Raw genomic sequence first — 56,546 nt, 5'->3', positions numbered from 1 at the left:
TGGCCTTCGACCAGCACCTTGACCGTGCCATCGGGCAGCTTGAGCATCTGCAGGATGGTGGAGACGCAGCCCACGTCGAACATGTCCGACACGGAAGGCTCATCCTTGGCCGCGGCCTTCTGAGCGACCAGCATGATGCGGCGATCCGCCTCCATGGCCATCTCGAGCGCCTTGATGCTCTTGGGACGGCCCACGAACAGCGGGATGACCATATGGGGAAACACCACCACGTCGCGCAGGGGCAACAGCGGCAGGTCAATGGGGGTGGCTGGCAGGGGGGTGTGTCCGGACATGGAAATCCTCAAAGTGCTCTGTGGAAGTTGGTCCACATGTGGGGATTTTCAACCCTGGCGCGCAGCCGCACTGCCGCCAGGGTTGATGGTTCAAGGGGCGGCAACAAGGCGCCCGCTCCGGGCATTTCAGGCCTTTTTGGCCGCTTCGCGGTAAACGAGCAGCGGCGGCTTGTTTTCTTCGATGGTGGACTCATCCACCACCACCTTTTCGACATTGCTGGTGTTGGGCAGGTCGAACATCGTTCCGATCAGCGATTGCTCCAGGATGGAGCGCAGGCCGCGCGCGCCAGTTTTTCTGGCCAGCGCCTTGCGGGCAATGGCCTTCAGCGCGGCGGGGCGGATCTCCAGATCCACGCCTTCCATGGCCAGGAGCTTGCTGTACTGCTTGACCAGCGCATTCTTCGGCTCGGTCAGGATCTGCACCAGCGCGTCCTCGCTCAGCTCGGCCAGGGCCGTCACCACGGGCATGCGGCCCACCAGCTCGGGGATCAGGCCGAACTTGATCAGGTCTTCCGGCTCGATCTCGGTGAACACCTCGGTCAGCGAACGCTGCTTCTTGCTCTTGACCGATGCGCCGAAGCCGATGCCGGATGCTTCGGTGCGGTTCTCGATGACCTTCTCCAGGCCCGCGAACGCGCCCCCGCAGATGAACAGGATGTTGGTCGTGTCGATCTGCAGGAAGTCCTGGTTCGGGTGCTTGCGCCCGCCCTGGGGCGGCACGCTGGCCATCGTGCCTTCGATGAGCTTGAGCAGCGCCTGCTGCACGCCCTCGCCCGACACGTCGCGCGTGATGCTGGGGTTGTCCGACTTGCGCGAGATCTTGTCGATCTCGTCGATGTAGACGATGCCGCGCTGCGCGCGCTCCACCTCGTAGTTACAGCTTTGCAGCAGCTTCTGGACGATGTTCTCCACATCCTCGCCCACGTAGCCGGCTTCCGTCAGCGTGGTGGCGTCGGCCATCACGAAGGGCACATCCAGCATGCGAGCCAGGGTCTGCGCCAGCAGCGTCTTGCCGGAACCTGTGGGCCCGATCAGCAGGATGTTGCTCTTGGACAGCTCCACCTCGTCCTTGTGGGCCTTGTCCTTGTGGCGCAGGCGCTTGTAGTGGTTGTACACCGCGACCGCCAGCGTGCGCTTGGCCACATCCTGGCCAATCACGTAGTTGTCGAGATTGGTCTTGATCTCCACCGGCGTGGGCAGATCGGCGCGGCCTTCGCGCGCCAGGTCACCGGCCGGGAGCTCATCGCGGATGATCTCGTTGCACAGGTCAATGCACTCGTCGCAGATAAAGACCGACGGGCCAGCGATCAGCTTCTTCACTTCATGCTGGCTCTTGCCGCAAAAAGAGCAGTAAAGGGTTTTTTCGCTGGAAGAGCCTTTTTTCTCGGCCATGGGGGCAATGCCTTGCTTGTTACGGAAAGTTGTCGGGATGATAACCAAATAAAAAACGGCGTCTTCCCTCAGGGAAAACGCCGCCGCGCGACCCTGTGGCTATCAGGAGCGCTTGCTGATCACCTGGTCGACCAGGCCGTATTCCTTGGACTCGTCGGCCGACAGGAAATAGTCGCGCTCGGTGTCGCGCTGGATCTTCTCCAGCGGCTGGCCCGTACGCTCGGCCAGGATCTTGTTCAGTTGCTCGCGCGTCTTGAGGATCTCGCGCGCATGGATCTCGATCTCGGTCGCCTGGCCCTGCATGCCGCCCAGCGGCTGGTGGATCATGACTTTAGAGTTGGGCAGCGCAAAGCGCTTGCCCTTGGCGCCCGCCGCCAGCAGGAAGGCACCCATGCTGGCCGCCATGCCCGTGCACAGGGTCGACACATCGGGCTTGACGAAATTCATGGTGTCGAAGATCGCCATGCCGGCGCTCACCGAACCGCCCGGGGAGTTGATGTAGAACGAAATGTCCTTGTCGGGGTTTTCGCTCTCCAGGAACAGCAGCTGCGCCACCACGAGATTGGCGGTCTGGTCATTGACCGGCCCCACCAGAAAAATCACACGCTCCTTGAGCAGGCGCGAGTAGATGTCATAGGACCGTTCGCCACGGCCCGACTGCTCGATGACCATGGGGACCATGCCCAGGCCTTGTGTTTCCAATGCGCTCATGTTTTCTCCAGACAAGCAGGTACTGTACCCAGAAATGAATTGGGGCTTGTGCACGAAAGCACAAGCCCCTGTATGTGTCGGCAACAACCGGGCAGTTCGGTAACCGACAAGCCGCCCGGCCAGGCCTATCAGCCCTGCTGGGCCATCAGTTCGTCGAACGACACGGACTTTTCGACCACTTTGGCCTTGCCCAGCACGAATTCGGTCACATTGTTCTCGATCACGACCGCTTCGACTTCCGCCAGGCGCTGGCGGTCACCGAAGTACCAGCGCACCACGTCCTCGGGCTTCTCGTAGCTGGCGGCCAGCTCATCGATGTGGGCCTTGAGCTGCTCGGGCTTGGCCTGCAGTTCGTTGGCACGCACCAGTTCGGCCAGCACCAGGCCCAGGCGCACGCGGCGCTCTGCCTGGGGACGGAACACGTCTTCAGGGATTTCGGCCTTGTCGGCGTCCTTGATGCCGCGCTGCTTGAGTTCTGCACGGGCGCCTTCGAGCAGGCGGGCGATTTCAGCCTGCACGCTGGAATTGGGCAGGTCCAGTTCGGCCTTGGACACGAGAGCGTCCATCACGGCCTGCTTGTTGCGGGCCAGCAGGCGGAACTTGACTTCGCGCTCCAGGTTCTTCTTGATGTCGGCGCGCAGGCCTTCCACGGAACCATCGGCGATGCCCAGCGACTTGGCCAGGGCGTCATTCACTTCGGGCAGGTGGGCCGCTTCGATCTTCTTGACCGTGACGAGGAAGTCCGCCGTCTTGCCGGCCACGTCCTTGCCGTGGTATTCCGCAGGGAATGCCAGGGGGAAGGTCTTGCTTTCGCCCGATTTCATGCCGCGCACGGCTTCCTCGAACTCCTTGAGCATCTGGCCTTCGCCGACCAGGAACTGGAAGTCTTCGGCCTTGCCGCCTTCAAAGGGCTCGCCGTCGATCTTGCCTTCGAAGTCGACCGTCACGCGGTCGCCGTCTTGCGCGGCGGCTTCGAGCGCGCGCTGCGCAAAGCTGCGGCGCTGCTTGCGCAGGATGTCGATGGTCTTGTCGATGGCCGCATCGGTCACTTCGGCCGACAGCTTTTCGACTTCCGCGTCCGCCAGATCGGCGATCTTGACTTCGGGGAACACTTCGAAGATGGCGTCGAAGGTCATCTGGCCCTCGGGAGCGCCGTCCTTCTCGGAGATGCGGGGCTGGCCGGCGACACGCAGGTTGGCTTCGTTGGCGGCCACGGCGAAGGCTTCACCGACCTTGTCGTTGAGCACTTCGTACTGCACCGAGTAGCCGTAGCGCTGGGCCACCACGTTCATGGGCACCTTGCCGGGACGGAAACCGTCCATCTTGACCGTGCGGGCCAGGCGCTTCAAGCGCGTGTCGACTTCGGACTGGATCAGGGTGACGGGCACGCTCAGCGTGATCTTGCGCTCGAGCTTCTCAAGGGTTTCAACAGTAACGGCCATGGCTATTCCTCTTATGAATGTGGATCGTGCTGGCTGCAGCGCAGCGGCGCCGTGTTCCGCAAAGTCTCACATGGGTGGTGCGCGGGGGGGGACTCGAACCCCCACACCATTGCTGGCGTCAGGACCTAAACCTGGTGCGTCTACCAATTTCGCCACCCGCGCGGTTCTACAACAAACAAACAGGCGGCACGAACTGCCGCCTGTGTGAAATCGGTCAACCTTCTATTTTACCCTGATGCGGGCAGGGTGGGAATCAAACCCCTCCAAGGACCTCCGGCGCCGGCCTTTTGACACGGAACCAGGCAGCATACATCGCGGGCAGCGCCAGCAGCGTGAGCACGGTGGCCACCACCAGCCCGCCCATGATGGCCACGGCCATCGGCCCCCAGAACACGCTGCGCGACAGCGGGATCATGGCCAGCACCGCGGCCGCGGCTGTGAGCACGATGGGGCGCAGGCGGCGCACGGCGGATTCGACGATCGCATCCCACGCCGGCACGCCCCGCGCGCGGTCCTGCTCGATCTGGTCGATCAGGATCACCGAGTTGCGCTGGATCATGCCCATGAGCGCGATCACGCCGAGCAGCGCCACGAAGCCGAAGGGGCGGTTGAGCAGCAGCAAGGCCGCCGCCACGCCCGCCAGCCCGAGCGGCCCGGTCAGGAACACCAGCATCGCGCGGCTGAAGCTGTGCAGTTGCAGCATGAGCAAGGTGAAGGTGATGAACAGCATGACCGGAATGCCCGCCGCGATCGATGCCGAGCCCTTGGAGCTTTCCTCCACGGCACCCGCCACCTCGATGCGGTAGCCGGCCTGCCCCGCGGCACGCCACTTCGCCTCGATCTCCTTGAGGGCAGGCAGCAACGCCGCCGTCACCGTGGCGCCCTGCAGGCCCTCGGTCACATCGCCCTGCACCGTGATGGCGTAGTCGCGGTTCTCGCGCCACATCACGCCCGGCTCCCAGGTGAACACCGGCTTGGCGATCTGCGTGAGCGGAATCGACTTGCCCGACGCCGTGGGCAGATAGGCATTGGCGATGTCGGTGATCGCGTTGCGCTCCTCCTGCGGCTGGCGCAGCAGGATGTCGATGAGCTTGTCGCCCTCGCGGAACTGGCCCACCTGCGTGCCCGACAGGATGGTCTTGGAGGCCTGTGCGATGGACTGGCTGGTCACGCCCAGGGCGCGCGCCTTGGCCTGGTCCACTTCCAGGCGCAGCACCTTCACGGACTCGTTCCAGTTGTCGTTCACGCCGCGCATGTCGGGGTTCTGGCGCAGCTGGGCTTTCACCTCGTCCGCGCGCTCACGCAGCACCAGCGGATCGGGGCCCACCACGCGGAACTGCACGGGGTACGGCACGGGCGGCCCGTTGGGCAGCAGCTTCACCCGGCCGCGCACCTCCGGAAACTCCTGCGCCAGCAGCGCCGGCAATTTCACGCGCAGCGATTCGCGCACCTTCAGGTCCTGCGGCAGCACGATGAACTGCGACACATTGCTTTGCGGGAACACCTGGTCCAGCGGCAGGTAAAAGCGCGGCACGCCCGACCCCACCCAGGTGCTCACGGAGCTGACCCCAGGCTCGGAGAGCAGGCGCTGCTCCACCCGCTTGGTGACTTCTTCGTTGCCCGCGAACGAGGTGCCCTCGGGGAACCAGATGTCCACCAGGATCTCCGGGCGGCTCGAATCCGGGAAGAACTGCTGCTGCACCTTGCCCATGCCGGCGATGCCCAGCGCGAAGGTGAGCACCGTGGCGCCGATGGTGAGCCAGCGGTGCTGCACGCACCAGTCCACCAGGCGGCGGAAGGTGCGGTAGAACGGACTGTCAAACACCTCGTGGGGATCGTCCGTGATGCCTTGGCTGGCCTGCGCGGCCAGCACGTGGGGCGGCACCTTGAGCAGCAGCGTGCCCAGGTATGGCACGAAGTACACCGACACGATCCAGCTGAGCACCAGCGCGATCACCGTCACGGCAAAGATCGCGAACGTGTATTCGCCCGTGGTGGACTTGGCCAGGCCGATGGGCAGGAAACCCGCCGCCGTGATCAGCGTGCCCGTGAGCATGGGCATGGCCGTGATCTCGTAGGCGAAGGTGGCGGCACGCACCTTGTCGTAGCCCTCCTCGAGCTTGAGCACCATCATCTCGACCGCGATGATCGCGTCGTCCACCAGCAGGCCCAGCGCGATGATGAGCGAGCCCAGCGAAATCTTGTGCAGGCCGATGCCCCAGTACCACATGGCCAGGAAGGTCACGGCCAGCACCATCGGGATGGTGATGCCCACGACCAGGCCGGGGCGCGGGTCGATGTACCAGCGCTTCCACAGCGGATTCTTGCCGGGGCGCCTGTGGAAACCCAGCGCGATGAAGCTCACCGCCAGCACGATGACCACCGCCTCGATCAGCACCTTGACGAACTCGTTCACCGAGGTCGCCACGGCCTTGGGCTGGTCCTGCACGTTGACGAGCCTGACGCCCGCCGGGAGGGTGCTGCCAATGCGGTCGGTGGCCGTGTGCAGTGCCTTGCCCAGCGCGATGATGTCCCCGCCCTTGGCCATGGACACCCCGAGCGCGATCACTTCCTGCCCCTGGTGGCGCACCTTCACGGAGGCCGGGTCCACATAGCCGCGCTTGACCTCGGCGATGTCCGAGAGACGCAGCTGCGCGCCCGACGGCCCGCGGATCGGCATGGCGCCCAGGTCTTCGACGGCATTGAACTGCCCTTGCACGCGCACCTGCACCTGGTCCTGCGGCGTCTGGATGGCGCCCGCGCTTTCCACCGCATTCTGCTGGCCCAGCTGGGCCAGCACCTGGTTCATGTCCAGGCCCAGCTGCGACAGGCGCTTTTGCGAGATTTCGATGAAGAGCTTCTCGTCCTGCACGCCGAAGAGTTCGACCTTGGCCACGTCAGGCACGCGCAGCAGCTGCTGGCGCGCGTCGTCGGCGAACTGTTTGAGTTCGGCATAGCTGAAGCCCTCGGACTCCAGCGCGTAGATCACGCCGTACACATCACCGAAGTCGTCGTTGAAGAACGGCCCCTGGATGCCCTGCGGCAGGGTGTAGCGCATGTCGCCCACCTTCTTGCGCACGCTGTACCAGACGTTGGCCACCTCGCTGCCCTTGGAGGAGTCCTTGATCTGGAAGATGATCTGCGACTCGCCCGGCTTGGAGTAGCTGCGGATCTTGTCCGCATAGGGCACTTCCTGCAGGGTGCGCTCGATCTTGTCGGTGACCTGCTCGGCCACCTGCTGCGCCGTGGCGCCGGGCCAGTAGGTGCGCACCACCATGGCACGGAAGGTGAACGGCGGGTCTTCGTCCTGCCCGAGCTGGAAGTAGGCCGCGAAGCCCAGCAGCATCAGCACCACCATCAGGTAGCGCGTGAGGGCGGGATGGTCGAGCGCCCACTTGGAGAGGTTGAACCCCTCTTTGGGTTGTACTTGCGTCATGGCCGGCCTCAGTTGGCAGTGGAAGCCGCGGGCGCCACAGCAGTGGCGGCAGGATTTGCTACTGAATTTATAGCTGTTTGCGCTTTACCGGCGGGCGCCGAGGCCACTTTTGGCTGATAAACCAGCACCTTCTGCCCGGGTGAGAGCACGTGCACGCCCGTGGCCACCACCTGCATGCCGGGCGTGAGGCCCGCGGCCACCACGGCCTCGTTGCCATCGGCCGTGGCGATCTGCACCACCTGCGACTTCACGGTGCTGCTGGCCGCGTCGTACACCCACACGGCCGTGGACTGGCCCTCCTGGCGCAACGCACTGGTGGGCAGCTTGATCGCCTGGATGCCAGCGTGGCTCAACGCCTTGGGCGTCACATACACCGTGGAGCCCAGCGCGGGCGCGTCGGCGCTGTCGATGGCCACCTTCACCTGGTAGGTGCGGGTGGCGGCGTCGGCACTGGCCGCGACTTCGCGCACGCGCCCCGCCAGGGGGGCGCCGCCCGACCAGCCGCGCACCGCCACCTCGGAGCCTTGGGCAATCTGCGCCACCTTGTCTTCCGGCACCGCGAACACCACGTCGCGGGGGCCGTCCTGCGCGATGCGCACCACGGGCGTGCCCGCCGACACCACCTGGCCCGGTTCGGCATCGATGCCCGTCACCACGCCCGACACGTCGGCCACCAGCGTGGTATAGGCCGCCTGATTGCCCTGCGACGACAGCTGCGCGCGGGCCTGGTCCAGCGTGGCCTGCGCAGCCTTGAGCGTGGCATCGCGGCGCTCGAGCTCGGCGCCGCTGATGAAGTTCTGGTCCTTCAGGGCCTGGTAGCGCTTGTAGTCGGCGGCCGCCAGATCGCGCTGCGTGGTCGCCGATGCGAGTTGCGCGCGCGCGGCGTCGGCAGCCAGCTGGTAGTCCTTGGGGTCCAGCTGCGCCAGCACCTGGCCGGCCCGCACATGCTGGCCCAGTTCGGCCTGGCGCTGCACGATCTTGCCGGCCACGCGGAAACCCAGGCGCGATTCCACGCGCGCCCGCACCTCGCCCGAATACTCCAGGCTCGATTGCAGCGCGCCCACGCCCACCGTCAGCAGCTTCACGGAGCGCACGGGCTCCTCGGGCGGAGCGGGGCGCGAACAGGCGGCCAGCAGGGCCGCCGTGGCCAGCACCAGCAGGTACCTGGAATGCCGTTGAAAGGGCCGCGAAGCGGAAGGTGTGCGCATGGAAAATCCGGTGAGTAAAAAAGGGCCGCAAGGAGCTGCGGGCAAACGCAGGCACGGGCCAGCCTCCTTGTCCCTGTCGAAGATTATTTTGATTACTGACTGACCGGTTAGTAATCTATGAGAAGCCTCCCGCCTTGTCAAGCGACAATCCCGGGTGTGAACGACCGATCCAGCCCCCCTTCTCCAACCGCCCCCACGCCGCCGCCGGCCACCCCGGTGGCCGCGCCGCCCGTGACCCACTACGAGAATTTCCCCGTGGCATCGCTGCTGTGCCCGCCGCGCCTGCGCCAGCCCATCGCAGCCATCTACGGCTTTGCCCGCACCGCCGACGACATCGCGGACGAAGGCGATGCCCCGGCCGCCAGCCGCCTGGCGGACCTGGCCGCATACCACGCCGATCTGCAAGCCATCGCCCAGGGCCGGCCCCCGTCGCCCCGCTGGGCCGGCGTCTTCCTGCCCCTGCAAGGGGTGCTGCGCAGCCACCAGCTGCCCCTGCCGCTGCTGCAGGACCTGCTCAGCGCCTTCGTGCAGGACGTGGAGAAAACCCGCGACGCCGAGGGCTACGCCGACCGCAGCGAGCTGCTGGACTATTGCCGCCGCTCGGCCAACCCGGTGGGCCGCCTGCTGCTGCATCTGTATGGCGTGACGGATGCCAAGGCGCTGCAGGAGAGCGATGCCATCTGCACCGCGCTGCAGCTGATCAACTTCTGGCAGGACCTGAGCGTGGACATCCCCCGAGGACGCCACTACCTGCCGCGCGCCGACTGCGCGGGCCACGGCGCCGGCCAGGCCGAACTGCTGGCGCTGCAAAGCACACCCGAAAACGCCCGCCTGATCACCAACTGCGCGCGCTGGGCGCGCGCCACCATGCGCAGCGGCGCCCCCCTGGTCCACCGTCTGCCCGGCCGTGCGGGCTGGGAGCTGCGGCTGGTGGTGCAAGGCGGCCTGCGCATTCTCGACAAGGTGGACGGGCTCCAGGGCGGCAGCCTGCACACCCGCCCCCGGCTGCACGCGTGGGACTGGTGCGTGATGCTGGCACGCGCACTGCGGATGTAGGGACAGCGGTGCAGGCGGAGCCTGGGGCACACTCGGGCAACAGCGGCCAGCCGCACCATCGCCATACCGGAGAGGGAACATCCATTGCCATACAGGCATCTCTTCAAGGCCCTCCAGTGGGGGCTGATCCTCTTTTGCCTCTGCTTCGCCATGGTGGGCGGCACGATGGCAGAGCGCCTGCTGGAGCTGCTGCAGTGCCAGCCGCACGCCAACCCCGCGCTGCGCAGCTGCGCCTGGCTGCCCAATGCCCTCGGCCTCAGGCTTGCACCGTTTCTCTCGGCCGGCGGCATTTCGGACTACCCCTTCGTCCTGCTGCACAACTTCTGGGCGCTGATCGCAGTGTGGATGCTTGCGCTCATTGCCACACACCGGGCGGCGCGCAATGCCGCAAGCACGGCCGCTCTGCCGGACCGGGGAAAAACACGCTATCCCGGCATCACAGGCGCCGATGCCGGGCGGTGGGCATCGCGCGCCGCCTTCTGGGTACTGCTGCTCGGCCTTGCCGGTTTTTGCATGGCCTTTGGCACGCCCATCCTCGGCAACCGGGTGGCGCTGGAAGTACTGGGTGCCCTGGGCTGCTCGCCGGGCACGTTCGACCCCTTCTCGTCGCCCTGCATGTCAGCCCCGGGGTTCTGGACGCACCGCCTCGCGGTCTACGTCATCCCACTCGCAGGCCCCTTGCTGGCGCCGGTGTGGCTGTTCATGGCGTTCTGGGACATCCTGCTGGCATGGACGCTGCTCACCGCAGCCGCTTACATACTGCAGGACCATCTGTCAAAGCGCGCCCGGCGGCCGGCTCCATAACCCGAACGCGGTGCGGCCGCCCTTGCCTTGAACCCATGGAGCACCGGCGTGCGCCGGCTGCCCGCGCTCACCGGCTAGGCCACCGCCAGCCACGCGCAGAACGCGGCCGACACCGGGTCGTCCGCCGCGCGCGCGGGCCGCAGCCAGTAGTAGTTCTTCTCGCCCGACAGACGCTGGGCAAACGGCATGACCAGCAGGCCGCCCGCGAGCGCATCGCCCAGAAATCGGGGGTTGCCCAGCGCCACGCCCAGGCCCTGGATGGCGGCTTGCACGCTCAGGTGCGCGTGGTCGAACACCAGGTCGCCCGCAGGCTGCAGGCCTGGCGCGCCCGCCTCTTCCAGCCACCGCTGCCAGGCCACCGGCGTGGACCGGCTGTGCAGCAGGGTGTGCCGCGCCAGCCCCTGCGGCGACTCCATCGCCCCATCGCCCGCCAGCAGGGCCGGGCTGCACACGGGGGTGAGCTTGTCGGGGATGAAGGGCCCCAGCGCCACGCCCCGCCAGCCCGCGCGCGCGGGCAGCGCCGCCAGTTCGCTGTCGGCGAAGCAGCGGATCGACACGTCGTACTGGGCGGGCTCGAAATCCAGGTGGCCCAGCGTGGTGACCAGTTGCACGTCCAGCCCCGGCATCTGTGCGCAAAAACCCGCCAGCCGCGGGATCAGCCACTGCGAGGCCAGCGTGGACGTGGCATTCACCACCAGCGTGCCGCGCCGCGTGAGCCGCTCGATGCCCGCCGTGGATTGCGCCATCAGATCCAGCGCGCGGGTGAGCCCGGGCAACAGCGCCGCGCCCGCAGTGGTGAGCGCCAGCCGACGGCCTTCGCGCGCCACCAGGGCCACGCCCAGCCAGGACTCCAGGGCCTTGATCTGGTGGCTCACGGCGCTTTGCGTCACGCTCATTTCGCGGGCCGCATGGGTCACGCTCAGCAGGCGCCCTGCCGCCTCGAACGCACGCAGCATGTTCAGCGGCGGCAGGCGGCGTGCGCCGTTGCCCCCGCCCGGACCGGCGGGCGGCAGGCCGGCACCGCTTTTTCCATGAGCTGAATTCATGATTGGACGAAATATTGTCGATAGTCACAGGCTGGCATGCTACGTACGATCACCGGCATGCATCGAAACCCACCTGCGGACTGGATAGATTTACTCATTATGTGCCGGGTGTGCACGGCACCGGTGGCCGTGCCCTGCCGTCCGCCCTCGCCAGCGCCCTCGCGCAGAGGCTACGCCCGGTGGTTCTTCGCGCCATGGGCCGCCTCCCAGGCCGCGAGGGCGCTGTCCAGGAGCGGGCTGCAACCGGGGCACCTCCGCAGCGAAGGCCCCGCATGACGGCGGGACACGCCGCGCGGGCCCTGTGCGTGGGGGTATGGCATGCACGCACCACGCTCTCCATCCGCGTGGCCTGCATGGCCTCTGATTCACCGCCCCGCGGGCGGCAGGACGACCATGGGCAGTTCATGCAGGTGCTCGCGGCGGCCGAGCGCCTGCTGCGCGAAGCCGGCGCCGATCCCCGGAGCATCCTGTCGTGCGACGTGTTCGTGCGCGGCCCCGCCGCCCGGACCGCCGTGCTGGCGGTGCTGCGCCCACGGGCCGCGCGCTGGCCCACACTCCCCCGCATCACGCCGCATCCTTCGCCGTGCACACCCCAGGCCACGGTGTCCCTCGCACTCGTGGCGGCCCGGCCCACCCCACTGTAAGAAACATTCATGGGTGGCAAGCCGCGCCATGCGGCCTGGTGGGAGCGGCCAGAGCGATACGGCAAAAGCGCCGCTACCGCTTTTGCCCGTTCAATATTTTGCTATCAATATTGAAGTTCAGCACGTGCAACGCCGTGCAGGGTGATGGACCCGGGGCTCCCGCTCATCAGGGATTACGCGTGTGCCGGCCGGCGCCTGCACGGTTAGCCTCGCGCCCACTGCGGGCACCAAGAGTACCGGCAGTGCGAAAGATGCTGTTGCCTCGAGAACAGCGATGGCGCCACCCGCGCCATCGCTGCTTTCCATGGACCAGGGCCCCAGGGGTTCCACGCATCCCCAAAACCTACCCGGTATGCCACACACCATGTCCGTCAGCGTTTTCGACCTCTTCAAGATCGGCATCGGCCCGTCCAGCTCCCACACCGTGGGGCCCATGATCGCGGCGCGGCAGTTTGCCTGCCACCTGCGGGATGGCGTGGGGCTGGCCGCCGTGCACGGTGTCACGGTGGAGCTGTTCGGGTCGCTGTCGGCCACGGGCGTGGGCCACGGCACCGACAAGGCCGTGCTGCTGGGCCTGGCCGGGTACGAGCCCGACCACATCGACCCGGACCGCATCGCCCCCGCCATTGCCGAGATCCGCGGCCGCCAGTCGCTGGCCCTGCTGGGCGAGCGCGCCATTGCCTTTGTGGAAAAAGACCATCTGCTGTTCAGGCGCAGGAGCCTGCCGCTGCACCCCAACGGGCTGTGCCTGCATGCCTTTGACGCACAGGGCCGGGAAATTGCCCAGCGCGAGTACTACTCGGTGGGTGGCGGCTTCGTGACCGATGCGGCGGGGGAGCGCGTGCTCAATCTGGCAGCCACCTGCGGGGCCGATGCCGCGGGCCACGCCCGGGGCCTGCCCTACCCCTTTCGCACCGGGGCCGAGCTGCTGGCCCAATGCCAGGCCAGCGGCCTCACACCGGCCCAGCTCATGGCCGCCAACGAAGAGCATTGGCGCAGCGCCGGCGAGGTGCGGCGCCAGCTCATGGCGATCTGGCGAACCATGGCGGCCGCCGTGCAGCGCGGCTGCGCCAGCACCGGCCACCTGCCCGGCCCCATGCAGGTGCGCCGCCGCGCGGCCGAACTGCACAAGAGCCTGAGCGGATCGCCCGAGGCCGCCCTGCGCGACCCGCTGTCCATGCTGGACTGGGTGAACCTGTATGCCATGGCCGTCAACGAGGAAAACGCCGCCGGCGGCCGCGTGGTGACCGCCCCCACCAACGGCGCCGCCGGCGTGATACCGGCCGTGCTGCACTACTACGTGAACTTTCTTCCAGGCGCGAACGAGGACGGCATCGCCACCTTCCTGCTCACCGCCGGCGCCATCGGCATCATCTACAAGGAGAACGCCTCGCTCTCGGGCGCCGAGGTCGGCTGCCAGGGCGAGGTGGGCGTGGCCTGCTCCATGGCCGCCGGCGCGCTGGCCGCCGTGATGGGTGGCAGCCCCGAGCAGATCGAGAACGCCGCAGAGATCGGCATGGAACACAACCTCGGGATGACCTGCGACCCTGTGGGCGGCCTGGTGCAGATTCCCTGCATCGAGCGCAACGCCATGGGCGCCATCAAGGCCATCAACGCCGCCCGCATGGCGCTGCGCGGCGACGGCCAGCACGTGGTCTCGCTCGACAAGGTCATCAAGACCATGATGCAGACCGGCGCGGACATGAAGGTCAAATACAAGGAGACCTCGCGCGGCGGGCTGGCGGTGAACGTGGTCGAATGCTGAGGCGCCACCGCGCCGCCCCATCGCTATCAAAAAAGTAGCGGCTCGCGCTGGATGGAAGAGCGCCAGGGGCCAAAAGCACGCCAAACCGCGGATCTCCGCCGCGCGAGGTGCGCCATGGGACAATTCCGCCCCATGACACCGCAGCAGTACGTACAGCAAAAAGCCGTGGCCTCGGGCAGCAGCTTCTATTACGCCTTTCTCTTCCTGCCCGCGCCGCGCCGCGCGGCCATCACGGCGTTCTATGCGTTCTGCCGCGAGGTGGATGACGTGGTCGATGAGGTCAGCGACCCCGGCGTGGCGCGCACCAAGCTGGCCTGGTGGCAGGCCGAAGTGGCCAAGGCCTATGCCGGCCAGCCCACCCACCCCGTGATGCTGGCGCTGATGCCGCACACCGCCGAATACGGCATCGAGCAGCGCCACCTGCAGGCCGTCATCGATGGCTGCCAGATGGACCTGGAGCAGACGCGCTACCTCGACTTCGCGGGCCTCAAGGGCTACTGCCACCTGGTGGCCGGCATCGTGGGCGAGGTCACGGCGCGCATCTTCGGCCAGACCGACGGGCGCACCACGCAGTACGCCCACACGCTGGGCCTGGCCTTCCAGCTCACCAACATCATCCGCGACGTGGGCGAGGACGCCATGCTGGGCCGCATCTATCTGCCCGTGAGCGAGCTGCAGCAGTTCGACGTAAAGGCGCACGAGATCCTCAAGCGCACCTACTCCGACCGCTTCACCGCGCTCATGCGCTTCCAGGCCGAGCGCGCGCACCGCCTGTACGACGAGGCGTTTGCCCTTTTGCCCGATGCCGACCGCCGCGCGCAGAAACCCGGCCTGATGATGGCCAGCATCTACCGCACGCTGCTGCGCGAGATCGAGCACGAGAACTTCCAGGTGCTGCACCAGCGCATCCGCCTCACGCCGCTGCGCAAGTTCTGGCTGGCGTGGAAGGTGCAGGCGCTCGGACGGATGTAGCGGCCGTGCGGCAGCATCCATGAAAGTCGCCGTCATCGGCGCGGGCTGGGCCGGCATGGCCGCAGCCATCGCGCACGCCCAGGCGGGCCGCGAGGTCACGGTGTTCGAAGCCGCCCGCACCGTGGGCGGCCGGGCGCGTGCCGTGCCCGCCACGCTGCCGGGGGGCGAGGTGGTCACGCTCGACAACGGCCAGCACATCCTCATCGGCGCCTACGCCGAAAGCCTGCGCCTGATGCGCCTGGTGGGGGTGGACGCCAGCACCGCGCTGCTGCGCCTGCCGCTCACGCTGCAGTTTCCGGATGGCCAGGGACTGCGGCTGCCCGACCTGCCGCCCCCACTGGATGCCTTGCTGGGCATCGCGCGCGCCAGGGGCTGGAGCTGGCGCGACAAGCTGGCCCTGCTGCGCACGGCCACCGCCTGGCAGATCAGGGGGTTCCGCTGCGCGCCCACGACCTCGGTGGCCGACCTGTGCGCACCGCTCACGCCCCGCCTGATGGCAGAGTTCATCGACCCGCTGTGTGTGTCGGCCCTCAACACCCCGGCGCATCAGGCCAGCGGCCAGGTGTTTCTGCGCGTGCTGCAAGACAGCCTGTTCAGCGGGCGCGGCGGCTCCAACCTGCTGCTGCCGCGCGCCGACCTGGGCGCGCTTTTTCCCGAGCCTGCGGCGCGCTGGCTGCAGGCGCAGGGCCGCCACCAGGTGCTCACCGGCCAGCGCGTGCTGCGGCTGCAGCCGCAGCACGCCGGGCGCTGGCAGGTCGTCGGCGCCGCCGGTGCGCCGGGCGCCACGGACAATGCACCGGAGGTGTTCGACCACGTGACCCTCGCATGCCCTTCGTGGGAGGCCAGCCGGCTCGTGGCGGGTGTGGCCGGCATGGCGGGGCTGGCCAGTGCCGGCCGGTGGAGCGCCCTGGCCGGCGCCCTGCACTTCGAGGCCATCACCACCGTCTACGCCCACGCGGCGGACGCGCGCCTGGCCCAGCCCATGCTGGCGCTGCGCAGCGCCCCGGACAGCCCCGCACAGTTCGTGTTCGACCGTGGCCAGCTGGACGGCAACCAGGGCCTGCTCGCGTTCGTGGTGAGTGCCAGCGAAGGCGAGCGCACCCACATCGAACAGCAGGTGCTGCGGCAAGCCGCCGCGCAGTTGGGCATCGGCTCCCTGTCGCCCGTACAGACGGTGGTGGAAAAACGCGCCACCTTTGCCTGCACGCCCGGCCTTGCACGCCCCGGCATGCAGGTGCTGCCCGGGCTCTCGGCCTGCGGTGACTATGTGGACGGCCCCTACCCCGCCACGCTGGAGGGGGCGGTGCTCAGCGGCACCGCGGTGGCCGCGCTCCCCTGACCCGACGCTCGGGCGCCCTGGCCGCGCCCCCCGGGAAAACCCCAGGCCGACTGACAGCATTCCGAAAGCACGCGGCGCGCACCATGGCGGCTGTCACGCCTTGATGGCTTTCATGGAGACAAGCATGCCTACAGACACCCCCCATTCCCACACCCTCCACCCCAACCGCCGCCACCTGCTCGGTGCCGGCGGCGCCCTGGCGCTGGGCGGCCTGCTGCCCGCATCGGTGTCGGCACAGGCCGCATGGCCTTCCAAGTCGGTGCGTTTCGTCGTGCCCTTCGCGCCGGGCGGCAGCTCCGAGATCGTCGCCCGCTCCACCGCCGCCGAGCTGACCAAGACGCTGGGCCAGAGCGTGTTCGTGGACAACAAGCCCGGTGCGGCCGGCAACATCGCCATGCAGGAGGTGGCGCGCGCCGACGACCAGCACACGCTGATCCTGGGCCACATCGGCACGCTCGCCGTGAACCCGTACATCTTCGACAAGCTGCCCTACGACGCCAACAAGGACTTCAAGCCCGTGAGCCTGCTGGCCAAGGTGCCCAGCCTGTACGTGGTGCACCCCGACGTGCCGGCCAAGAACCTCAAGGAATTCATCGCCTACGCCAAGAAGAACCCCGCCAAGCTCAGCTACGGCTCGGCGGGCAACGGCAGCGCCGGCCACCTGGCCTTCGAGTACCTGAAGATGACGGCCGAGATCTTCATGCTGCACGTGCCCTACCGCGGCACCGGCCCCATGATGACCGACCTGCTCTCGGGCCGGCTTGACGCCGCTTCCGTGGGCGCCGCCGCCATGCTGCCCTTCATCAAGTCGGGCAAGGTGCGCTGCATCGCCACGGGATCGACCCAGCGCCTGCCCCAGTTGCCCGATGTGCCCACCGTGGCCGAGCAGGGCTTCCCGGGTTTCGAGATGACGCAGTGGTACGGCATGCTGGCCCCGGCCAGCCTCACGCAGGAGCACCTGGACAAGCTGGCCGCCGAAACCATGAAGGCCGTCAAGGCGCCGGAATCGCTCAAGCGCCTGAGCGGCGATGCGGCCGAAGCCATCGGCGGCACGCCGGCGCAGTTCGCGCAGTTCATCGCCTCCGAACAGGCGCGCTGGCAGAAGGTGCTCAAGCGCGCGCAGGTCAAGCCGGATTAGGAAGCCCCCTGAGTCGCTTCGCGTCTTCCCCCCAGAGGGGGACGCCACCCGTGGTCTGGCAAAGCCAGTTCCACGGTGGCGCTGGCGGGGCGCGCCAGGCCTGCGGCCCGGGCGCACGTGCCTCGGCGATGGCACTGCACAACAGCATTAGCATCCCCTCCATGCGCATCCTTCTGGCCGAAGACGAACACAGCCTGGGCACCTGGCTCAGCCGCGCGCTGGAGCACGCGGGCATCCAGGTGGAATGGGTGAATGACGGCCGCCTGGCCGACCGATCGCTGCAGCAGCACGACAACTACGACGCACTGGTCCTGGACCTGGGCCTGCCGGGCCTGGACGGCCACGCGGTGCTGCAGCGCCTGCGCGACCGCGACCAGCGCCTGCCCACGCTGATACTCACCGCGCGCGATTCGCTGGACGAGCGCGTGCGGCTGCTCAATGCCGGGGCGGACGACTTCCTGGCCAAGCCGTTCGAGCTGGCCGAGCTGGAGGCGCGCCTGCACGCCCTGGTGCGCCGCGCGCGCGGCACCGACCACCCGCGCCTGGCATGTGGCCCGCTGGCGTACGACAGCGCGCGCAGGCAATTCGTGCTGCAGGGCGAACCCCTGGCGCTGTCGCCGCGCGAGCAGGCCGTGCTGCGCGTGCTGGTGCAGCGCAGCGGCGAGCCGTTCTCCAAGCAGCAGATCCTGGAGCGCGTGTTCTCCGACGATGACGACGTGCACCCCGAGGCCGTGGAAGTGTTCGTACACCGCCTGCGCAAGCGGCTCGACGGCAGCGGCGTGCGCATCGTCACGCTGCGCGGCCTGGGCTACGCACTGGAATCGCACTGAACATGGGCCTGGCCGCACGCCTGCGCCGTGCCAGCCTGTGGCGGCTGCTGGCGTGCCTGCTGCTGCCGCTGCTGGCCGTGGTGACGGGCGTGGAGCTGTGGATGACCCGGCACGACGCGCTGGAGGCCGCCAACGCGGCCTACGACCGCTCGCTGCTGGGCGCGCTCAAGTCCATCGATGCCAACATCTCCACCGCCTCGGGCGGGCTCTCGGCCGAGCTGCCCTACAGCATGCTGGAATTCTTCGAGCTCACGGCCAGCGGACACGTGTATTTCCGCGTGGCATCGTCGGATGGACTGGTGGAGCTGGGCAACGCCGACCTGCCCCTGCCGCCCGGGCCGCTGGAGCCCGGTGTGCCGCGCTTCTACGATGCGACCTACTTTGGAGAATCCGTGCGCCTGGCCGCCTACCGCCGCGCGATGGAAGGGCCGCCATCCGCCCCCGGGACAAGCAGCGTGCTGGTGCAGGTGGCGGAAAGCACCCAGTCGCGGCAGGAGTTCACGCGCCGCTTCGTCCGCCGCGCCGCACTGCGCGATGGCCTGGTGCTGGCGCTCATGGTGCTGGGCACGGCGGCCACGCTGGCCCTGGCGCTGCGCCCCCTGGCGCGCCTGGCCCGCGAGGTGCAGGCCCGCAGACCTGACGACATGACACCGGTCGCCGGCGCCGAACTGCCCGCGGACATCCGCCCGCTGGTCACCGCCGTCAACCAGCAGATGGCGCGCACGCAGGACCTCGTGGCGCAGCAGCGCCAGTTCCTCGACGATGCGTCGCACCAGCTGCGCACACACCTCACCACGCTGCAGATGCAGATCGACTACGCACGCCGCGAACCCGACGCGGCCCGGCTTCAGGACACGCTGGCAGCCCTGGGCGGCGAGATCGCGCGCGCCACGCGCAGCACCCAGCAGCTGCTGGCCCTGGGGCGCAGCGACACCGCCGCGGTGGAGTTCGCACCCTGCGACCTGGCCTTGCTGCTGCGCACCGTGGCACTGGAACTGCTGCCGCAGGCCCGCGCCAAGCAGATCGACTTCGGCATCCACACCGCCACGGCCGAACTGGCCGCCGTAGCGGACAGCGGGCTGCTGCGCGAGGCGCTCACCAACCTGGCGGCCAACGCCATCGCCTACACCCCGGAGCAAGGCACCATCACCGTGTCGGCCGCTGGCGACAGCCTGGGCTGGAGCCTGAGCGTGGAAGACAACGGCCCGGGCCTCCCGCCCGAAGAGCGCGACGCCCTGGGCCACCGCTACCGGCGCGGCTCGCAGGCCGTGGCGGGCGGCTCGGGCCTGGGCCTGGCCATCGCCCGGTCGATCGCGGAACGCCACCGGGGCCGGCTGCGGCTGGAGGCCCGCGCCGGCGGCCCCGGCCTGCTGGCCATACTCTGGTGGCCCCGGCCATGAAGAACCCGGCCCGCCACACCGCCATGCAACCCCTTGCCCCCCACCCCTCGCGCGAAGACGGCATGGCCGCGGCCCCGAGCCGCCGGCAGATGCTGGCAACGCTGGCGGCCTGGGGCGGCGCGGGCGGCGCCCTGCCCGCGCGCGCGGCGGCCGCGGATGCCTCCACCGAGCCCGCGGAATGCGTCGCGCCCTCACGCCCCGGCGGTGGGTTCGACCTGACCTGCGGCCTGGCCGGGCAGGCCCTGCAGGCCGTGCGGCCCGCGCGCACCCCGCTGCGCACCCGCTACCTGCCCGGGGGCATCGGGGCCGTGGCGTTTGACCAGGTGGCCACCGGGCGCCTGGGCGGCCCGGGCACCCTGGTCGCTTTCTCCAGCGGTTCGCTGCTCAACATCGCACAGGGCCGCTTCGGCCCGCATCCGGTGGGCACCGTGCGCTGGATCGCCACGCTGGGCACCGACTACGGCGTGGTGGCCGTGCACCGCGATGCGCCTTACCAGCGCCTGCAGGACGTGGCTGCCGCGCTGCGCAGGGACTCCAACCGCGTGGTGTTTGGCGCCGGCGGCACACTGGGCAGCCAGGACTGGATCAAGGCCGCGCTGCTGGTACGTGCGGCGGGGCAGGACCACAAGCGCATGCGCTTCGTGTCCTTCGAGGGCGGCGGCGAGGCGCTCAAGGCCCTGCGGGGCGGGCACATCGGCATTTTCACCGGCGATGCGGCCGAGGCCCTGCAGGCAGCCGCGCAGGGCGCGCCGCTGCGCGTGCTGGCGGTGCTCTCGCAGGCACGTCTGGGCGGCAGCCTGGCGGGCCTGCCCACGGCACGCGAGCAGGGTCTGGACCTGGTCTGGCCCACGGTGCGCGGCCTGTACATGGCCGCCAGCACGCCCGATGCGGCGGTGCGCGCGTGGACCACCGCGCTGCGGGATGCCTTGGCCGCCCCCGGCTACGCCGCGCTGTGCGCGCAGTACGGCCTGTACCCGTTCGCGCTGACGGGCGCGGCGCTCGAAGATTTCGTGCAGCGCAGCCTGGCGGACTACCGGCGCCTGGCGCAGGACCTGGGACTCCGGGCCTGGGCTCGCTGAGCCGTGTACCGCTCCAACCCGACACGCTCCAGGCGCCCGTGAAGGACTGCGCCTGCACGGGGCCGCAGTTTTTTCCTACCTGCATCCGCCCCCTGCGGCGGCAGAGTGCAAGACCGCGCGCCCACAACCCGCCACGCACTGGAGGAAGCCCATGCCCGCCACACTGAAGCCCGCGGCCGAAATGGCCCGCAACGCGAAGACGCCCTTCCCCGGCGCCTCGGCCGCATACGAAGAGGCCCGCCGCGCGCTGCTGGCCGAGGAGATCGAGTTCCGCCGGCACATGAGCCGCCTGACCGAGCAGCGCCGCGCGCTGCCGCCCGGCCCGGTCATCGCGAAGAACTACCGCTTCCAGGACGAACAGGGGTCCGAGGTCGGGCTGATCGACCTGTTTGGCGACAAGCAAACCCTGGTGGCCTACTTCTGGATGTACGGGCCGCAGCGCGAGCGCCCGTGCCCCATGTGCACGAACTGGCTGGGCGCCGTCCATGGCAACGCGGCCGACATCAAGCAACGGGTCGCGCTCAAGGTCCTGGGCCGCTCGTCGGTGGAGCGGCAGCTCGCGTTTGCGCAGGAGCGGGGTTGGCGCGACCTGAACTTCGTGCAGACCGTGGGGGACGACTACGCCCGGGACCTGGGCATCCTGATGCCCGACGGCAGCGAGTACCCGGCGCTGACCATCTTTCGGCGCGACGGCGACAAGGTGCGCCTGTTCTGGGCCAGCGAGATGGCGCGCGAGATGGCCGACCCCGGGCAGGACCCGCGCGATGCGCCCGACATCGCCGCGCTGTGGTCCATCCTGGACCTCACGCCCGAGGGCCGCGGCACCGACTGGTATCCCCGGCTCCGCTACGACTAGGCAGCATCAGGGCATGGGGCGTTTGCATCCCGGCCCGGCCCAGCACCCGCCTCACACCGGCGCCAGCACCCGCCATGCCAGGAATTCACCGCCCGCCACCGGCTCCGGCACGATGCCATTGGCCACCAGGCCATCGTCGCTTTCCGCTTCGCACGCGTACACCGCGATCGCGCCGTGGCGCTGGCCGGTGGGCACCACGCACCAGCCTTGCGGCAACGCGCGCTGCGCCCGGCGGTAGCTTGCCTGCCAGTGCGTGCTGGCCTGCGCCTCCAGGATGGCGGGCCCCGGCACCGCCACGGGCTGCTGCATCACCGGGACTTCTGCATCGAGCAGCGTGCCAGGCGCAACGGCGGCCCGCCGCAAGCCATGGCCCTCCAGCCAGTCGGCCACGGCGGCAGGCACCGCATAGGCCCAGGGCCGCTTCACGGTGGCCACGGGGACGAAGTGCGCGAAATGCGGCACCTGCACGCTGATGGGGGCGCCTTGCAGCGCATAGGGTTCCCGCGTGAGAACCTCCACCGTGGTGCCTGGGATGGGCTGCAATGCATAGCGGATGGCGACCTCGGCGGGCGGCTCGGCACACCCGTCCAGCAGCTGCACGATCTCCGTGCCATGGCCGGCGACGTAGTGCAGTGCCTCGCGCAGCACGGCATACGTCACCGCCACGCGCTCCTTGAAGCTGATGTACGAATAGGCCTCCAGCAGCACGTCGAGCCGATTGGTCAGCCCCCGGTAGTTGCAGCCAAAGCGCGGGTGGTGGGTGTAGGTGATCCAGCCCTGGCCCTGCCCGCCCTCGTCGCGCACGAAGTTGCCATACCAGAAGGTGTCCAGGCCCTCGGTGCGCTTCACCGCGGCCTGCACGGCGGGCATCATGCGTTCGCGCATATAGGCCACGGGCTCGCTGCGGCCCGTGTGCTCGGTGTGGGGAATGTCGTAGGTCAGCGCGAAGCGGTGGATGGAGCCGTTGGTGGCGTGGCAGTCCAGCGTGAGGTGGGGGTTCCAGGGCTGGCACACGCGCGTCTGCAGCAGGCGCATCTCGGAAGCCTGATGGCGCATGTAGTCGCGGTTGAGATTCACCCCCGCCGCATTGTTGCGCGTGCCCACGAGCGCCGGGCCGTCCTGCCCGCGCAGGTGGGCAACGTCCAGCGGGCGGTTGTCTGTGCCCAGCCGGTCATTGCCGTCGGGGTTGAACAGCGGCACCACCACCACGGTGCAGTGCGAGAGCACGTCGCCATGCTCGCCGCGCAGCAGGTCGCGCACCAGCATCAGCGCGGCCTCCTTGCCCTCCACTTCGCCAGCGTGAATGCCGCACAGTATCAGCACCACGGGCAGGCCGCTGGCCTGCGCGGCCTGCGGCGTGAAATGGCCTTGCGCGGACAGCACCAGCAGCGGCAACAGGCGGCCCTCGGGCGATGCGCCGAAGTCCGCGACATGCAATCGGGCATCCCCCAGCGCCGCCAGGCCGCGCACGTACGCCATCACGTCGGCGTGGGTCGATGTCTCGGTGTAGCCGCTGGTTTCAGCGCGGGTGAGCAGGGAGGGGGCGGAAGGCAAGGACATGGGCGAGGCGGTCGGTAGATCGGTCCATCACCTTACCTCACTGCGGCCATGTCCCGACGCCGATGCGCTGCGGCCTCACCGCTCCAGCCACCACTGGATCACGACCTTCGCCAGGAACCCGAGGAAGCCCACGCCCAGGCCCAGGAACAGCACGAAGGTGCCAAACCGGCCGGCCTTGGACTCCCACGCGAGCTGCCCGATGATGAACAGCATGTACAGGATGAACGCACCCACGCCGTAGGTGAGGAAGAAGCCCGAGATCTGCGCCTCGGTGAAACCGAAGATCACGGCGCCACCCCGCGGTTCTGCGTGGGCGCTGCCGCCCCCCGCCCGGGCAGGCTGGAGGCATCGACCAGATCCCGGTAGGCATGCCAGCTCGCGTGGCCCAGCATGGGCATGACGGCGATCAGCCCCAGCAGCAGCGAGCCCAGGCCCAGCAGCGTGAAGCCCAGGATCAGCGCCGCCCAGAACGCCATCGGCAACGGGTTGCCGATCACCGCCTGCCAGCTGGTGAGCACGGCCTGCAGCAAGGTGGCGCGCCGGTCCAGCAGCAGGGGCATGGCCACCACGCTGGAGGCGAAGATCGGCGCCGCCATGAGGCTGCCCAGCGCCAGCCAGATCTCGAACAGCCAGCCCTCGCGGGCCAGTACCACATGGCGCAGGAAATCCAGGGGCGTCTGGATGGGCACGGGCGCCAGCAGCGTGATGAGCGCCGCCGACGTCATGACCCAGCCCGTGGCCGCCAGCGCCAGCAGGGCGCCGAACTGCACCATGCACCAGTAGTCGTTGCCCCATTTATTGACGTGGCTGTCCTGCCAGTTCAGCCAGGTCTTGAGTACCACGCCCAGGTTCGCGGGCTCGCCACGCTCCAGCGCGCGGCTCAGCGCATACAGGCTGGTGGCCAGCACCGGGGCTATCACCAGAAAGCCCGACAGTGCCCCGGCCAGCAGCCAGAACCGGTGGTGGGCCACCGTGAAGATCGTCGCGCCAAAAAGCGCCAGGGCCAGGCCGTGGGCAAAGCTGATCCAGCCCGCGCGGGCCATGTCGCGCCAGGCCAGGACGAGCCAGGTCATGGGCTGCATGAGGCCAATGGTGCGGATGGCGGGCAAGGCGGGAGGGTTTCTCGGCATGGCCTGCAGTGTGGCCGGATCGGTGACCGGGATCAAGCCGGCACACACCGCGGCGCGCTGGGCCCTTGACCTGGGACAAGAAATTGCCCCCGGATAGCGTGGAGCGCGCGGGCTACGCCGTCAGCAGCCGGCACAGCTCCGTGAGATTGCTCACGGTGGCATGCGGCGGGGTGTCGTAGGGCCAGGCGGCCTCGGCGGGATTCAGCCACACCGCCTGCATGCCGGCCTCCATGGCGCCCCGGGCGTCCAGCGTGGCATCGTCGCCCACATGCAGCACCGCGTGCGGCGGAACCTGCAGCGCCTGGGCGGCTGCCTGGAAGATGCGGGCATCGGGCTTGGCCACGCCCAGCACCGATGCGCTCAGGCTGTCCTTGAAGTAGTGGCCGATGCCCACCTTGTGGATGTCGGCGTTGCCGTTGGACACCGCCACCACCGGGTAGCGCGACGACAGGAAGGCCAGCGCATCGTGCGCATCGTCGAACAGCGTCACGCGCTGGCGTTCGGCAAAAAACAGGTCGAACGCGGGCTCGGCCAGCGCGCCGTCATCGCCCGCCTGGGTCAGCGCCAGGCGGATGGATTCGCGGCGCAGCGCGCTCAGGTCGTGCTGCAGGTCGGGCCGCAGGTTCACCATCTGGTTGCGGATGGCGCGCAGCGCCTCGGTGCTCTGGAACAGGCGCGCGGTGGCGGGCGCATGCTCGGCCATCCACTGCAGCAGCACGGCTTCGGCGCGCTCGATGGTGGGCCAGATGGGCCACAGCGTGTCGTCCAGGTCGATGGTGACGGCGCGGATGCGGGGGATGTCCAGGGAGGGGGTCGGCAAGGGGGCGCACCTGTAAAAAACAGCGTGGAGGCGGAAGGCCCGGTGGGATGCCGGGCGGCGGCCGCACAGCATACCGCAGCGCCTGTGCGCACGCCCTTCGGGGTCAGGTGCCCAGCGACGACCCGCGCACGATCAGCGTGCCGGGCAACAGGTTCTCGCGCACCGGGCCCTGCAGGCCGCCGATGCGCTCCAGCAGGCACCGGGCCGCGCGCTGGCCGATGGCATCGGTGGGCTGCGCCACGGTGCTCAGGCCCGGCCGGATCAACGGTGCCCATTCCGGGTCGTCGAAGCCCACGAAGCCCAGCTCCAGCCCGAAGGTCCAGCCCAGGCGCGAGACCGAGGCCGCCACGCGCAGCGTGACCACGGAATTGCCTGCGACCACCGCGCAGCGTGCGCCCCGCCCCGCACGCTGGCGAAAGGCCGCCAGCGCCTGGGCCAGCGCGTCCTCGCCCTCCTGCTGCGCATCGATCTCCAGCACATCGCCGCGCACATTCCTGCCCTGGGCCGCCACGCAGGCGCGAAAGGCCGCCGTGCGCTCCAGGCGCGAACTCACACCCTGCAGCGGCTGCGTGACATAGAGCAGGTCCTGCCAGCCTTGCTGCACCAGGTGCGCGCAGGTGTCGCGCATGGCGGCTTCGTTGTCGAGCGCCACGAAATCCGCCGCCAGGCCCGCATGGCGGCGGTCCACCAGCACCGCGGGCTTGCCGTGCAGGGTGGTCACGTCGGCCAGCCCCTCGCCCTGCCCCAGCGTGTTGAGGATGAAGCCGTCCACCTGGTAGCTCGCCAGCGCATCGATGGCGGCGCGCTCGCGCTCGCGGTCGTTGCCCAGGTTGAACAGCATCACCAGGTAGCCCGCCTCCTGGCACGCCTTCTCGGCGCCGCGCAGCACGGCCACCGAATACGGGTTGGTGATGTCGGCCACCACCAGCCCGATGAGGCGCGAGCGGCCGTGGCTGAGCGCCTGGGCCATGGGGCTGGGCACGTAAGCCAGCTTGGCGATGGCGGCCTCGACGCGCGCGGCGATGTCGGGGCTGAGCAGGCGCTCGCGGTGGTTGAAGTAGCGCGACACCGTGGCCTTGGACACGCCGGCCTCGGCCGCGACATCGGCGATGGTGGGGCGGGCGCGGGGCGTGGTCGATGGTGCGGGTGTCGGTGAGGTCATGCTTGCGCGGCGTTATACACGGCGGCGGGCCGCTCACCGGCCAGCGCCTGCAGCAAGCTGGTGGTGGCCAGCACGGCCATGGCGTGGCGCGTGCCGTGCGTGGCCGAGCCGATGTGCGGCAGCGGCGTCACGCGCGGGTGGGTGCGCAGGGGCGAGTCGAGCGGCAGCGGCTCGGTGGCGAACACATCCAGGCCCGCTGCGCGCAGCGTGCCGTGGTCGAGCGCGTGCAGCAGGTCCTGCTCCACCACCGTGGCGCCGCGCCCGCCGTTGATGAAGATGGCGCCGGGCTTCATGGCGGCAAAGACGTCGGCGTTGACCAGGCCCCGCGTGCTGCCCGACAGGGGCAGCATGGCCACCACAAAGTCTGACCGCGCCAGCAGCTCGGCCAGCGGCAGGTGCGCAGCCTTGCCCACCAGTTCAGGCGCCGTGGCGGCCAGGTCCACCGGCCGGCGCGCGTGGTAGAGCACCGGCATGCCAAAGCCCAGCGCCGCACGGCGCGCGATGGCCTGGCCGATGCGGCCAAAGCCCAGCAGGCCCAGCGTCTTGCCATGCACGTCGCTGCCGAACAGGTCTTCGCCGATGTTCCTGGTCCAGCGGCCCTCGCGCACCAGCTGCGCCAGCTCCACCACGCGGCGGCTGGTGGCCATGAGCAGGGCGAACACGGTGTCGGCCACGGTTTCGTCCAGCACGCCGGGCGTGTGGCACAGCACGATGCCCCGGGCCTGCAGTGCGTCGAGCGCGTAGTTGTCCACACCCACCGACACGCTGGAGACCACCTCCAGCCGGGGCGCCCGCGCCAGCAGCGCGGCATCGACGGGGTAGCTCGACCCGATCAGCCCCTGCGCCTGGCCCAGCGCTGCGTCGAACAGTGCACGCTCTTCGGGCTTGCGCGGGTTGGCCACCGTCACGTCGTGCAGGGCCTGCAGGCGCGCCAGCTGGTCGGGCGGCAGCTCGCGGAACACCACTACCTTCTTGCACACGGCGTTGCGGCCATCCGCCATCGATTCCGGCATGCTCACAGCCCGGCCTCCCGCAACTGAGCCCGCGTGGGCAGCCCTTCGGTGTCGCCCAGCACCTGCACCGCACGCGCGCCGATCCAGGCGCCGCGGCGCACGGCAGCGGGCACGGGTAAGCCTTCGAGCAGTGCGCTGATGACGCCCACCGCAAAACCATCGCCCGCACCCACCGTGTCCACCACCTGGGCCACGGGCACGCCGGGCACGCGGCCGGTGCCGGCCACGTCGCTGTCGTAGTAGGCGCCCTCGGGCCCGAGCTTCACGACCACCAGCCTGGCGCCCCGCTCGCGGTAGAAGCGCGCCACGCCTTCGGGCGTGGTTTCGCCGGTCAGGAACACGCCCTCTTCCAGGCCCGGCAGCACCCAGTCGGCATAGCCGGCCAGGGTGTTGATCCAGTGGCGCATGGCCTCGGGCGAGGCCCAGAGCGTGGGGCGCAGGTTGGGATCGAACGAGATGGTGCGGCCCGCGGCGCGCGCGACCTCGAGCGTGCGGATGGCTGCCTGCAGGCTGGTGTCCGAGATGGCCGCGAACACGCCCGTGGCGTGCAGGTGGCGCGCGGACCGCAGCCAGGGCTCGTCCACATCGGCCGGGCCCATCTGGCTGGCGGCCGAGCCCTTGCGGTGGTATTCGACCTGCGGGTCGCGCCCGTCGGTCACGCGCTCCTTGAACTGAAAGCCCGTGCGCTGCGTGGCATCGCACACCACGTGCGAGCAGTCGATACCCTCGCCGCGCATGGCGGCCAGCAGCGCGCGGCCCATGGAGTCCGTGCCCAGGCGGCTGGCCCAGCCCACCTTCAGCCCCAGGCGCGCCAGGCCAATGGCCACATTGGTCTCGGCCCCCGCGGTGCGCTTGTGAAAGCCCGTGGCGTTCTCCAGCGGTCCGGGCTCGTTGGCCACCAGCAGCAGCATGGCTTCGCCGAACAGGGCCACGTCGAATGCGGTGTCGATGGTGTCAGCGGTAGCGTCGCTCATGCAGCACCTCGCACCGCACGGATGAAGTCCACCTGCCCGCGCGTAACGGCCACCAGGTCGTCGCCCACCAGCGGGTACTCGATGGCATGCGGCACATCGGCGGGCAGCGCGCGCAGCACGGCGCGCCAGGGCGCCACCGACTCCGCCAGCGGCACTGCGATCCACTTGGCCGGCAGGCGCTGCACGCCCTTGCAGTGCACGTAGCGCACATGGGGCGCGAGGGCCTGTGCGGCCTGCAGCGGGCATTCGCCCTGCCAGTGCCAGTTGCCCATGTCGAAGGTCATGCCCAGGTCGAGCCCGGCCTGCGCCTGCGCCTGCGCGGCAAAGAATGCCTGCAAGGCGGCCAGCGTGCCGGCGGTGGCGGTCTGGTCGTTTTCGATCACCAGTTCCACCTGCGGGGTGGCGGCCAGCAGCGCCTTGAGGCGCTGCAGCGACGCCTCGGACCGCACGCCAAAGCCGCCGATGGACATCTTCAGGCGCGGCGCGTGCAGCACCTGCGATGCATGAATGCCGCGCTGCAGGGCGGCTTCGTCCAACTGGCCCTGCACGGTCCACAGGCCCTCGGGACTGGAATACACAGCGGCCAGGCCCGCCAGCCCGGGCAGCTCGGTGGCCGCGTCGCGCAGCAGCTCGCCGCGCACTTCCACGCCGTCGGCGCCCGCCTGGCGGGCCAGGTCGGTGCACCACAGCTGGCCGTGGCGTCCCGTTTCGGCCGCGCCGAAGGAGGACAGGGAGATCAATACCTTCATGGATGTTCTTTCAAGCCCGTCAGCCGGGCCTTCGTCAACGTGCGGCCACCACGGCCTCAGTGCGCGTGGTGGGAGCTCAGGATCTGGCCGAGGAACTGGCGCGTCTTCTCATGCTCCGGCTGGCCGAAGAACTGCGCGGGCGGCGCCTGCTCCAGGATCTTGCCGTCGGCCATGAAGATCACGCGGTCGGCCACGCTGCGCGCAAAGCCCATCTCGTGCGTCACGCACAGCATGGTCATGCCGTCCTCGGCTAGGCCGATCATGGTGTCCAGCACTTCCTTGACCATCTCCGGGTCCAGCGCCGACGTGGGTTCGTCGAACAGCATCACCTTGGGGGCCATGCACAGCGCGCGCGCAATGGCCACGCGCTGCTGCTGCCCGCCCGACAGCTGGCTGGGGTGCTTGTGCGCCTGCTCGGGAATGCGCACGCGCGTGAGGTACTTCATGGCGACCTCTTCCGCTTCCGCCTTGCCCATGCCGCGCGATCGCATGGGCGCCAGCGTGCAGTTCTCCAGGATGGTGAGGTGCGGGAACAGGTTGAACTGCTGGAACACCATGCCCACCTCGGCACGCACGGCGTCCACGTTCTTGCCGCCAGCGGTCAGCTCAATGCCGTCAACCACGATGCGGCCCTTTTGCACCGTCTCCAGCCGGTTGATGCAGCGGATCAGCGTGGACTTGCCCGAGCCCGACGGCCCGCAGATCACGATGCGCTCGCCGGCCCGCACCGACAGGTCGATGTCGGTCAGCACCTGAAAGCTGTCGTACCACTTGTTGACCCCCTCCATCGTGATGATGGGGGGTGCACCGGCGGTGGTCTTCGTCGTCGTGACTGCGTCCGTCATTGTCAAAGGCTCCTGGGGTGGCTGGGGTTCACGCTCAAGCGATATGGGTTATTGCAGCTTGGGCAGATCCGCGCCCAGCCACTTCTGGTACAGCTTGTTCAACTCGCCGTTGGCCGTGTTGCGCACCACGAAGTCGTTCACCGCCTTGGTCAACTCGTCCTGGCCGGGGCGCAGGGCAATGCCCATGGCCTGCTGCAGCAGGTTGAACTTGTTCTCGAAGGTGTTGGCGGGCACGCGCTTGGCGATCTGCGCGGCCACGGTGACCGAGCAGCCGATGGCATCGACCTGGCCGGAGATCAGTGCCTGCATGGCCGATGCGTCGTCGTCGAAGCGGCGGATTTCGGTGCCCTCGGGCGCGGCCTTGGTCACGGCCACATCCTGCGTGCTGGCACGGGCCACGCCCACGCGAACGCCCTTCAGGTCCGCCGCGCTCTTGATGGCGCTGCCCGTCTTGCCGTACAGCACGATGGTGGCGGCCGCATAGGGTTGCGAGAACTGCACCTGCTTGGCGCGCTCGGGCGTGATGGCGAGCGACGCCACCAGCACGTCGACCTTGTTGGTCAGCAGGAAGGGAATGCGGTTGGGGCCGGTGACGGGCACGATGTTGGCTTTGACGCCCAGCTCCTTGGCCAGCAGCTTGGCCACGTCGGCGTCGTAGCCGTCGGGCTGGTTCTGCGCGTTGGTCGTGCCGTAAGGCGGGAAGTCCACCAGCATGCCGATGGTGAGCTCGCCCTTTTTCTTGATGTCGGCCACGGACTGTGCCGAGGCCAGCGGCGCAAAAGCCGTGAGCGCGGCGCCCAGGCCCAGTGCGGCCAGGGCGGTGGTGACGGTGCGGCGGTGCAGGGAAAAGGTCATGGCATGTCTCCAGGTAGTGGTTATGAACGAGAGATAAAAAAGCAATGAATGAACGAAGGCGCTGTTGGTGTTGGCAGCGATGCCGTCAGCGCGCGAGCGCCCGGGCCCGCTTGCGCTCCATGCGCGCGGCCAGCAGCGACAGCGGCCAGCAGATCACGAAGTACAGCGCCGCCACGGTGGTGAACACATGCAGCGGCTGGAAGGTGGCGTTGTTGATGATCTGCCCGGCCCGCGTGATCTCGGTGAAACCGATGATGGCGGCCAGCGATGTGCCCTTGATGATCTGCACCGTGTAGCCCACGGTGGGCGGCAGCGCGATCTTGAAGGCCTGCGGCAGCACCACGAAGCGCATGCGGTTGATGTAGCTCAGGTTCAGGGCCTGCGCGGCCTCCCATTGGCCGCGCGGCACCGCCTCGATGCAGCCGCGCCATATCTCGGCCAGAAACGCCGCGCTGTTGAGCACCAGCGCCACGCCCGCCGCCACCCAGGGGTTGATGTCCAGCCCCAGCACCGGCGCGCCGAAGAAGATCAAAAACAGCTGCAGCAGCAGCGGCGTGCCCTGAAACACCTGGATGAACACGCGCGACGCATTGCGCGCCACGGCGCTCTCGGACGTGCGCGACAGCGCCACCACAAGGCCCAGCAGCGCCCCGCCGACGAAGGCAATGGCCGACAGCGCCAGTGTCCACTGCGCGGCCTGCAGGATGAAAAGGAATTCGGAGAGTCCGAAGGTACGCATGGTCCGGGTCTCCTTATCGGCGGTCGGGGTAGTTGAGCGCGCGCTGGTAGATCAGCTTGAACAGCGCAGAGAACGACAGCGCCAGCACCAGGTAGATCAGCGCCACCACGATGTAGATCTCGAAACTGCGGAAGGTCTGCGACTGCAGGTTCGCCGCCACCGAGGTCAGGTCGTCCGCCGAGATCACCGACACCACGGCCGAGCTGAGCATCAGCAGGATGAACTGGCTGGTGAGCGCGGGGTAGATGGCCTTGAGCGCGGGTTTGAGGATGACGAAGCGAAAGATCTCCCAGGGCTTCAGGTTGAGCGCCTTGCCCGCCTCGATCTGCCCCTTGGGGATGGACTCGATGCCCGCCCGCACGATCTCTGCCGCGTAGGCCCCCAGGTTGACCACCATCGCCGTCAGCGCCGCGGTGTAGGGCGACCAGCGCAGGCCGATGGACGGCAGCGCGAAGAAGAAGAAAAACAGCTGCACGATGAACGGCGTGTTGCGGATGACCTCGATGTACGCGTTGATCAAGAACCGCAGCCACGCCGGCCCGCCCGTCTTGCCCCAGGCGCAGAACACGGCCACCACCAGCCCCAGCACCGTGGCCGTGAGCGACAGCTGCACGGTGATCCACGTGCCTTTGAGCAGCAGCGGCCATGCGGCGAAAACGGCGTCGAACTGGAACTGGTAATTCACGGCGTGGGTGGTTCGGAGTGGATGCGCAGAGTTTATGAAACCGGTTTCACAACCACATCGGGGATTACCCGAGCGCCCCCAAAAACAGGCGCCGGGCCCACATCCAACCCCCAGCCCCCACCAGGCACCACGCGTGGGCGAAAATGCCGCATGCCCTCCTTCCGCCCCGAACCCCCTTACACCCACGGCCAGGCCGAGCGAACCGCAGTGCTGCTGTGCAACCTGGGCACGCCCGACGCCGCCACCGCGCCCGCCGTGCGGCGCTACCTGGCGCAGTTTCTGGGCGACCACCGCGTGGTGGAGATCCCCAAGCTGGCGTGGCTGCCCATCCTGCACGGCATCATCCTGCGCACCCGCCCCGCCAAGTCGGCCGCCAAGTACGCCAGCATCTGGACGGCCGAGGGCTCGCCCCTGGCGGTGTGGACGGCCAAACAGGCCACGCTGCTGCGCGGCTGGCTGGGCGAGGCCGGGCACGCCGTGCTGGTGCGCCATGCCATGCGCTACGGCAACCCGTCCATCGCCAGCCAACTCGATGCGCTCAAAGCCGAGGGCGCCACGCGCATCCTGATCCTGCCGCTGTACCCGCAGTACTCGGCCACCACCACCGCCAGCCTGTTCGACGCGGTGTACGCCTGGGCCGCACGCACCCGCCACGTGCCCGAGCTGCGCTTTGTCAACCGCTACCACGACGCCCCCGGCTACATCGACGCGCTGGCCCGCACCATCGAAACCCACTGGAAACACCACGGCCAGCCCGACCAGCTGGTGATGAGCTTTCATGGCGTGCCCGAGCGCACGTTGCACCTGGGCGACCCCTACCACTGCGAGGCGCGCAAGACGGGCCGCCTGCTGGCCGAGCGCCTGGGCCTGCGCGCGGAGCGCTACCGCATCACCTTCCAGTCGCGTTTTGGCAAGGCCAAATGGCTGGAGCCCTACACCCAGCCCACCATCGAGGCACTGGGCAAGGCCGGCACGCGGCGGGTGGACGTGGTGTGCCCCGGCTTTACCAGCGACTGCCTGGAGACGCTGGAAGAAATCAACATGGAAGTGCGCGAGGCCTTCCTGCACGCGGGTGGCAAGGAGTTCCACTACATCCCCTGCCTGAACGACAACAACCACTGGATCACCGCGCTCAGCCGCGTGGCGCAGCAGCACCTGGCGGGCTGGCCCACCGAGGCGCCCACCGCTGCGGCGCTGGCCGATGCGCGCAGCCATGCGCAGGCGGGTGGCGCACCTGCCGGGGCCTGCCCTGTGGCCCATTGACTGGTTACTACTATTTTTATAGCTACTTGCGCTTATCCATCAAGCGCTAGCGGTCATTTTTATCCATATTTTGAGATGGCAGACCCAGTCTGACGACCTGCCCTCCCCCAACGCCCGCACCGATGCCCGCCTTTGCCCTCGCCCCCCACCAGCTGCGGCTGACGATTGACCCCGCCACGCTGGGCTTTGCCAGCACGGCCGAGCTGCAAGACCTGCCCCTGCCCTGGATCGGCCAAGAGCGCGCGCAGGCCGCCGCGCAGTTTGGCCTGGGGCTGCACCAGCCCGACTACCACCTCTTCGTGCTGGGCGAAGTGGGCAGTGGGCGCGCATCGCTGCTGCGCCAGGCCATGCAGACTGCTGCGGCAGAACGCGCCGTGCCGCCCGACCTGTGCTACCTGCACAACTTCGACAAGCCCGACCACCCCCTCGCCCTGCGCCTGCCGGCGGGCCAGGGCCGGCAGTTGCGCCAAGGCATGGCCGACATGGCCAAGAACCTGCAGGCCGATATCCCCAAACACCTCGCAGCCGCCGCCTTCAAGGCCGACGCCGAACGCATCGAGAAAACCTGGCAAGCGCAAGAGAGCGAGGCCTTTGCCGTGCTGGACGCGTTTGCCGAGGCGCGCCAGTTCCGCATTTCGCGCGAAGGCGGGCAGATGGTGTTCACCCTCACCGGCCCCAAAGGCCAGCCGCTGACAGAAGCCGAAGCCCGCGCCCTGCCCCGCGAGCGCCGCGCAGAGATTGACGCCGCCGAGCACGCCTTGCGCACCGAGATCGCCCGCTTTCTCGAAGCCACCCGCCCGCTGGAGCGCGCCCGCGACGACGCCCTGGCCACCCTGCGCCGCCAGACCATCAAGCCCCTCGTAGAACACGCCCTGCACGACATCCGCCAGGGCCTGCGCAAGCAGATCAAGGACACCGTCAAGCTCACGCACTGGCTCGACCAGGTAGAGCATGCGGTGCTGGACGACATCGACCTGTTCGAGCCCGGCGATGCGGAGCAGAACGCCGACGCCGAGGACGACCGCAAGGATGCACTCGATGACCTGCTGGCCCGCTGCCAGGTCAACCTGGTGGTGGACAACCACGGCCGCACCGCCGCGCCCGTGGTGGTGGAAGACAACCCCACCCAGCGCACGCTGTTTGGCAGCATCGAACATGGCTCGGACGCCGACACCGTGCAGGCCGACCACACCAGCATCCACGCGGGCAGCCTGCTCAAGGCGCACGGCGGCTTCATCCTGCTGCACCTGCACGACCTGGCTGCCGAAGAAGGGCTGTGGCAACGCCTGCGCCGCTTCTTGCGCTGCGGCCGCCTGCAGATCGAAGATGCCAGCGGTGGCCCCGGCCACGCGCCGGGCGGCGCAGCGGCGCTGCAGCCCGAGCCGGTGGACGTGGATGTGAAGATCGTGCTGATCGGATCGGTGGACGAGTACTACGCGCTGCAAGACGCCGACCCCGACGCCGCACGCCGCTTTCGCGTGAAGGTGGATTTTTCAGACCACTTTGCCGCCACCCCTGCCACGCACCACGCCACCGCAATCCTGGTGGCGCAGGTCTGCAAAAAGCGCGGCCTGCCCCACTTCGGCCCCGACGCCGTGGCCCTGCTGCTGGAGCAAACCCACCGCGAGGCCGATGACCAGCGCCGCCAGAGCGCACGCTTTGCACACACCGAAGCGCTGGCCATCGAAAGCGCCGCCCTGTGCAAGGCGCGCGGCGGCACGCTGGTGCAGGCGGGCGACGTGCAGGCCGCCCTGGCCGCCCGCACCCAGCGCCACAACCAGCCCGAAGAAGAGCTGCACGACTCCATCACCGAGGGCGAGCGCCTGATCTCGCTGGCAGGCTCCATCACCGGCCAGATCAACGCCATGACGCAGATCGACCTGGGCGACTACCGTTTCGGCTTCCCCGTGCGCATCACCGCGCGCACCTTTGCCGGGCAAGAGGGCCTGCTCAACATCGAGCGCGAAGTCGATATGTCCGGCCCCATCCACGACAAAGGCGTGCTCATCCTGCACAGCTACCTCACCGCGCTGTTCAGCCACGTGGCACCGCTGGCGCTGAATGCGTCTATCGTGTTCGAGCAGGAATACAGCGGCGTGGAAGGCGACTCGGCCTCGTGCGCCGAACTGTACGCGCTGCTGTCCAGCCTGTCAGGCCTGCCGCTGCGCCAGGGCGTCGCCGTGACCGGCGCGCTCAACCAACACGGCGAGGTGCTGCCCGTGGGCGGCATCAACGAGAAGATCGAGGGCTGGTTCCGCGCCTGCGCCATGGCGGGCCTGGACGGCACGCAGGGCGTGCTGATCCCCGCCCGCAACCAGCGCCACCTGATGCTGGACCGCAGCGTGCTGGACGCGGTGGAGCGCGGGCTGTTCCATGTCTACACCATGGGACATGTGAGCGAGGGGATTGCGCTGCTGACGGGCGAAGCGTCGGGGATGAGCCCGGCAGAGTTGCTGCAGGTGCAGGCTGATGAGCTGGCCGACCGCGCTACCGCCGTGGAGGACACCGTGATGCAGCGGGCGGAGTTGACGCTGCGCGCGTACCGGCGGGCTTGTCAGATCGCAGGGACTGCGCGGAGGGGGCGAGGAGCGCGGGGTCGATAGATGGGTCAGTGGCCCACGAGATCAAATACTCGGGATTCTGGCTGCTAGCAGCGGCTGCGGTCAGTCATGGCGAGGACTCGTACGACAGCCACGGCTTGAGGCAGTCCACGACCCACTTCTGCAACGCCGAGCGGAAGGGCTGCAGCTGCGCAGTCAAGATCGTCAAGTGGAGGCGACGTGACGAATGTCCCGGGCTTTTTTGAAAGCTTTCAGCATCGCGTCTGGCATTACATAGAGGTCGCCGCGCGCACGCGAGCACGCAACGTATAGCTTGTTCCGCGAGGTCGCAGCCATCTCGGCCAGCGTACCGGCGGAGAAGTGCTTCCAGGACTCGGCATTCAGTACAACGCAGACGTCCTGGTAGTGGTCACGTCCCTTTGACTCACCCCAGGTCTGCGAGTAGCAGCCATATCGTCCGTGCTCTTGATAAAACAGCTTAATGGTGCCCGCGTCAGCGTGAAGCTTTGCCGCCAGTGACGGGTCGTTGACCACTGAGACTTGGGTAGTGCGATCCGAGTGTGCATAGATGTCCACCCCGATAGTGTCTCGGATGAACGAGCACACCGAGGAGCTGCAACGGTGGCTCTTGAGCAAGGACGTCGTGTCAACGACCAAGCCAGCAGATCGCAGGGCGTCCTTAAAGCGGTCATAGCTGTCGTGCAGCCCTTTATTGACTGCACCATCGGCGCTGGTGGAGTACGTGTGCTGATAGAAGTCGCCGACTAACAGAACCTCGACGTTGGCCTGGACAATTTGCTTGAGCAGATTGAAGTCATGTCCGCCGAAATCCTGAACCTCGTCAATGCAGACTTTGTCGTAGTAGCGCTCCAGTCGACGCTGAAGCGTCGGGATGCAACCATATACATCCAGGACCTTCGCCATTCTCGCGTGGTAGATGCGACCGCCTGCTGTGACGTACCGGTCACGGCTTTGGAGCTTCTGGCGCGATGAGTATTCGCTCGGCCTATTAAACGAAATTCCCATGGTCTGCATCTTCGTGAGAAGCAAGGGCCGATAGCAAAATGAGTTCAAGAATGTAAAGTAGGTGCAGACGGTGATGCTGTCCGGGAGATAACCGAACTTCGCAAGAACGCGACGCAGAATCTCTTCGCAATTACTCTCTGTGTAAGTGATAAGCAAGACCCGCTTCTCAAGACCCAGCTCGTTGATAAGGCTGGTTGTCTTCCCTGAACCTGCGACCGCGAAGACTACTCGTTTATCCACTTTATGGCCTCCTGCATGTACCCAGGCGCCACCAGTTCAGCCTCCTTCGCCAGCAAAAGATCAAACGCCGCGTCAGCCTTGTTGGCAAGCATGTACGCCAACGGTTCAAGCTTACGCTTTGGCGTGCGGAAGACCTCGTCGCAAACTGCCTTGTTGTCTTCGTACAGACAGATCTCGAAGGTCGTGCGCTGCTTTGAGTTGGTGTCTGCAAAGACTTTGGCATGCGGCATCGCGTGCTCTGCGTAGTTGTCGACGCAGTTTCTCTGGTAGTCGCCGTCGTTGTCGCGAATGACCGCAGTGCGCACGCCAAGCAGCCTGGCGAGGTCTAGATAGCGCTTAAAGCTCGTACCGCCCACCGAGATGACGTGGACCCCGTCTTTCTTCAATGTGGACCCCGAGTGCTTTTGGTAAAGCGCATCCAGGAGGATGAACTCGGCATCGCCCTCAACAAGGATCACCTTCCTCGACAGCGCAAACTCAAGGACGTTGTTATCGGGCGCCTTCATGAAGAACTTCGCGGTGTCAGATGGGAGCTTGTTGAGTCGCGCATGCTGTCCTCGCTTTCCAAGCAGGATGGCCTTGCGCAAATCAAGTCGAGCAGAGATCAGGCTGCTGTGAGTTGCGATAAACAATTGCTTGTTCACCGACTGAGCGATTCGCTCGATGAGCTGGTGCATCGTCGAGTGGCTCAGGTGGTTTTCAGGCTCCTCTAGGAGCAGGACGTCCAGCCCACTTTTGACGCCCTTCTTGCTCAGCGCGAACTCGGTCTTGATGAAGCACTGCCGCCCCTTGCCCTTGCTCTCAATTGGGATCTCATCTTCGGTGAGAACCAGGTCGGACTCCAGATTGGCCTTGGCGCTCGTGCGCACGCCGAACTTGTAGTCCGCCAGCATGTCGTTCAGCTCCTTCAGTTGGGCGTTCTTGAATTCGCTCTTGCTTTGACGATAGGCGTTCTCGAGCCTGCTGCGGCTCCCGACGTTGGCGTGCATCGAGAACACCGAGCGGGTGTACTCCCGAGCTGCATATTCGCTGTCGATTCTGGAGCTGTCGATTGCCAGATGCCGGACGTGCTTTTTGACGCTGGAATACGCCTCACCCCCAAACGTATTGAACTGGACACCGTAATACTCAAACGGGAAATTGGTCGGGTCTTCCTTCAGCGCTTCCGCGATGTCCTTGCTGAAATCGAGAATCGGCTCAAACGACATGCGTAGCCCGTCACGCTCGAGATCCCTAGAGTTGTTCTTTCCATTCAAGCCAGGCTTATTTTCGGCAGAGAGGTAGACCTCAACGAACAGTTTCGGGAGACGGTCTACGGTGCATGGCCCCGCCTGAAATGCCTTTACAGCGTCGGCATTCAGTAGTGTCTCGACCCCGATGGTTTCGACCTTGTTGCGACTTCCGCTCATCACAAGTTCAAGGGCCAGAAGCACTGAGCTTTTCCCCGCCTCGTTGTCGCCAATCAGAAGGTTTAGCTCTGGATCAAACTCAACTTCCAAGCTTCCGAATTTCTTGAAGTTTCCCAGTACCAGCCGTTCAATCGTTGGCATCTTTGCTCCCGTTTTTCGCGTCGGCACACGGGCCGACTTCGCGGGCCGCTCTCTCTGACGCGGCACCTCAATTAGACCCGATGGCATGCGAGCGGCGGCAGCGCCACTGAATCGCGACGCGCCTGCCGTCTTGGTCTCGGACGGCGACTATGCCACCTCCACACGCGCCCGCAGCCACGCCACAACATTCCCCGTCACCTCATCCCGAATGGTCTCATTCAATATCTCATGCCGCGCCGCCGGGCACAGCTTGACCGTCACATCGGCCACTCCCGCATCCTGATACCACTGCCCCAGTTGCTGAACCAACGCCCCGCCTGCGGCCAGCGGGTCCGCGTCGCCTGACGCGATGAGGATGGGCAGGTCGCTGCGGATACGCGCCAGCAGCGCGGGGTCGGCCAGCCGGGGCGAAGAGCGAGGGGATCACGTATGGCGGCACGTCCCAGCCGCACCACGAGTCGGCCACATAGGCGTCTACCTCTGCAGCGTCGCACGACAGCCATTCGTAGCCGGTGCGGTGCTCAAAGCCAGCGTTGAATGCGGCGAGCCCGGTAGGGGCGTTGGCCATGCCGGCGGCGAACAGGTCGAGAGCGGTGGAGCCTGACAGGACCGCGCCGGACCAGTTGAATGCTTGGTCCAGAATCGCCGCCTGCGCTGCGAACGAGCCCATGGAGTGCCCGAACAGGAAGAGCGGGAGGCCGGCATGCTGCTACGCGACGCGAGCGTGAAGTCTCTCTCGGGCGGCGAAGCTGCCCGGCCCTGATAGCGGCTAAGCTGCGCGAGCCAACCCTTTGTATTCGCTTAGCCATGCCCGCTAGCCTTCACCTCTTCGACCCCGATCGCCATGCCCTGCCGCTGCCTGAGAGCTTTGCGGCGCTGGAGGCCATGCGCGAGTTGCTGCACGCGCGTGCCGATGGCAAAAACCTGCGCTTTGTCGAGTTCGCGCTTCGGTTCGAGGATCGCTTCAAGGTAGCGGGCCGCACCACGCCCTTGCAGCAGGCCAACGCCTGCCGTCGCGCGGCATGGCAGTTTGACCTCCCGAGCGTGGACGAGATGCCTGCATACCGGGCGGCTGTGGAGATTGCCGGTGCACTGGGATTGGTGGCGTATGACGCGACGCTGGGCGTAGGTTTTCTGCCCGACGGCCGGGTAGTGCCTACCGAGTTCGCGCAAGCCGCCACGCCTGTGGCGCCCGCCGAAAAGCTGCCCTGGGGGGCGCTCCCGCCAGATGCGCTGCGCGGCGAGAGCGAGGTGCGAGAAGTTTTGGCCCCTGCCCTGGCGCGCGCTATGGCAGGCAGCGGTTTTGAGCTGGAAGCTGCACCACCCGACGAGCCCGGCGCGCCCATCGTTCTCGCCCGACGGCTTGGTGCTGTGCGCCAGGTGCTGGCAGTGAATCTGATGCGCTATGAAGCGCTGAACCTGACCCTGCGCGTGTGGCATGACGCTTGCACCGCTGTGCTGGCACAAGCCCTGGGCCCCGCGCCTCACCAGGACACCGCCTTCGAGCTGGGCATGGCGTTCTTCGAGCCCGGGCCGGGCTCCCTGCACCAGTGGACACTCGAACGTCTATCGCAATTGCCAGCGGTCCTTGCGCTGGTATGTGGTCGGGTGCTGCCCCTGGCGGGTCTGTGCACTGACCTGCATGGGCTAGACCAACTGCTCAACGACGCCAGCGCCGACACGGTGCGTACCCCCTACCGCAACGCCTACACCTGGTCGGGCCGCCCGGACGGCTCCGACGGCTCGCGCAGCCTGCGTGAAGAGGTCTTCCCGCATGCGCAGCGCCTCGTCGTTGCCCACCTCAATGGCAACCCACTTGCAGCCAACATCGCCCGCGAGCTGGAGGACCATTGGCAGCACAGCAGCCATTGGCGCGCGCCTCAGGAACGCGAGGCCCTGGCGGCCGTGCGCACCGCGCTAGCCCACACGCCGCCACTGGCCCACTGGGACGACATCACTGCCTGGCGGGCAGCACTGCGCCCTATTCCTGCATCGCTGCAATCCCACACCCCCGACCCGCGCGGGCGGCGCTGTCACCACTATGAAGTGACCGAGGCCTTGCACCAGGACCTGCGCAACGACGCAGCAGGCTTCTGGTCCCGGTTCGCAGGTCCGCACGGCCCTTCCGAGCTCACACGCATCTGGCAAGACAAGGCCGCCACCTTGCCTGTCGCAGAACGCATCCCCCCGGACGGCCTCAGATGCCATGTGGTCACTCTGCCCGGCAAGGCCGGTGAGGGCGCGATCGAAGTGGTGTGCCTTTGCTTTCCACCCATTACTGGCCTCGACGAGCATCGCTTCTTGGCACTGGCTCGCCGCGGCGACATATCACGCATGTTCCGCATGGGCTACGACAACGCACTGGACGACGACGGCCAAATGCAGCTGCGCATCGAGTACTCGGCGCGCCACGGGAACGCCGACGTCATCACCCGCGAAACGCTGGACGCCGAGCTGGGCATGCCGGAATTCCTGGAGAGGGTGGCAGAGCTGTTCGCATGAACTGCCGTGGGAGCCGTTTCAACAGACTGCTGCTACGGGAGCCGTGACTACGCAATGCGGGAACGCGCCCGCAGCCACGCCACGATATCCCCCGTCACCTCATCCCGATTGGTCTCATTCAAGATCTCATGCCGCGCCGCCGGGTACAGCTTGACCGTCACATCGGCCACTCCCGCATCCCGATACCGCTGCCCCAGTTGCTCCAACAAGACCCCGCCTGCAGCCAGCGGGTCTGCGTCGCCGGATGCGATGAGGATGGGCAGGTCGCTGCGAATGCGCGCGAGCAGCGCGGGGTCGGCCAGCCGGGGAGCGGGGGCGAAGAGCGAGGGGATCACGTCCTCGGGCATGTCCCAGCCACACCACGGGTCGGCCACGTAGGCGTCCACCTCTGCAGCGTCGCGCGACAGCCATTCGTAGCCGGTGCGGTGCTCAAACCCCGCGTTGAATGCCGCGAGCCCGGCGGGCGCATCAGCGGGGGCGTTGGCCATGGCGGCAGCGAGCAGGTCGAGGGCGGTGGAGCCTGACAGGATGACGCCAGACCAAGTCGATGAATGGTCCAGGATGGCTGCCTGCGCTGCGAACGAGCCCATGGAGTGACCAAACAAAAAGAGCGGGAGCTGCTGCGGCCCATGCTGCGCGCGCAGCAGTGCGCCGAACTGGGCCACGTCGGCAATGAGGCCGCTGAAGCCAGCGCTGCCAAAGTCTCCCAGCTTGCCACCGGCTGTGCGCCCGTGGCCGCGATGGTCCACGGCGTGGACGATGAAGCCTGCGGCGTTCAGCGCCCGCGCAAAGCGGTCGTAGCGCTCGCCGTGCTCGGCAAGGCCGTGGGAGATTTGCACGACGCCCACAGGTTGGCCCGGGGTCTCGGCCCAGGTGTAGGTGGTGACCTGGGTGCCGTCTGCGTTGGACTGGAAGGAGGAGGTGGTGGTGCTCATCGTTTCATTCTGGCACGGGGTCTGGTCGGCACGCCACGATGAAATCGCCTTCTGCGCCTCACCCCGTTGCCTGCAGGCGCTCCGCCATGCCCTGCTGGTTGGCCGTCTGCCTGCCGCGAAATTCGGTCGGGGTGCACCCGGCCTCGCGCTTGAAGAACTTGATGAAGTTCGCCAGGTCGCTGTAGCCCAGGCTCTCGGCAATGCGCGCCACCGGCCAGGTGGTGTGGGCCAGCAGGCGCTTGGCCTCCAGAACGATGCGGGCGGAGATGAAGGCCTTGGGCGTGACCCCGGCTGCTTCCAGCGATGCGCGCACCAGGCTTTTCTCGGAGCAGCCCAGCTGCTGCGCATACCGGGGCAGTTGGTGCCAGCTGGCAAAGTGCTTCTCCACCAGCAGTTCAAACGCCTTGAATCTCTGCAGCGCGCGCCCCGGCGGTGCCGGCTGCGCGGACTGCTGCTCGTACGCCATGCGCAGCCGTGTCAGCAAGGCATAGAGCTGGTAGCGCAACAGGGCATGGGCATGCAGCGATGCGGAGTGGGCTTGCGTGTCCTGGTGCATCTGGGCGATGGCGTGGGCGATCACCTGCGCGCTGTCGCTGCCCAGCGCCCACGCGGTCGGCAGGCCGTCCAGCCCGTCGATCGGGGTTTGGTCCTGCGCGGCGGGGGCCGCTGCCCACAGAAACTCGGGGCGGAACAGCACCATCCATCCGTCCCAGTCCTGGGTGTCTCCAAAGCTGTGGGCTTTGCCGGGCCGCAGGACCAGCACCGAGCCCGGGCCGCAGCGCACGTACTCGAAGTCCACCAGATGGATGCAGGTTCCCTCCGTCACAAAGATCAGGGTCGGAAAGGCGTAGCGATAGGTTGATGCCAGGGCCTGGCCGCCCACCCTTTTCCGCAGGTCCGATACCCGGAATATCTCCAGGTCGAGCGGGTACAGCCCCTCGGGCTGGTAGCTCAGGTGCTGGATGTCGGGGTGGCGGGCTGCGGCGGGTTTGTGGTGGCGTGGGGTCATGGGTCAGCAACGGCGGGGCGCAGAGGTTTGTCCTGAAGTGACAGTAAATCGCCCAGTTTTCACCATCTTCATGGGTATTTATTGTCCAACAATGACCTCACAGCGCCCAATGGGGCGTTGCCCCAAAACCACCAAGGAATCCACATGCACGCCATTGATATCGCCAAGACCTACATCCAAGCCGCACAAACCGGCGACCAGGCCACCCTCGGCCGCGTTGTCTCACCCGACGTGGTCTGGCACCAGCCGGGCCACAACCAGTTCTCGGGCACGCACCGTGGCATGGCCGCCGTGGGCCAGATGCTGGGCCAGATGATGGCCGTGTCGCAAGGGACGTTTGCGATCACCCGGGCCGACCATTACATGGCCAACGGCGACTGGGTGGCCGTGAGCATCGAGTTTGCGGGCGAGCGCGACGGCCTCACGCTCCAGCAGGCGGGTGTGGATCTGCTGCACATCGTGGATGGAAAGATCGTTGAAGTCCGCCTGTTCTCCAGCGATCCGGCGCAGGAAGATGCGTTCTGGGGCCAGTGATTCCCCACCCTGCCCGCGCACGCTGCCCCCACCAGGTTGGGCGGCGCACGCGGGCATTTTTCTGAATCAAATTGGCACCCAGCGCTTATCTGCATTCATTGGATGCTATTTAATTTATAGCAAATTGCTTTCTCCCTCAGGGTTGCGCGGCTTGTGTGCCCGCACCCGGTAGCCCGCCGACAGCAGGTGCACATCCCACCGCTGCTGCACCGCGCCCCAGATGCCCTTGGGCAGGAAGAGCGCGAACAGCATGGCAATGGCGCCCAGGCCGATGAGATACAGCACGCCCTGCCCGCCCCACAGGGTTTCGACTGCAAAGAAAAGCAGCGCGCCGAGGATGGGGCCTTCCATGGTGCCTATCCCCCCCACCAGCACCATGAAGATCATGTAGGCCGTCCACTGCACGCTGAAATAGGTCTTGGGCTGAAAGCTGATCGACGTGGCCAGCCACAGCCCGCCTGCGAGCGCGCAGCCAAACGCCGACAGCACGAACACCAACCGCTTGATGGCGACCACGCGCACGCCGAGGGAGATGGCTGCCGTCTCGTTGTCGCGAATCGCCTGCGCGGCCGTGCCCACCTTGCTGCGCAACAGCAGGAAGACCACCCAGCACAGCCCGGCCATGGCGGCCAACGCGGCCCAATAGGTGTATGCACGCCGGTCGTCGGCGGCGTACTGCTGCAGCGCAATCATTGAGGTGCCCGTCTCACCCTGCACCAGGCTGTCCAGGTTCACGCACAGATGCGCCAGCGCGGCCACTACCCACATGCCGATCGCAAATTCACCGCCCTGCAGCCGCAGCATGAAGGCCGCCAGCGGCACCGCCACCAAGGCCACCAGCACAGCGCCCACCAGCAGTGCCGGGTACGGGCCCAGGCCCACATCGGCCAGCCGCACCATGGCGTAGGCGCCGAGCCCGAAGAACGCCTGGTGACCAATCGACACCAGCCCGGCGTAGCCCGCCAGGGCGTTCCACATCACGGCCAGGATCACGTAGATGAACAGCGTGGTCAGCCGGTCCACCGTGCCCGCCTGCAGCCACAGCGGCCCCAGGCAGAGCACGGCCAGCAGCAGCACCGTGGCGCTGGCGAAGGCGATGGACGCGCGCGTCCAGCGCTCTATGACCCATGGGGATGGACCCGTGGGTGCGAGGGGTGCAGAAGTGATGAGAGCATTCATGGCGCAGCCCTGTGGCGGGTGGAGAAGAACCTGCGCAGCGCACCGCTCGCGTAGAGCCGGGCCAGCAGGATGACCAAAAAAGTGGCGTGCCCGGCGATCAGAAAACCCTGCGGGTGCACCTGCGCCCCCAGGTTCTGCGCCACGCCCAGCACCACGCCGCCCAGCAACGTGCCCCACAGCGATCCCGCGCCGCCGATGATCACGGCCTCGAACGCAAAGATCAGCTGCTGCGGGCCCGAGAACGGATCGAACGTGGCCCGCAGGGCCAGCGATGCCCCGGCCAGCGTGACGGTGACCATGGTGATGGCCGAGGCCGCCGCAAACACCGTGCCGGTGCGCACGCCCACCAGGCGCGCGGTGTCGGCGTCTTCCGACGCTGCGCGGATCTGCCGCCCCAGCGCCGTGCGCGCCAGCATGGCGTGCAGCCCGCCCAACAGCAGCACCGCCAGCACCAGCACCAGGGTGGGCAGCTGCCCCACATACAGGCCGCCGGGCAGCTCCCAGCTGTCGTACGCCAGCGTGCCAATGGAGGTGGCCAGCGAACGCGTGTCGGCACCGAAGTGCTGGAACAGCACGTTGTCGATCACGCTGGCCAGGCCAAACGTGGCCAGCAAGGGCACCAGCGCGCCCAGGCGCGCGCTGCGCTCCAGCACCAGCTTGTGCAGCAGCCAGCCCAGCAGCGCCATGGCAGGCACCACCGCCAGCAGGGCCAGCAATGGGTGCCAGCCCATCGGCTCGGCCAGCACCCACAGCAGGTAGGCCGCCACCACGGTCAGGCTGCCGTGGGCCAGGTTGATGATGCGCATCACCCCGAACATGAACGACAGCCCGCAGGCCAGCAATGCGTAATAGCCGCCCAGCAGGAGGCCCTGGAGGATCTGGTTGAGAAGGTTCATGCGGCCTCCTTATGGGCAGGGTGGGTGTGGCTTGCGTGGCTGGCAGCTTCGCCGTCGGCACTGCCCGCAGTGTGGCTGCCGGGCGCAGCTTCGGGCCGCTGCGCACCAAAGTAAAACGCGGTGATCTGCGCCCGGGTGAGCTGGTCGGCGGGCGCGTCGGCCACCACGCTGCCTTCGAGCATGCAGACAATGCGGCTGGCCACGGCCTGCACGCGCTGCAGGTCCTGCTCGACCAATACCAGCGTAGTGCCCTGGCCCATCACGCCCTGCAGGGCTTCGTACACGCCCTGCACGGCCAGGGGCGACAAGCCCAGCGAGACTTCGTCGAGCAGCAGCACGCGCGGGTTGGTCATGAGCGCGCGGCCAATGGCCACGGCCTGTTGTTGCCCGCCCGACAGCTCGCCCGCACGGGCATTCAGCTTGGGGGCCAACTGCGGGAAGGCGTCCAGCACGGTGTCAAAACTCCACTGCCCGCGCCGCCCCGAAGCACGCGCCACGAGCAGGTTCTCGCGCACCGTCATGCCTGCAAACAGGCGCCGCCCCTCGGGCACCAGGGCCAGGCCTTCAGCCACACGCTCTTGGGCAGGCATGCGGGTGATGTCCACACCATCCCACCGCACCGTGCCGCTGCTGGCGGGGTGTGCACCGGCCAGCGTGCGCAGCAGCGTGGTCTTGCCTGCACCGTTGGCCCCTACCAGGGCCAGGATGTCGCCCTGGCGCACCTGCAGCGACACATTGCGCACGGCAGGCAGCTGCCCATGGTGGGCGTTCAGTGTCTCAATGCTCAACAACACACTCATTCGATGTCCTTCGCCTTCGGCTGCGGTGCGAGCGCCTTCGGGCGGCCGGGCGGCGCTCATGCCGCCACCCCGCCCAGATAGGCCTCGACCACCGTGGCGTCGTTCAGCACCACCTGCGGATCACCGTTGGCAATCACCCGCCCGCCGTCCATGCACACCAGACGCGTGGCGACCTGCAGCAGCACGTGCACCAGGTGCTCGATCCAGACGATGGCAATGCCGCGGGCCTGGATGGTGCGCACCATGGCTACCAGCTCGCTGGCCTCGGCATCGGTCAGGCCCCCGCCGATCTCGTCGAGCAGCAGCACCTGGGGGCCGGTGGCCAGCGCGCGCACCAGCTCCAGCCGCTTGCGGCCGAGCAGGCCCAGCGTTTCTGCACGGCGGTTGGCCTGCGCCTCCATGCCACACAGGCGCAGACACTCCATGGCCCGGTCACCCGCATCGCGGGCGTGCAGGCCCGCGCCATGCGTGGCGCCGGTGAGCACGTTTTCAAACACCGTCATGCCAAGGAACGGCCGGGGCACCTGGTGAGTGCGTGCAATGCCTGCACGGCAGCGGTCTGCCGCGCTGCGGGCGCTCACATCCACCCCCTGGAACCAGACAGTGCCCTGGCTCGGCGCATGCGCCCCGGCCAGCACGTTCAGCAGCGTGGTCTTGCCCGCACCGTTGGGCCCGACGATGCCCACGGCCTCGTCGGCGCCTACCAAAAAATCGAGCTGGTCCAGCACCTTCAAGGCACCAAAGCGCATGTCGATGCCCCGGGCCTGCAGCAGATGCTGCGGCCCGCCCACTGGCGGGGATTGCGGATATGGAGGTGAATGTGGCATGGACGATCAGCTGTAGGACTTGAGCGCCGCCGCCACAGGGATGTTGCGGTCGGTGGCGTTCTCGGTGACCACGATGTCGAGCTTGAACTTGCTGCCCGCTGCGGGCTTGACCCACTGGGCGCCCACGACGGGTGTCACCGACACGTTGGGCACGGGCCCCTTGGCAAAGTCCACCGGACCTTGCATGGTGATGGCCTTAAGGGTGCTGATGGCCTTGGCCAGCGCTGCCTTGTCGCGCGGGTTGGTGCTGACTTTCAGCGCCTCGGTGCCTGCATCGAACAGCGACATCGTGGAGCCCAGCATCTGCGTCCACTGCTTGCCGGTGCTGGCCTCGTAGGCGTCGGCCAGCTGCACGCCCGTGAGGCCGGTCAGGGCTGAGGCATACGGAAAAGTCTTGTGCCAGAAGCACCCCGCGCCCAGGTTCAGCGCCAGCGGGCCCAGGGCCTCCACCTGCGAGGGCACAAGGCCCGTCTTGGCGATCTGCGCAATCTTCACCATGCGCGTGTAGCCCTGCTGGGCCGCCTGCCGCCAGAAGGTGGCGAAGTCTGGCGGAATGGGGAAGGTGTTGAAGATCTCGCAGCGCTCGGCCTTGAACTTGGCGATCTGCGCGGAGTAGTCGGTGGTGCCGTTCTCGTACGGGCCGGCATCCACGATGGTGAAACCGGCTTTGGCGAGCTCGGGCGCCAGCGTGGCGCGGATGGCGTTGCCATCGGCATCGTTGGGGTACAGCACACCGATCTTCTTGTTGGTGGGCAGCGCAGAAAACTGCGAGGTGTACGAGGTGGTAAAGCTGCCACCGCCAAAAGAGAAGTGGTATGTCCACTTGAAGGGCGACGGCGCGCCGGGCTTGGCGCCGCGGCCAAAGTACCAAGCCTCCCACGGCATCACGGTGGACAGGCAGGGTACGCCCGCCGCCTCGCACGCATCCGACACCGGGTTCACCGTTTCTGGTGTGGTGGTGGTGAGCATGAGGTCAATCTTGTCGCCGTTGATCAGCGCCTTGGCCAACTGGCTGGCGCGGGCCGGGTCGGACTGGGTGTCGCGGTCCAGGATCTCCACCGCGTACTTCACGCCGCCGATGGTCAGGCCCGCCGCCAGCGTCTTGCGCACCTGGCCCAGGATGAAGGTGTCGGTCTCGCCCAAGGCACCGAGCGGGCCGGTGCGCGGGCTGATGAAGCCCACCTTGAGCACGGGTGCGGCACCGCCCGCCTGGGCCCATAGAGGGCCGGCGCTCAGCGCAAGACCGCCAGCGCCCGCGGCCGTGATCAGCCCACGGCGCGAGATGGTGGGGGACGTAGCCTGTTCGGTTTCCAAGGCGGCCACGGTGGATTCAGGGGTGTTGGTTGTCATGGGGAATGTCTCCAGTGATCAATTCAGTTGCAGGGTTCAGAAAGGGATGGTGGTCTTGAGCCAGAACTGCGAGCCCTGGGCGCGGTTGCGCACGCCGAACTCCTTTTCGACCTTGGCGGTGATGAGCCAGCCCTTGCCGTTGGCGTAGCGCACCGACGGGCCAATGGACTGGCTGCGGCCACGCGATCCCGCCAGCGCCACACCGCCTGCTTTGTCATCGCTGAACTGCCGGTACACATAGCCGCCCACCCCCACCACCCAGCCATTGCCCAGGCCCCAGCCTGCGGCGTAGTCCACGATCAGTTCGCGGCCAGAGCGGTAGTTGGTGTCGCTGTTGGTGCGGTTGAAGTTCAGGGTGGCCTTCACGTCGCCGTTGAAGCCGCTCGGGTCCATCCAGGTCAGCACGCCCAGGGGCTGCAGCGACAGATAGTTGCGGCCAATATTGGCCTGGCGCGTGCGGTCATACGCTCCTGTGGGCAGCACGGCGTCAAGCCCCACCACGCTGTGCAGCTGCGGCGAGTGGTGCCAGGCCACCGAGCCCCCGACCGTCACATCGCCCAGTCCGGTGCGCGAATCGTTTGCACCACCGGCACGCACCGACAGGTCCACCACAGGCAGGATGGCGTGCGCGGCTACCAGGCCGCCCAGCGCCTCCTGGGGGGTGATCCAGATCAGGCGCGTGGCAGCGGCGGCGGCGCGCACCTTGAAGCCGGGGATGGGCACGGCGTTGCCCTGGCCGTCGTTCACGCGGCTGGTGGTGTAGTAGTTGAGGTACTCCAGCACATACAGGCCGGGCGGCGGCGCGGCGCCCGCCACGAAGTTCTCGGTGCCCAGCGGATAGGTGGAGCCCCCGCCCTCGGTGGCGAAGGCCGCTGTGCACAGCGTGCCGGCCAGGGCCAGCAGCGCCAGGCGGAAAGGTTTTGTCTGTTGCGTTGTCATGTTGTCTCCTCGTTCAGGTTGGTTTTTTGAAATGCACACTTCGGGTCTCACGGGAAATCGATCCGTTCACAAAACGCCGCCGCACGGCCTCAGGGCGCCAGTAACTCGGGCACCTCGATCCAGGCGGGGGTCGCGATGTACCAGTGGCCTTGCTGCAGCTTGAGCGGCAGGGCCGCACGGTTGGGGTTGTGGGCGCGGCGCTGGCCGATCTCAAACGGCATCCCCAGCAGGGGATGGCTGGTGGGCGGCATCTGCTGCAGGGCACGGGTCACGGTCTCGCGGGTGATGGGCCCTTCAACCTGGCGCAGTGCGCGCACCAGCATCTGGGCCGCCACATAGCCGCCTTGCGACAGCGAACTCAGGGGCAAGCGGGCGTCCTGCATCAGGCGGCGCCAGTCCTGCGCCGGCAGGGACCGGCTCTTCCAGGGCTCGAACTCGGCCATCACATACACGGCGCCATCCCGCGGGGCGAGTGCGCGGGCCACACGGTCGGTGTAGGCCGGGGTGAGATAGATCCAGGTCATGCCGCCCGCCCCCAGCGCGTGGGCGGCCTCGCTCCAGCGGAGCACCGCGGCCTCGTGCCCCGTGAAAATCACGGTGTCGCACCCCTGCCCCTTCACGGCCCGAAGGACGGGGGCAGGTTCTTGGTCAACCCCCACCAACTGCAGCTGTGGCACCTCCATGGCTTTCGCTGTGCCCAGGCGCTCCAGCGCCTGCTGGTAGCCCTCGGCCATGCCTGGCAGATCGAGCGCCAGGGCACACAGTTTTCGGCTGCGCAGCGTGCGATGGGCAAACAGCACGGCGCTGGCCAGCCCCACGTAGGGTCCGTTGTTGAGGGGCACCACATGCGACGATCGGAAGCATGCGGGCGATACCGAGGCCCCTTGCAGCGACATCAACCGCGCCGCTTCATAGCGAGGCGCATTGGCCGCGCAGTCAAGCAGGCCGGAACTGCCCGCCAGCGCCACTACCTCGGTGTCGTTGATGAGCCTCGTCGCCGCTGCCACGGCACTGGCGGGCGAGCCCCCTTCGTCGAGCGAGATGTATTCGATGCGGCGGCCCCCGATGCCGCCGGCGGCATTCACGGCGTCGATGTAGGCCTTGGCAGCCTGCGAGGACTCCGGGAATGCATGGGGGCCGCTCAGGGCACTGACCGCACCCACCTTGATGGGCCGCTGTGCGCCTTGCTGCGCGTGGGCGGCGGGCCAAAGCAGCAGCCACAGACACAGGCACAGCGGCAACAGCAGGGCACGGGGGCGCCACCACAGCGCGGCACTCCCTGCGCCGCGCAGGCTCGCGCCCCGGCCTGCGCCGGTGGGTCGTTTCATCATGGGTTCGTCCTTTGCTACCGTGAGGGCGCTGCGGCAATGCGCTGGCGCGCGGCGATGAACTGCCCCGCCTGCTCCAGCGAAGCCAGCGCCTCATCCAGCACGGGCGCAAACAGCTGCCAGCAATGCACCATGCCCTCCCACACGGTGCATTCCGCCTCCACACCCGCCGCCTTCAGGCGTGCGGCCATGGTCACGGCGTCGTCGCGCAGGCGCTCCCAGCCGCCCACCTGCAATTGCACGGGCGGCAGCCCCTGCAGGTCGGCGCTGTAGAACGGAGTGACCGTGGGCGAACGCACATCGCCACCCGGCACATACATGGCGTTGAAAAAGCCCATCAGCTCGCGCGTGATGAATGGGTCATCCACCGTGTGGTGGGACTCGCCTTCGGACGCCAGGTCCAGCGCGGGCGACAAGGCCACGATGGCCGCAGGCAAGGGCAGCCCCTGGTTGCGGGCACGCACAGCCGTAGACAAGGCCAGGTTGCCGCCCGCCGAGTCGCCCATCAGCGCAATGGCCGACGCAGCGTAGCTGTTGGTCAGCGCCCACTGGTAGGCGGCGAGCGCATCGTCGTGTGCTGCGGGCGCGGGATGTTCCGGTGCCAGGCGGTAGTCCACGTTGAGCACCTGCGCGCCACTGAACTGCGCCAGGTACGAGCACAGCGCCCGGTGCGAGGCCAGCGAGCCAAACACAAATCCGCCAGCGTGGTAATAAATGATGAGCCTGCGCGGGTCAGCCTGCGGCGTGCTCAGCAACTCCGCAGCCATGGTGCCGCCCGCCCCGTTGGGGATGCGCAGCGTCTGGATGGGAAGCCCCTGGGCGAGGGGCATCTGCGAGTTGCCGGCATCAAACCACGCACGCAGCTGCGCGGGAGTGGGCTGGGCTGGCGGTGGGTTTTGCGCGGCCATCTGCAAGATGGCCTGGAGCTGTTGTGCGGACATGTGTGGCCCCTTCGCTCAGATATAGGTGGAAGCCAGCCCGCCATCCACGGGCAGGTTGATGCCGCTCACCCAGCGTGCCGCGTCGCTGCACAGGAAGGCAATCACAGACGCCACTTCATCGCTGAAGGCCGGGCGCTTCATGCGGTGCGCGTCTTTCTCCACACGCTCCTGGCCCAGCATCTGTACAAAGTCGCCCAGGATGGGCGTGAACACGGGGCCTGGGGCCACGCAGTTCATGCGCACGCCGCGCTCCAGGAATATCTTTTGCGACTGGGTGTAGGTCCACACGATCAGCGCTTCTTTGAAATACTGGTAGCAGGTGTCTTGCGCCACGGGGTGGGCGGCCAGCCACTTCGCGCCCTCTTCAAAGCTGGTGGTGGCGCCCAGAGCGCGGTGTGGCTCCAGGCGCTGAGGCCACTCGGCCCCCAGGATGGAAGAGATATTGACGATGGAGCCGCCCTCGCCCATACGTTCCAGCACACGGTGTGTGAAGTGCCGCAGGCCCAGGTAGTTGACGCGGCCCACCAGCTCGGCGGGCGATGTGCCCGGCACGCCGGCAATGTTGGCCAGCGCGTCAATCTTGGCGGGCAGTTGCGCCACGGCAGCGTCGATGGCGGCCGGGTCGCCCAGGTCCACCTGCACAAAGCCGTCAAGCGTGAGTGTGGGCGCATTGCGGTCCACACCGATCACTCGGGCGCCCTGCTGGCGGGCGAGCTTGGCAAAGTCTGCGCCGATGCCCGAGCAGCAGCCGGTGACGACGATGGTTTTGTTGTGAAGGGTCATGAAAGTTGTCTCCTTAATTTGTGTCGATGGGAGCCCTTGTCCGTGGAGACCTGGGCTATTCGCGTGCTCTGGCCCTAAGACATGCAGCCAACCTCGGCAACTGGCGCAGCCCAGGCGAGGGCCGCCGCGCAAGGGCCGCCCCGCCGCGCTGGCGGCGTCTCCCTTCCCGCATCGCGCAGCGATTCGAGAGAAGGGGGAAGGCGCGCAGCGCCTCAGGGGGTTGTCGCTGCTAGAACGGGAATGCGGGCGGCGCGTCTTTGACCGTGATCCACTGCCACTGCGTGTACTCATCGATGTCTGCAGGCCCACCCACGCTGCCCCCGTTGCCACCCACACCGGGGCCGCCAAAGGGATTGGTGCACTCATCGTTCACCGTCTGGTCATTGATGTGGACCATGCCCGCACGCAGCCGCTGGCCGATGGCCATCGCGCGGCCCACGCTGGGGCTGATGACGGCCGCAGCCAGGCCGCCCTGGCTCGTGTTGGCCAGTTGCACGGCCTCGTCGTCGGTACGGAAGGTGACGACGTTGGCCACCGGGCCGAAGGGCTCTTCGTCAAACGAACGGACGCCGGGCTTGACGCCCGAGAGCACCGTGGGCTTGTAGCAAAGGCCCTCGTAGGTGCCCCCCGCTTCGAGCTTTGCGCCCTGGGCCACGCTGTCCTTGATCACCTTGTCGAAGCGCTGCAGCTGCTTGGCGTCGATCATCGGGCCCAGGGCCACCTGGCCGCTGGCGCCATCGCCCACGGGCAGGTGCGTGGCCTTGCCCACCATGCGCTGCAGGATGGCTTCAGCAATCGACTCGTGCACCAGGATGCGGTTCGATGCCATGCAGATCTGCCCCTGGTGGAACCACGCGCCAAACGCGGCGGCGCTGGCCGCAGCATCGGGGTCGGCGTCTTCCAGAATGATGAGGTTGTTGGCGCCGCCCAGCTCCAGCGACACCTTCTTCAGGTGCTGCCCCGCCAGCGCGCCGATGCGGCGGCCCACGGCGGGTGAGCCGGTGAAGGCGATCATGGGCACGCGCTCGTCCACCACCAGCGCCTCGCCCGCCTCGGCGTCGCCGGGCACCACCTGCAGCAAGCCCTTGGGCAGACCGGCTTCTTCAAACACGCGGGCCATGATGAAACCGCCGCTCACCGGCGTGCGGGTGTCGGGCTTGAGCACCACCGCGTTGCCCAACGCCAGCGCCGGGGCCACCGAGCGCAATCCCAGGATGAGCGGGAAGTTGAACGGCGAGATCACGCCCACCACGCCGTGCGGCACGCGCCGGGCGATGGACAGGCGGCCGGGCGTGCTGGGCAGCACCTGGCCCTGTGCCTGCATGGGCAGGGCTGCGGCCAGGTGGCAAAGCGTGATGGCCTCGCGCACCTCGTGCTGGCCCTTGGGCACGATGCCGCCGGTTTCGCGGGCGACTGCCATGGCCAGCTCGTCAAAGTGCAGCTCAAAAATACTGGCTGCACGATGGAACACCGCCGCACGCTCGCGCGGCCCCGTGGCAGCCCATGCAGCCTGCGCTTGCTGCGCCCGGCCAATGGCGGCCTGCATCTCTGCCGCACTGGCAATGCCCACACGGCTGAGCACCTGGCCCGTAGCAGGCTCGACCGCGTCACGCGCTGTGCTCAGCGAAGTTTCCCACGCACCGTCAAAGGCCTTGCCCGCCCACAGGCGGTTGTCCAGCAGGCCTGGTTTTTCTGAAACACCCATTGCATTGCTCCTTGGTTGAAATCAAAACCCACCGCATTGCCGCGGCGGTGTGACCTCAAATTGCAACGGGCGTACCAGCCCCACGCGCCCCAACGCCGTTGAACACGCTCGACGGGGCTTTTTTGAGAGGGGACGCTACGGACTTTCCCTAGGCTGAAAGACGGCTGGCATGGGGGACTTTTTGCCACCAAATAGTTACCATTCATAAACAAATGGCCGCTTGCCAATTGCTCAAATGATCACTTTCTGATCCATTTTTGATGACTGCCGGAGAACCCATGTCCCGACGCCGTGTCTCCCTGGCCGATCTGAATCGCAGCACAGCCACCAGCCAGGCCGGGGGTTTGCTTGCCCCGACCGAGCCCTGTGCCCTGGGCGGGTTCGACACCGTCGGCGTGAGCCAGCACACCCACCCCACGGTGGCCGACATCAGCGAATGCCTGTTCTTCTCGCCCGGCGACGGGCGCATCTGGCTGCAAGACCAGCGCATGATCCTGCTGCACTCCGAGGCCCTGGGATCGCTGCGGCGCGAGCTGATCGACAGCATCGGCCTGGACAAGGCACGCGGCCTGCTCACCCGCGCGGGCTATGTGAGCGGCGCGCGCGACGCCCGCCTGGTGCGCCAGCAATGGCCGAATGCCGAACCCACGGCGGCGGCCATTGCGGGCACCCGCCTGCATGCGCTGGAGGGCGTGGTGCAGGTGGAAGTGGTGCACGCCCGCTACGACGCGGACAGGGGCGCGTACGAAGGCGAATTCCTGTGGCACAACTCCAGCGAGGACGACGAGCACATTGCCGCCTATGGCGTGGGCGGATCGCCCGCGTGCTGGATGCAGGTGGGCTACGCCACGGGCTATGTGAGCACCTTGTTCGGCCACATGATCGTTTTTCGCGAGGTGGACTGCCGCTCGTCCGGCGCCGCGCACTGCCGCGTGGTCGGCAAGTCGGCCCACCTGTGGGAAGACCCCGAGCAGGATTTGTTCTACCTGAACGCCCAGGACTTTGTGGGCACCCCGCCCGCATCGCTGCCCCCCTCGATGCCAGAAGGGGCGCAGGGCAAGGCGCGCACCACCTACCTGGGCGTGCCACCGGGCAAAACCTCCGCGCCCCCCGCAGGCACCGCCGCCGAGCCCACGGCCCAAGCCACCATGGTGGGCGCCTCCTCCGCCTTCAACGCCGCCTGCCACATGCTGCAGCGCGTGGCGCCCACCGCCGCCACCGTGTTGTTCACCGGCGAATCGGGCGTGGGCAAAGAGATGTTTGCCAGCATGCTGCACCGCATCAGCCCGCGCAAAGACCAGCCCTTTGTGGCTATCAACTGCGCGGCCATCCCCGACACGCTGGTGGAAAGCGAACTGTTTGGCGTGGAGCGTGGCGCCTACACCGGCGCAGGCACATCGCGCCCCGGGCGCTTTGAGCGCGCGCACGGCGGCACCCTCTTCCTCGACGAAATCGGCACGCTCAGCTTGGTGGCCCAGGGCAAGCTGCTGCGCGCTCTGCAAGAGGGCGAAGTAGAGCGCGTGGGCGGCACCCGCACCGTGCGCGTGGACGTGCGCCTGGTGGCCGCCACCAACGTGGACCTGCGCCAGGCCGTGCGCGAAGGCACTTTCCGCGAAGATTTGTTCTACCGCCTCAACGTATTCCCTATCCACCTGCCCCCGCTGCGCGACCGGCGCGACGACATCCCTTTGCTGATGAGCCACTTCCTTGCGCACTACCAACGCAAGCACCAGCGCCAGGTACCCGGCTTCAGCCAGGCAGCGGTGAAGGCGATGTTTCACTACCCGTTTCCCGGCAACATCCGCGAGCTGCAGAACCTGATCGAGCGCAGTGTGATTTTGGCCACCGATGGCGAGCCGATCGAGCCGCACCATTTGTTTGCCGGGGGCGAACAGCCGAGCTCGGACGTGATGTCGCTGCACCTGAATCCGAACAGCACGGGCACGCTGCATGCGACGGGGCAGCCGCAACGCGGAGTTGCCGCGGGCGCCGTTGCCCCGCAAAACCCAGCACCCCCACAGCCAACATCCAGCTGGAACCCGACACCCACCGCCACGCCAACGGTCGCGCCGCTGCATCAGGCCGAAGAACAATTGCTGCGGCAGGCGCTGCACAGCGCGGGAGGCAATGTGGCGTCGGCGGCAAGGCTGCTGGGGATCAGCCGGGCGACGATGGCTTATCGGGTGAAGAAGTTTGGGATTTGAGGAAGGAACAATGCGAGCGGCTTGCAACGGT

Annotated in this window: 50 protein-coding genes and 1 tRNA gene (1 of these 51 cut by a window edge); 16 read left to right on the top strand and 35 right to left on the bottom strand. The window is 67.6% G+C overall.

The window, feature by feature from the left end:
- From lon to AC07OD_RS01540, 7 genes are all read right to left on the bottom strand, one after another.
- Window positions 1–293, bottom strand: partial view of an endopeptidase La gene (gene lon, locus AC07OD_RS01570; protein ID WP_494594766.1) — the start only. The gene continues 2,140 nt to the left of window position 1, outside the view; the window shows 293 of its 2,433 coding nt (coding positions 1–293); the start codon lies at window positions 291–293; the stop codon falls past the left edge of the window.
- Between the two features lie 126 nt (window positions 294–419).
- Window positions 420–1,685: an ATP-dependent Clp protease ATP-binding subunit ClpX gene (clpX, locus tag AC07OD_RS01565; protein WP_218294104.1), complete on the bottom strand. Its 1,266-nt coding sequence runs from the start codon at window positions 1,683–1,685 to the stop codon at window positions 420–422.
- A 102-nt stretch (window positions 1,686–1,787) separates the two neighbouring features.
- Window positions 1,788–2,396: an ATP-dependent Clp endopeptidase proteolytic subunit ClpP gene (gene clpP / locus AC07OD_RS01560; RefSeq protein WP_304505098.1), complete on the bottom strand. Its 609-nt coding sequence runs from the start codon at window positions 2,394–2,396 to the stop codon at window positions 1,788–1,790.
- Window positions 2,397–2,524: 128 nt separating this feature from the next.
- On the bottom strand, window positions 2,525–3,838 hold the full coding sequence (tig, locus tag AC07OD_RS01555; RefSeq protein WP_218294103.1) for a trigger factor: 1,314 nt from the start codon (window positions 3,836–3,838) through the stop codon (window positions 2,525–2,527).
- Window positions 3,839–3,913: 75 nt separating this feature from the next.
- Window positions 3,914–4,000, bottom strand: a tRNA-Leu gene (locus AC07OD_RS01550).
- A gap of 91 nt (window positions 4,001–4,091) precedes the next feature.
- Complete coding sequence (locus AC07OD_RS01545) at window positions 4,092–7,274, bottom strand: efflux RND transporter permease subunit (RefSeq protein ID WP_218340777.1); 3,183 nt, start codon at window positions 7,272–7,274, stop codon at window positions 4,092–4,094.
- Between the two features lie 8 nt (window positions 7,275–7,282).
- Window positions 7,283–8,482 (bottom strand): efflux RND transporter periplasmic adaptor subunit, encoded by a 1,200-nt coding sequence (locus AC07OD_RS01540; protein WP_218340776.1) that lies wholly within the window; start codon window positions 8,480–8,482, stop codon window positions 7,283–7,285.
- 117 nt (window positions 8,483–8,599) lie between these two features.
- Here AC07OD_RS01540 and hpnC point away from each other — a divergent pair, with 117 nt between their 5' ends.
- Window positions 8,600–9,538: a squalene synthase HpnC gene (gene hpnC, locus AC07OD_RS01535; protein WP_369642160.1), complete on the top strand. Its 939-nt coding sequence runs from the start codon at window positions 8,600–8,602 to the stop codon at window positions 9,536–9,538.
- A gap of 84 nt (window positions 9,539–9,622) precedes the next feature.
- Window positions 9,623–10,342, top strand: a complete 720-nt coding sequence (locus AC07OD_RS01530; protein ID WP_494594762.1) for a hypothetical protein — start codon at window positions 9,623–9,625, stop codon at window positions 10,340–10,342.
- A gap of 74 nt (window positions 10,343–10,416) precedes the next feature.
- On the opposite strand, the gene AC07OD_RS01525 is transcribed toward AC07OD_RS01530, so the two are convergent.
- Window positions 10,417–11,388: a LysR substrate-binding domain-containing protein gene (locus AC07OD_RS01525; protein WP_494594760.1), complete on the bottom strand. Its 972-nt coding sequence runs from the start codon at window positions 11,386–11,388 to the stop codon at window positions 10,417–10,419.
- Window positions 11,389–11,660: 272 nt separating this feature from the next.
- Between AC07OD_RS01525 and AC07OD_RS01520 the strand changes: the two genes are divergently transcribed.
- The 9 genes from AC07OD_RS01520 (at window position 11,661) to AC07OD_RS01480 (ending at window position 21,411) form a co-directional block, all read left to right on the top strand.
- The gene (locus tag AC07OD_RS01520; RefSeq protein ID WP_494594758.1) at window positions 11,661–12,032 is read left to right on the top strand and encodes a RidA family protein; all 372 of its coding nucleotides are present in this window, start codon (window positions 11,661–11,663) and stop codon (window positions 12,030–12,032) included.
- Between the two features lie 364 nt (window positions 12,033–12,396).
- The gene (locus AC07OD_RS01515) at window positions 12,397–13,797 is read left to right on the top strand and encodes an L-serine ammonia-lyase (protein WP_218294098.1); all 1,401 of its coding nucleotides are present in this window, start codon (window positions 12,397–12,399) and stop codon (window positions 13,795–13,797) included.
- A gap of 132 nt (window positions 13,798–13,929) precedes the next feature.
- Complete coding sequence (gene hpnD, locus AC07OD_RS01510) at window positions 13,930–14,769, top strand: presqualene diphosphate synthase HpnD (protein ID WP_218340771.1); 840 nt, start codon at window positions 13,930–13,932, stop codon at window positions 14,767–14,769.
- Between the two features lie 19 nt (window positions 14,770–14,788).
- Window positions 14,789–16,108, top strand: coding sequence for a hydroxysqualene dehydroxylase HpnE (gene hpnE, locus AC07OD_RS01505; RefSeq protein ID WP_494594755.1), 1,320 nt, complete (start codon window positions 14,789–14,791; stop codon window positions 16,106–16,108).
- 124 nt (window positions 16,109–16,232) lie between these two features.
- Window positions 16,233–17,246 carry a Bug family tripartite tricarboxylate transporter substrate binding protein gene (locus AC07OD_RS01500; protein ID WP_218294095.1) on the top strand — a complete coding sequence of 338 codons (1,014 nt, stop codon included), beginning with the start codon at window positions 16,233–16,235 and terminating at the stop codon, window positions 17,244–17,246.
- 161 nt (window positions 17,247–17,407) lie between these two features.
- A complete protein-coding gene (locus tag AC07OD_RS01495) occupies window positions 17,408–18,076 on the top strand; it encodes a response regulator (RefSeq protein ID WP_218294094.1) in 669 nt (222 codons plus the stop codon).
- A 2-nt stretch (window positions 18,077–18,078) separates the two neighbouring features.
- Complete coding sequence (locus tag AC07OD_RS01490; RefSeq protein ID WP_492246062.1) at window positions 18,079–19,476, top strand: sensor histidine kinase; 1,398 nt, start codon at window positions 18,079–18,081, stop codon at window positions 19,474–19,476.
- Between the two features lie 23 nt (window positions 19,477–19,499).
- Complete coding sequence (locus tag AC07OD_RS01485; protein ID WP_494594752.1) at window positions 19,500–20,555, top strand: tripartite tricarboxylate transporter substrate-binding protein; 1,056 nt, start codon at window positions 19,500–19,502, stop codon at window positions 20,553–20,555.
- Between the two features lie 151 nt (window positions 20,556–20,706).
- Window positions 20,707–21,411 carry a DUF899 family protein gene (locus AC07OD_RS01480; protein ID WP_369642152.1) on the top strand — a complete coding sequence of 235 codons (705 nt, stop codon included), beginning with the start codon at window positions 20,707–20,709 and terminating at the stop codon, window positions 21,409–21,411.
- Window positions 21,412–21,462: 51 nt separating this feature from the next.
- Here the strand turns inward: AC07OD_RS01480 and AC07OD_RS01475 are convergent, their stop codons facing one another.
- The 12 genes from AC07OD_RS01475 to AC07OD_RS01420 form a co-directional block, all read right to left on the bottom strand.
- Complete coding sequence (locus AC07OD_RS01475) at window positions 21,463–22,971, bottom strand: M14 family metallopeptidase (protein ID WP_494594750.1); 1,509 nt, start codon at window positions 22,969–22,971, stop codon at window positions 21,463–21,465.
- Window positions 22,972–23,046: 75 nt separating this feature from the next.
- Window positions 23,047–23,259, bottom strand: coding sequence for a DUF2788 domain-containing protein (locus AC07OD_RS01470; protein WP_044402495.1), 213 nt, complete (start codon window positions 23,257–23,259; stop codon window positions 23,047–23,049).
- Window positions 23,256–24,101, bottom strand: a complete 846-nt coding sequence (locus tag AC07OD_RS01465; protein ID WP_494594748.1) for a DUF2189 domain-containing protein — start codon at window positions 24,099–24,101, stop codon at window positions 23,256–23,258. Before AC07OD_RS01465 ends, AC07OD_RS01470 begins: the two co-directional genes overlap by 4 nt.
- 112 nt (window positions 24,102–24,213) lie before the next feature.
- A complete protein-coding gene (locus tag AC07OD_RS01460; RefSeq protein ID WP_492246066.1) occupies window positions 24,214–24,921 on the bottom strand; it encodes an HAD family hydrolase in 708 nt (235 codons plus the stop codon).
- Between the two features lie 103 nt (window positions 24,922–25,024).
- Window positions 25,025–26,083, bottom strand: coding sequence for a LacI family DNA-binding transcriptional regulator (locus AC07OD_RS01455; RefSeq protein WP_218340765.1), 1,059 nt, complete (start codon window positions 26,081–26,083; stop codon window positions 25,025–25,027).
- On the bottom strand, window positions 26,080–27,096 hold the full coding sequence (locus tag AC07OD_RS01450; RefSeq protein ID WP_492806546.1) for a 2-hydroxyacid dehydrogenase: 1,017 nt from the start codon (window positions 27,094–27,096) through the stop codon (window positions 26,080–26,082). Before AC07OD_RS01450 ends, AC07OD_RS01455 begins: the two co-directional genes overlap by 4 nt.
- 2 nt (window positions 27,097–27,098) lie before the next feature.
- Complete coding sequence (locus AC07OD_RS01445) at window positions 27,099–28,070, bottom strand: sugar kinase (protein WP_494594746.1); 972 nt, start codon at window positions 28,068–28,070, stop codon at window positions 27,099–27,101.
- Window positions 28,067–28,819, bottom strand: coding sequence for a sugar phosphate isomerase/epimerase family protein (locus tag AC07OD_RS01440; protein WP_492254968.1), 753 nt, complete (start codon window positions 28,817–28,819; stop codon window positions 28,067–28,069). The genes AC07OD_RS01445 and AC07OD_RS01440 overlap by 4 nt, the downstream gene beginning before the upstream one ends.
- A 56-nt stretch (window positions 28,820–28,875) precedes the next feature.
- The gene (locus AC07OD_RS01435) at window positions 28,876–29,664 is read right to left on the bottom strand and encodes an amino acid ABC transporter ATP-binding protein (RefSeq protein WP_255591361.1); all 789 of its coding nucleotides are present in this window, start codon (window positions 29,662–29,664) and stop codon (window positions 28,876–28,878) included.
- Between the two features lie 48 nt (window positions 29,665–29,712).
- Entirely contained in the window at window positions 29,713–30,519 is an 807-nt protein-coding gene (locus tag AC07OD_RS01430; protein ID WP_369642144.1) for a transporter substrate-binding domain-containing protein, read from the bottom strand.
- Window positions 30,520–30,604: 85 nt separating this feature from the next.
- Window positions 30,605–31,258 (bottom strand): amino acid ABC transporter permease, encoded by a 654-nt coding sequence (locus tag AC07OD_RS01425; RefSeq protein WP_218294084.1) that lies wholly within the window; start codon window positions 31,256–31,258, stop codon window positions 30,605–30,607.
- A 13-nt stretch (window positions 31,259–31,271) separates the two neighbouring features.
- Window positions 31,272–31,943 (bottom strand): amino acid ABC transporter permease, encoded by a 672-nt coding sequence (locus tag AC07OD_RS01420; protein WP_218294083.1) that lies wholly within the window; start codon window positions 31,941–31,943, stop codon window positions 31,272–31,274.
- A 150-nt stretch (window positions 31,944–32,093) separates the two neighbouring features.
- Here AC07OD_RS01420 and hemH point away from each other — a divergent pair, with 150 nt between their 5' ends.
- A complete protein-coding gene (gene hemH, locus AC07OD_RS01415; protein WP_494594742.1) occupies window positions 32,094–33,206 on the top strand; it encodes a ferrochelatase in 1,113 nt (370 codons plus the stop codon).
- A 122-nt stretch (window positions 33,207–33,328) separates the two neighbouring features.
- Window positions 33,329–35,809, top strand: a complete 2,481-nt coding sequence (locus AC07OD_RS01410) for a Lon protease family protein (RefSeq protein WP_494594740.1) — start codon at window positions 33,329–33,331, stop codon at window positions 35,807–35,809.
- A 162-nt stretch (window positions 35,810–35,971) separates the two neighbouring features.
- Here AC07OD_RS01410 and AC07OD_RS01405 read toward each other — a convergent pair whose 3' ends face one another.
- The 3 genes from AC07OD_RS01405 to AC07OD_RS01395 form a co-directional block, all read right to left on the bottom strand.
- Window positions 35,972–37,033, bottom strand: coding sequence for an AAA family ATPase (locus AC07OD_RS01405; protein WP_494594738.1), 1,062 nt, complete (start codon window positions 37,031–37,033; stop codon window positions 35,972–35,974).
- Window positions 37,018–38,583 carry an ATP-dependent nuclease gene (locus tag AC07OD_RS01400; protein ID WP_218294079.1) on the bottom strand — a complete coding sequence of 522 codons (1,566 nt, stop codon included), beginning with the start codon at window positions 38,581–38,583 and terminating at the stop codon, window positions 37,018–37,020. The genes AC07OD_RS01405 and AC07OD_RS01400 overlap by 16 nt, the downstream gene beginning before the upstream one ends.
- 226 nt (window positions 38,584–38,809) lie before the next feature.
- The gene (locus tag AC07OD_RS01395; RefSeq protein ID WP_255594553.1) at window positions 38,810–39,253 is read right to left on the bottom strand and encodes a lysophospholipase; all 444 of its coding nucleotides are present in this window, start codon (window positions 39,251–39,253) and stop codon (window positions 38,810–38,812) included.
- Between the two features lie 137 nt (window positions 39,254–39,390).
- Between AC07OD_RS01395 and AC07OD_RS01390 the strand changes: the two genes are divergently transcribed.
- A complete protein-coding gene (locus AC07OD_RS01390) occupies window positions 39,391–41,085 on the top strand; it encodes a hypothetical protein (protein ID WP_494594736.1) in 1,695 nt (564 codons plus the stop codon).
- A gap of 47 nt (window positions 41,086–41,132) precedes the next feature.
- On the opposite strand, the gene AC07OD_RS01385 is transcribed toward AC07OD_RS01390, so the two are convergent.
- Together AC07OD_RS01385 and AC07OD_RS01380 are read right to left on the bottom strand one after the other, a co-directional pair.
- Window positions 41,133–42,020 (bottom strand): alpha/beta fold hydrolase, encoded by an 888-nt coding sequence (locus tag AC07OD_RS01385; RefSeq protein ID WP_218294077.1) that lies wholly within the window; start codon window positions 42,018–42,020, stop codon window positions 41,133–41,135.
- Between the two features lie 58 nt (window positions 42,021–42,078).
- Window positions 42,079–43,029 (bottom strand): AraC family transcriptional regulator, encoded by a 951-nt coding sequence (locus tag AC07OD_RS01380; protein WP_494594733.1) that lies wholly within the window; start codon window positions 43,027–43,029, stop codon window positions 42,079–42,081.
- A 144-nt stretch (window positions 43,030–43,173) separates the two neighbouring features.
- Here AC07OD_RS01380 and AC07OD_RS01375 point away from each other — a divergent pair, with 144 nt between their 5' ends.
- Window positions 43,174–43,563 carry a nuclear transport factor 2 family protein gene (locus AC07OD_RS01375; RefSeq protein WP_494594731.1) on the top strand — a complete coding sequence of 130 codons (390 nt, stop codon included), beginning with the start codon at window positions 43,174–43,176 and terminating at the stop codon, window positions 43,561–43,563.
- A gap of 114 nt (window positions 43,564–43,677) precedes the next feature.
- Here the strand turns inward: AC07OD_RS01375 and AC07OD_RS01370 are convergent, their stop codons facing one another.
- From AC07OD_RS01370 to AC07OD_RS01325, 10 genes are all read right to left on the bottom strand, one after another.
- Window positions 43,678–44,742, bottom strand: a complete 1,065-nt coding sequence (locus AC07OD_RS01370) for a branched-chain amino acid ABC transporter permease (RefSeq protein WP_494594729.1) — start codon at window positions 44,740–44,742, stop codon at window positions 43,678–43,680.
- Window positions 44,739–45,638 (bottom strand): branched-chain amino acid ABC transporter permease, encoded by a 900-nt coding sequence (locus tag AC07OD_RS01365; RefSeq protein ID WP_494594727.1) that lies wholly within the window; start codon window positions 45,636–45,638, stop codon window positions 44,739–44,741. Before AC07OD_RS01365 ends, AC07OD_RS01370 begins: the two co-directional genes overlap by 4 nt.
- Window positions 45,635–46,432: an ABC transporter ATP-binding protein gene (locus tag AC07OD_RS01360; protein ID WP_494595120.1), complete on the bottom strand. Its 798-nt coding sequence runs from the start codon at window positions 46,430–46,432 to the stop codon at window positions 45,635–45,637. Before AC07OD_RS01360 ends, AC07OD_RS01365 begins: the two co-directional genes overlap by 4 nt.
- 62 nt (window positions 46,433–46,494) lie before the next feature.
- Entirely contained in the window at window positions 46,495–47,265 is a 771-nt protein-coding gene (locus AC07OD_RS01355; protein ID WP_494594725.1) for an ABC transporter ATP-binding protein, read from the bottom strand.
- Between the two features lie 6 nt (window positions 47,266–47,271).
- The gene (locus AC07OD_RS01350) at window positions 47,272–48,615 is read right to left on the bottom strand and encodes an ABC transporter substrate-binding protein (protein WP_494594723.1); all 1,344 of its coding nucleotides are present in this window, start codon (window positions 48,613–48,615) and stop codon (window positions 47,272–47,274) included.
- A 36-nt stretch (window positions 48,616–48,651) separates the two neighbouring features.
- Complete coding sequence (locus AC07OD_RS01345) at window positions 48,652–49,554, bottom strand: SphA family protein (RefSeq protein WP_494594721.1); 903 nt, start codon at window positions 49,552–49,554, stop codon at window positions 48,652–48,654.
- Window positions 49,555–49,643: 89 nt separating this feature from the next.
- Window positions 49,644–50,885 carry an ABC transporter substrate-binding protein gene (locus AC07OD_RS01340; protein ID WP_494594719.1) on the bottom strand — a complete coding sequence of 414 codons (1,242 nt, stop codon included), beginning with the start codon at window positions 50,883–50,885 and terminating at the stop codon, window positions 49,644–49,646.
- A gap of 14 nt (window positions 50,886–50,899) precedes the next feature.
- Window positions 50,900–51,823, bottom strand: coding sequence for an alpha/beta hydrolase (locus AC07OD_RS01335; RefSeq protein ID WP_494594717.1), 924 nt, complete (start codon window positions 51,821–51,823; stop codon window positions 50,900–50,902).
- A gap of 15 nt (window positions 51,824–51,838) precedes the next feature.
- The gene (locus AC07OD_RS01330; RefSeq protein ID WP_494594715.1) at window positions 51,839–52,606 is read right to left on the bottom strand and encodes a coniferyl-alcohol dehydrogenase; all 768 of its coding nucleotides are present in this window, start codon (window positions 52,604–52,606) and stop codon (window positions 51,839–51,841) included.
- 229 nt (window positions 52,607–52,835) lie between these two features.
- A complete protein-coding gene (locus tag AC07OD_RS01325) occupies window positions 52,836–54,311 on the bottom strand; it encodes a benzaldehyde dehydrogenase (protein WP_494594713.1) in 1,476 nt (491 codons plus the stop codon).
- A 278-nt stretch (window positions 54,312–54,589) separates the two neighbouring features.
- On the opposite strand from AC07OD_RS01325, the gene AC07OD_RS01320 reads away from it, so the two are divergent.
- The gene (locus tag AC07OD_RS01320) at window positions 54,590–56,515 is read left to right on the top strand and encodes a sigma 54-interacting transcriptional regulator (RefSeq protein ID WP_369642125.1); all 1,926 of its coding nucleotides are present in this window, start codon (window positions 54,590–54,592) and stop codon (window positions 56,513–56,515) included.
- The last annotated feature ends 31 nt before the right edge of the window (window positions 56,516–56,546 follow it).

This window comes from Acidovorax sp. GW821-FHT10E03 (assembly GCF_059415205.1).
The sequence above is the reverse complement of the archived record's forward strand: the minus strand, read 5'-3'. Positions and strand labels throughout refer to the sequence as shown.

What these genes read in the sequence shown, in the direction of transcription:
- AC07OD_RS01500 (WP_218294095.1), top strand. Translation starts at nt 16,233, where the DNA reads ATGCCTACAGACACCCCCCATTCCCACACCCTCCACCCCAACCGCCGC.
- AC07OD_RS01480 (WP_369642152.1), top strand. Translation starts at nt 20,707, where the DNA reads ATGCCCGCCACACTGAAGCCCGCGGCCGAAATGGCCCGCAACGCGAAG.
- AC07OD_RS01375 (WP_494594731.1), top strand. Translation starts at nt 43,174, where the DNA reads ATGCACGCCATTGATATCGCCAAGACCTACATCCAAGCCGCACAAACC.
- AC07OD_RS01345 (WP_494594721.1), bottom strand. Translation starts at nt 49,554, where the DNA reads ATGACAACGCAACAGACAAAACCTTTCCGCCTGGCGCTGCTGGCCCTG.
- AC07OD_RS01525 (WP_494594760.1), bottom strand. Translation starts at nt 11,388, where the DNA reads ATGAATTCAGCTCATGGAAAAAGCGGTGCCGGCCTGCCGCCCGCCGGT.
- AC07OD_RS01330 (WP_494594715.1), bottom strand. Translation starts at nt 52,606, where the DNA reads ATGACCCTTCACAACAAAACCATCGTCGTCACCGGCTGCTGCTCGGGC.
- hpnE (WP_494594755.1), top strand. Translation starts at nt 14,789, where the DNA reads ATGAAAGTCGCCGTCATCGGCGCGGGCTGGGCCGGCATGGCCGCAGCC.
- AC07OD_RS01445 (WP_494594746.1), bottom strand. Translation starts at nt 28,070, where the DNA reads ATGAGCGACGCTACCGCTGACACCATCGACACCGCATTCGACGTGGCC.
- tig (WP_218294103.1), bottom strand. Translation starts at nt 3,838, where the DNA reads ATGGCCGTTACTGTTGAAACCCTTGAGAAGCTCGAGCGCAAGATCACG.
- AC07OD_RS01390 (WP_494594736.1), top strand. Translation starts at nt 39,391, where the DNA reads ATGCCCGCTAGCCTTCACCTCTTCGACCCCGATCGCCATGCCCTGCCG.
- AC07OD_RS01410 (WP_494594740.1), top strand. Translation starts at nt 33,329, where the DNA reads ATGCCCGCCTTTGCCCTCGCCCCCCACCAGCTGCGGCTGACGATTGAC.
- AC07OD_RS01490 (WP_492246062.1), top strand. Translation starts at nt 18,079, where the DNA reads ATGGGCCTGGCCGCACGCCTGCGCCGTGCCAGCCTGTGGCGGCTGCTG.
- AC07OD_RS01395 (WP_255594553.1), bottom strand. Translation starts at nt 39,253, where the DNA reads ATGGGCTCGTTCGCAGCGCAGGCGGCGATTCTGGACCAAGCATTCAAC.
- AC07OD_RS01380 (WP_494594733.1), bottom strand. Translation starts at nt 43,029, where the DNA reads ATGACCCCACGCCACCACAAACCCGCCGCAGCCCGCCACCCCGACATC.
- AC07OD_RS01540 (WP_218340776.1), bottom strand. Translation starts at nt 8,482, where the DNA reads ATGCGCACACCTTCCGCTTCGCGGCCCTTTCAACGGCATTCCAGGTAC.
- AC07OD_RS01355 (WP_494594725.1), bottom strand. Translation starts at nt 47,265, where the DNA reads ATGCCACATTCACCTCCATATCCGCAATCCCCGCCAGTGGGCGGGCCG.
- AC07OD_RS01400 (WP_218294079.1), bottom strand. Translation starts at nt 38,583, where the DNA reads ATGCCAACGATTGAACGGCTGGTACTGGGAAACTTCAAGAAATTCGGA.
- AC07OD_RS01495 (WP_218294094.1), top strand. Translation starts at nt 17,408, where the DNA reads ATGCGCATCCTTCTGGCCGAAGACGAACACAGCCTGGGCACCTGGCTC.
- AC07OD_RS01465 (WP_494594748.1), bottom strand. Translation starts at nt 24,101, where the DNA reads ATGCCGAGAAACCCTCCCGCCTTGCCCGCCATCCGCACCATTGGCCTC.
- AC07OD_RS01430 (WP_369642144.1), bottom strand. Translation starts at nt 30,519, where the DNA reads ATGACCTTTTCCCTGCACCGCCGCACCGTCACCACCGCCCTGGCCGCA.
- AC07OD_RS01325 (WP_494594713.1), bottom strand. Translation starts at nt 54,311, where the DNA reads ATGGGTGTTTCAGAAAAACCAGGCCTGCTGGACAACCGCCTGTGGGCG.
- hemH (WP_494594742.1), top strand. Translation starts at nt 32,094, where the DNA reads ATGCCCTCCTTCCGCCCCGAACCCCCTTACACCCACGGCCAGGCCGAG.
- AC07OD_RS01515 (WP_218294098.1), top strand. Translation starts at nt 12,397, where the DNA reads ATGTCCGTCAGCGTTTTCGACCTCTTCAAGATCGGCATCGGCCCGTCC.
- AC07OD_RS01335 (WP_494594717.1), bottom strand. Translation starts at nt 51,823, where the DNA reads ATGTCCGCACAACAGCTCCAGGCCATCTTGCAGATGGCCGCGCAAAAC.
- AC07OD_RS01475 (WP_494594750.1), bottom strand. Translation starts at nt 22,971, where the DNA reads ATGTCCTTGCCTTCCGCCCCCTCCCTGCTCACCCGCGCTGAAACCAGC.
- AC07OD_RS01455 (WP_218340765.1), bottom strand. Translation starts at nt 26,083, where the DNA reads ATGACCTCACCGACACCCGCACCATCGACCACGCCCCGCGCCCGCCCC.
- hpnC (WP_369642160.1), top strand. Translation starts at nt 8,600, where the DNA reads ATGAGAAGCCTCCCGCCTTGTCAAGCGACAATCCCGGGTGTGAACGAC.
- AC07OD_RS01425 (WP_218294084.1), bottom strand. Translation starts at nt 31,258, where the DNA reads ATGCGTACCTTCGGACTCTCCGAATTCCTTTTCATCCTGCAGGCCGCG.
- clpX (WP_218294104.1), bottom strand. Translation starts at nt 1,685, where the DNA reads ATGGCCGAGAAAAAAGGCTCTTCCAGCGAAAAAACCCTTTACTGCTCT.
- clpP (WP_304505098.1), bottom strand. Translation starts at nt 2,396, where the DNA reads ATGAGCGCATTGGAAACACAAGGCCTGGGCATGGTCCCCATGGTCATC.
- AC07OD_RS01370 (WP_494594729.1), bottom strand. Translation starts at nt 44,742, where the DNA reads ATGAATGCTCTCATCACTTCTGCACCCCTCGCACCCACGGGTCCATCC.
- hpnD (WP_218340771.1), top strand. Translation starts at nt 13,930, where the DNA reads ATGACACCGCAGCAGTACGTACAGCAAAAAGCCGTGGCCTCGGGCAGC.
- AC07OD_RS01450 (WP_492806546.1), bottom strand. Translation starts at nt 27,096, where the DNA reads ATGCCGGAATCGATGGCGGATGGCCGCAACGCCGTGTGCAAGAAGGTA.
- AC07OD_RS01350 (WP_494594723.1), bottom strand. Translation starts at nt 48,615, where the DNA reads ATGACAACCAACACCCCTGAATCCACCGTGGCCGCCTTGGAAACCGAA.
- AC07OD_RS01385 (WP_218294077.1), bottom strand. Translation starts at nt 42,020, where the DNA reads ATGAGCACCACCACCTCCTCCTTCCAGTCCAACGCAGACGGCACCCAG.
- AC07OD_RS01440 (WP_492254968.1), bottom strand. Translation starts at nt 28,819, where the DNA reads ATGAAGGTATTGATCTCCCTGTCCTCCTTCGGCGCGGCCGAAACGGGA.
- AC07OD_RS01365 (WP_494594727.1), bottom strand. Translation starts at nt 45,638, where the DNA reads ATGAACCTTCTCAACCAGATCCTCCAGGGCCTCCTGCTGGGCGGCTAT.
- AC07OD_RS01520 (WP_494594758.1), top strand. Translation starts at nt 11,661, where the DNA reads ATGACGGCGGGACACGCCGCGCGGGCCCTGTGCGTGGGGGTATGGCAT.
- AC07OD_RS01340 (WP_494594719.1), bottom strand. Translation starts at nt 50,885, where the DNA reads ATGATGAAACGACCCACCGGCGCAGGCCGGGGCGCGAGCCTGCGCGGC.
- AC07OD_RS01485 (WP_494594752.1), top strand. Translation starts at nt 19,500, where the DNA reads ATGCAACCCCTTGCCCCCCACCCCTCGCGCGAAGACGGCATGGCCGCG.
- AC07OD_RS01320 (WP_369642125.1), top strand. Translation starts at nt 54,590, where the DNA reads ATGTCCCGACGCCGTGTCTCCCTGGCCGATCTGAATCGCAGCACAGCC.
- AC07OD_RS01545 (WP_218340777.1), bottom strand. Translation starts at nt 7,274, where the DNA reads ATGACGCAAGTACAACCCAAAGAGGGGTTCAACCTCTCCAAGTGGGCG.
- AC07OD_RS01435 (WP_255591361.1), bottom strand. Translation starts at nt 29,664, where the DNA reads ATGACGGACGCAGTCACGACGACGAAGACCACCGCCGGTGCACCCCCC.